Below are 48,754 nucleotides of genomic sequence, written 5' to 3' on the forward strand. Positions count from 1 at the left end.
TCGCTGAGCCACGGCAGGCTGCGTCCGCTGGGACGCCCGAACACCAGCCCGAAATAGTCCAGTTCAACGCTTGCCACATGCTTGACCAGGCCCAGGAGGTTGGTACCCGTCGGCGTCATTGGCCTGCGGATATCGTATTCGCTCAAGCCGTCGAGCTTCCCCAGTAGGTTGGCCCTCCGCGTGCTCAGGTATTGGAGCAGTATCCCCTTATCGTCCATAGCGGGCACTATACCGCCACCCCCTGTACCGCCCTTGGCTGAACTCTCTCAACGATGCCGTTAGTCTAGGGGAAGCCCCGTCTCCTCCGGTTTTGCTGTTTCTACTGATAGGTGTTTTGGAAATGACTTTTTTCATCAAGTTGCTTGGTACGGGTATCAGCCTGCTGGCCGGTTATGCCGGCACCAAGGTGGTGGATGCGGCCTGGGAAAGGGTCACCGGCCGCAAGCCTCCCAAGGGCGACAAAGATGACGTGCCCACCACGCTCCGCACAGCATTGACCTTCGCACTGGTCTCCGCGTCCGTCAGTGCCATTATCCAGGTCCTCGCGAACCGCGGAACCCAGCGGGCCATCACTCGTTTCGCCAAGACCCAGGACATCGTTTAGCGGCTTCGGGAGGCTGGTTCAGCCGGGCGGGTTCACCGCTCAGGCGGAATCGTCGTCGTCCTCTGCGTCGGAAGCTGCCGTGTCCTTGGCAGCCGCCTTCTGCACCACTGCTTCCAGCTCGTCGGTGCTAAGCAGCTCGCGGTGGAGGTGCTTGGTCCGGTAGCCTGCTCGGCCCACCATGTGCGCCGAGACCGGGACTGTGAGCAGTTGGAAGATCCAGGCAAGGAGCAGCACCGGCCATACCCACCATGTGCGCAGCTGCAGCCCCACCGCGGCCAGCAGCAGAAAGAGTCCCAGCACCTGGGGTTTGGTGGCGGCGTGCATGCGGCTCATGAGGTCGGGGAAGCGCAGGAGCCCGATGGCAGCGCCGAGCGACATCGCGGCGCCCACCACCATGAAGACGGCCGAGACGGCGTCGATCACTGTGTCCAGAGTCGTATCAGGAGTCACTCGGTTGCTCCCGCCGGTCGGCAACAAAACGGGCAACAGTGACTGATCCTATGAAGCCGATGACAGAGACGGCCACAACAAGCATCAGGTTGTTCAGGTGACGGTTGACGGCCATGTCGATGCACAGCGCTGCTCCCAGGATGGCCAGCAGGACGTCCGCGGCAAGCACCCGGTCCAGGAGCGACGGGCCAACGGCAATGCGGACGATCGCCCCCGCCGCAGCAAGGGACAGGGTCGCCGCGGTTATCACCAGGACAAGCTGCATCATGCGTCAACCTCCTGTTTGAGTGCCGCGAGTTCTTCTTCTGTACCCATGATCCGGATGAGTCCGGCTTCCGCCTCGCGGACAGACCTGCGGAACTTTACGACGTCGTCGGGGTTCCGCACGTTCAGGGCGTGGATATAGAGCGTGGAGGTGGACCTGTCCACCTCCACCACGAGCGAACCTGGGATCAGGGAGATGACGTGACCGGTAGCGGTCACCATAAGGTCAGAGTGGCTGCGCAGCGGGACGGCGACGACGGCGTTAGTCACCTTGGGGCCGCGGGCTACGGCCAGGTAGAAGACCTGGAAACTGGCGGCCGCCACCTTTACAAGGAACTGCAGCGCAAACGGAATGGCCTGCAGAATGCTGAACCGGCCGCTCAATTCCACCGGGGGAAGGTAGAACATGCGGGCGACCAATACGGCCAGGACCGCGCCGAACAGCAGGTTTCCGGGGGTGAAGTTTTGCCACAGCGCACCCCAGACGAACACGAGCCAGACGAGCAGCGGCAATTCCTGCCGCAGCGACACCCGACGGCGGCTCATTTGCTTCCCCCGGAAAGGACCGGCTCAAGTGACTCCCGCGCCCCTGAACCAGGTGCTTCTGGACCGGGTGCTTCTGAATCAGGGAGGGCGATCGCGGGGACCGGCGCGTTGTCCCCAAGCACGGCCTGGATGTAGGACGTCCTGTCCAGCATGTCCTCCGCGGACTGGTCGGCTACCTTGAAGATCGGCCCGGCGAAGACCGTCAGTCCCACGCCCAGAAGCACCAGTGCCATGGTGGAACCCACCATGGTGCGGGGCAGCAGGATCACGTTCTTGCGTCCGTGCCGCGTTCCGGTGTCCGCGTCACCGGGAGCGGCGAGGAGCACAGGATCGGGGTGTTCCGCGTCGCTTGGCTTACGCCAGAAGGCACGGTTCCACACCCTCGCCACGGCCAGCAGCGTGAGAAGGCTGGTGAGCACTCCGCCGATGATCAGGGCGTACGCCAGGGGCGTGCCCAGCTGGACACCCGCCTGCATCAGGCCCAGCTTGCCGAGGAATCCTGAAAACGGCGGAATGCCGGCAAGGTTCATGGCAGGAACGAAGAACAGGAGCCCCAACACCGGTGACAGCTTGGCCAGGCCGGCAACCCTGTCCATCGAGGAACTGCCGCCGCGGCGTTCGATCAGGCCCGTGACCAGGAACAGGCTGGTCTGGATAGTGATGTGGTGCGCCACGTAGAACACCGCCGCCCCCAGTCCGGCCACAGAGGACATGGCAAGCCCAAACACCATGTAACCGATGTGACTCACCAACGTGAACGACAGCAGACGCTTGATGTCGCTCTGAGCCAGGGCGCCGAGTATGCCCACCACCATGGTCAGCAACGCGGCGATCATAAGCGGAGTATTGAGGGTGTCTCCCGGGAAAAGGAGGGTTTCCGTCCGGACGATCGCGTAGACGCCCACCTTGGTGAGCAACCCGGCGAACACCGCGGTGACCGGAGCCGGCGCGGTCGGATACGAGTCAGGAAGCCAGAATGACAGCGGGAACACGGCGGCCTTGATGCCAAAAGCCACCAGGAGCATAACGTGCAGGAGGGTACGTGTTCCGGGATCGAGTTCGGCCAGTTTGATGGCGAGGTCGGCCATGTTGATGGTGCCTGTGGCCCCGTAGATCATGGCGATGGCAATCAGGAACAGCACGGAGCTCACCACCGACACCACCACGTACGTGACGCCTGCCCGGATCCGCGGGCCGGTTCCGCCGAGGGTCATCAGCACGTAGCTGGCCGTGAGCAGGATTTCGAAGCCCACATAAAGGTTGAAGAGGTCACCCGACAGGAAAGCATTGGAGACGCCGGCCACCAGAATCAGGTACGTGGGGTGGAATACGGACAGCGGGGCGTCCTGATCGCCGTCGGCCATTCCCTGCCCGGTTGCGTAGACCAGGACCGCAAGGCTCACCGAGGACGACACCACCAGCATCAGGGATGAGAACTGGTCCACCACCATGACGATGCCCCACGGCGGGAGCCAACCCCCGATGTTCACGGCGGCGGTCCCGCCGTTCCAGACGGAGGCCAGCAGCACACACTCCAGCAGCAGCGTGAGGGACAAAAGAGTAATGCTCACCACCCGTTGAGCCCGGGAGTGCCGGATCAGCACGAACGTGAGGGCAGCTCCCAGGATGGGAAGTACGACGGCGAGCGGCGCAAGGCTGGCAATGTTCACTTTCCGCCTCCTTCCGGTCCGGGGTCGACGTTGGTGGAACCGGGTTTTTCCTCGGCCGCGGCATCCTCGACCGTCAGCACCGCGCTGCCGGCTTGAACAGTGTCGTTAGGGTGTGGCTCTCTGCTGCCTGTCTCATCGCCAGGGGGCCTGTTCGAGACTGCCCGGCCGTCGGAGCCGAGCATGGTAAGCGGAAACTCGGAGGTTTCCACAGGAATTTCCGCATCGTCTTCGGCATCGTAACTGGGGGTCTCGGCGACACGGAGGTCCTCGACGTCGTCCTGGATCTCGTCCTGGCGGGCCAGCACCCAGGTGCGGTAAATGATGCCCAGCATAAATGCCGTGACGGCAAACGAGATCACAATCGAGGTCAGGATCAGGGCCTGCGGCAGGGGGTCGTTGTACTCAGCCGGGGCCGTGTCCTTACTGAACACGGGCGCGAGGCCGGCGTAGCCTCCAGTGGCAAGAATGAGCAGGTTGGTGGCGTTGGCCAGGAGCATCAGGCCCAGCAGGACGCGGGTGAGGCTGCGCTCGAGGATCAGGTAGATGCCGCAGGCGTATAGCGCCCCCATGACTGTGAGCAGGGTCAGGTTTACACTCATGCCATGCCCTTAACTGTGGTTTCGGCTGGAGTGCCGCCCGGTTCCTGCTCGGTTGTTGGCTCCGCTGGTTCTTCCTCGAAGTGTTCGTCGATTTCGGCTCCGAGGCTGCGCAGGACATCCAGGACGAGCCCTACCACCACGATGTAGACGCCGATATCGAAGATGGTGGAGGTGACAAACTTGATGTCGCCAAAGACGGGCAGCCATAGCTCGATAATGGCGGTCTGGAAAACCTGCCCGCCGAGCAGCAATGGGACAACTCCGGACGCCGCCGCCGTCGCCAGGCCGACTCCCAGCAGGGTGCCGGCACTGATGGGGGTTGCCTCGCTCAGTTCGAAACGTCCCCCGGCCAGATACCTGATAGTCAAAGCCAGGCCGGCCATCAGCCCGCCGGCAAAGCCGCCACCGGGCAGGTTGTGCCCTGCCAGCAGCAGGTACAGGGAGAAGATGATCATCGAGTGGAACAGCAGCCGCGTGACCACCTCGAAGATGATGGAGCGGCGTTCGGGGGCGAGTGTCCGGCCGGCAACCAGCCAAGCGTCGCGGCTTGATGCCCCGAATTTGCGGCTCACTTCCAGAGCTGCGCTGTCACGGGAGTTCCGCACGACGCCGGTTCGCCTGCCTACCGTCCCTGCCGCAACCGTCGAAGACGCTTTGATCCCGTCACCCCGGCCGCGGATGAAGATCAGGCTGGCCACACCGGTGGCCGCGAGCGCCAGCACGGAGATTTCGCCGAAGGTATCCCACACCCGGATGTCAACGAGTGTGACGTTGACTGTGTTCAAACCGCCCCCGCCTTCATAGGCCAGTTTCGGGAACGCGAGGGAGACAGGTTCGGCGATCCGGGCGCCCATGGCATAGATGCCCACGAAGATCATGGTGATCCCGAAGCCGAGGCCGATGATCACGCGGGTGATCCTGTACTTGCCTCCCGTCCTGTCCCGCAGTTCCGCCGGCAGGCTGCGCATGGCGAGGACGAAGGCAACCAGGATGATGGTTTCGACCAGCATCTGCGTCAGGGCAAGGTCCGGAGCTCCCTGCAGCGCGAACATCAGGGCGATTCCATATCCGGTGACGGAGACCATGAGCACAGCAAGGAAGCGCTTGTTGGCCTTCACTGCGGCCAGTGCTCCGATTACGATTCCCGCGCCCACCACTATCTGCAGCGGTGAGTTGGGGTCGATGAAATACAAGTCACCGGGCAGAGGCTTGTTTGCGGCGAAGAGGGCAGTCAGCGGCAGGATGAACGCCACCGACAGGATGACTGCGAGGTAAAAATACAGTGATCCACGCTGGGTGCGACCGGTGACCCAGACTGCGACGTCGTCGAGGGCGCCGATGGTCAGCTGGTAGGAGCGGTCGGCGTCGATCCAGCCCGGGACCCTCTCCTGGAGACGGGAGAATCCGGCCCGCCAGCGGAACATGGCCCACCCCAGCACAAAGGTGATGCCTGTGAGGCCCAACGCCAGGGTGAAACCGTGCCACAGCGCAAGGTGTCCGGCCGCGCCGGCCGCACTTCCGCCGTCCACGCCAGCGCCAAACAGGGCTGCGTAGGGTTGCAGCCATCCGTCAACGGGCACCGGCCAGAGGCCGTAGGCGATAGTCAGGAGGCTCAACACCGCGGGTGCCGCCAGGAACGATGGCCTGATGGGTTTGAACTTTGTACGTTCGACGCCTGGTTTGGTGGCGAATGCACCCCACATAAAACGGGCGCTGTAGGCGAATGTCAGGACCGAGCCCAGCACCAGCCCGATCAGCACCACATAACCCCAGACGGGTGATTGCCCTGCTCCCGGCGTGGCGGCGTTGTGGACAAACGCCACTAACACTGATTCCTTGGCAACAAACCCCGCGAGGGGCGGAACTCCCGCCATGGAAGCAGCGGCAACGGCAGCCACAATGCCCAGTGCCCGTGATGACCTGAAAACACCGGAGAGTTTGTTGATGTCGCGCGTACCTGATTGGTGGTCGATGATGCCCACCACCAGGAACAGCGTGGCTTTGAACAGCCCGTGGGCCAGCAGTAAAGCCAGTCCGGCCAACGCGGCGTCCGGTTTACCCAGCCCCACCACCATGATCAGGAAGCCGAGCTGGCTGACGGTGCCGTAGGCCAGGATGAGCTTGATGTCGGTTTGCCGCAACGCCAGGTAGCCGCCTACCAGCATCGTCGCCAGGCCCAGCCCCAGCACCACCGGAAGCCAGAAGGTTGTTTCCGCAAAGCCCGGAGCCAGCCGGGCCACCAGGTACACGCCGGCCTTGACCATCGCAGCGGCATGCAGATAGGCACTTACAGGCGTGGGGGCCGCCATCGCCCCGGGAAGCCAGAAGTGGAAGGGCACCAGGGCGGACTTTGTCACCGCGCCGACCAGGATGAGTACGACGGCGGCGCTGACCGCGGCGGCCGCGTCCCCGGCCACCAGGGCAGGGGCCTGCTCCAGGATCGCTGAAATCCTGTAGGTACCGGCGCTGTGGCCAAGGATGATCAGGCCAACCAGCATGCTCAAGCCGCCGGCCGTGGTGACCACGAGGGCCTGGAGGGCGGATCGGCGGGCGGACAGCCTGGTCCGGGCGTAGCCGATCAGCAAGTACGACAGGACGGTGGTGAGTTCCCAGAAAATGAACATCAGCAGCAGGTCATCGGCAGTGACCAGGCCGAACATTGCGCCCGCGAAGGCCAGCAGCTGGGCTCCGAACCCGCCGAGATCAGTGTCCTTGTCCTTGAAATAGCGGGCGCAGTAAACGAGCACCAGTGATCCGATTCCCAGGACCAACAGCGACATCACCCATGCGAGGGCGTCAAGGCGGAAGGCCAGTTCAAGCTTGAGCTCGGGGATCCAGGGAAATACCTCGACGGCGGCCCCTGGTTGCGCCGGCTGTCCGGGAGACACCGAGTACACAGAGGCATGCTGGAGGATCAGCCAGAGAAATGATGCTGCGGGAACCACGGCCAACGCGTAGAACGAATTCCTGCCGAACTTTCCGAACAAAAAGGGCGCCAGCGCAGCCACCGCAAAATGCACGGCAAGGACTGTAATCACTGGTATCTCCGCAATGTCAGGAATTCGATTATCAAAGGTTGGAGCTGGCGGTCAGTAGTCGGGTTCAGCATGTCCAGTTTACCAAGCGGGCCGAACCATTTTTGACGGCGATTTCGGCTGAAGTGGCGATAGCATCGGGTCATGAACTCCGCCACCGCGTCTGAGGCACAACAGCCATCGTCGGAACTTGAGACCGGAAGTCAGGCGGTCAGCAAGGGCCAGATCCTGGCGTGGGCTTCCTGGGACTGGGGCTCAGCGGCTTTCAACGCAATCATGACCACTTTTGTGTTCACGGTGTATCTCACCTCCGATGCGTTCGGCGGAGAAGATCAGGCTTCGGCTGTCCTCGGCGGGGCATTGGCGGTCGCTGGCCTGGCCATTGCGCTGTTGGCGCCGGTTACAGGGCAACGCTCCGATATCGGAGGCCGGCGCAAGCTTTGGCTGGGAGTCAACACGGGCGTCGTCGCGCTTTTGACCGCCTTGTGCTTTTTTGTGTTCCCCCGGCCGGAGTTCCTGCTCCTCGGCGTCACGCTGATTGCACTGGGCAACGTGTTCTTTGAGTTTGCCGGTGTGAACTACAACGCCATGCTGGCCCAGATCTCGAATCCCCGCAACATCGGCAAGGTCAGCGGCTTCGGCTGGGGCATGGGTTATCTTGGCGGAATCGTTGCGCTGCTGATTGTGCTGCAACTGTTTGTCCAGCCCAGCTTCGACTGGTTCGGAGCTTCGACGGAGGACGGCTTCAACATCCGCCTCGTCGCAGTGTTCTCCGCTTTATGGTTCTTTATCTTCGCTCTCCCCGTGCTGTTTGCCGTTCCTGAGCTTCCCCGGCCGGCCGGGACGGCCAGGCTCGGCTTCCTCGCCTCCTACGGGCTGCTCATCCGGCGCATCACGGCCATCTACCGGACCAGTCCGCACACGATCTATTTCCTTCTTGCCAGTGCCATCTTCCGCGATGGTCTGGCCGCCGTTTTCACCTTCGGCGGGATCATTGCTGCGGGTACTTTCGGGTTCGAGCTGAAGGACGTGATCTTCTTCGCCATCTTCGGAAACGTGGTGGCAGCCGTGGGAGCCATGATCGGAGGCTTCCTGGATGACCGAGTAGGCCCCAAAGCGGTGATCCTCGGTTCCCTCGTGGGTCTGTTGATTGCAGGTACCGTCATCCTCGTCCTCGGCAACGGTGACTACGTCTTCTTCGGCAGCACCTGGGCCGGGGCCACCACCTTCTGGGTCTTCGGCCTGTTCCTGTGTTTGTTTGTTGGCCCCGCCCAGTCATCGTCCCGGGCCTACCTGGCCAGGCTGGCACCCCACGGAGAGTCGGGGGAGCTTTTTGGCCTCTACGCCACTACGGGCCGCGCCGTGAGCTTCCTGGCACCGACACTCTTCACCCTTTGCATCGCGCTGGCCGCACCCTTGGTCGCCGAGGGAGAAGCCCAGCGTTGGGGAATCCTGGGCATTATGGTGGTGCTGCTGGCAGGCCTCCTTGTCCTCCTGCCGGTCAAACCGCCAGGCAAGGCAGAGATCGCAGTGGTTCCCTCGGTATAGGAAAAAGGTCCCTTGACAGTCCGGACGATGGCAAGGTCCCCACGGGGCTTAGCTCTTCGCGTATTCTCCGGAATGGCCCTCCCTTCGGCCCCGCAGGGCCCACTTGAGCATTAGGCTGGACCCATGAACGTGGATGAGACAGATCTTCCCGGCCTTGGCAGGCGCAAGGACTTTATGACGGCATCGGGGCGCCGGATCGGAGTCGTGGAATACCGGGAGGGCCAGAGCGAACTCATCGTTTCAACCTGGGACGATCCCGACACTTGCCAGGCGTCCATTCCCCTGACAGCTGACGAGGCCGCAACACTCGGCAATCTGCTGGGTGGGCAACACCTTGCCATGCAGCTTTCTGAAGCCCACCGGGAAATCCCGGGGATCGTCACGCGGCAGTTTTCCATCGCGTCAGGTTCTCCTTTCGAGAACCAGCCGATGGGTAAGGCGTGCATCCGTACCCGGAGTGGTGTTTCCATCGTCGCCATCATGCGCGAAGGCGAGGTAGTCCCCTCCCCCGGTCCCGACGTCGTCCTTCACCGGGGGGATCTCCTCGTTGCTGTAGGCACTCAGGAAGGCCTCGATACAGCGGCCGACATTCTGCGCAACGGATAAGCGGCAATGGATCCGCTGGCACTGACCCTCATTGAATTGGGGGCCGTTGTGTTCTGCCTCGGCCTGTTGGCCAGGTTGGCTGAACGGATCGGAATGTCACCCATACCGCTGTATCTCGTGGGCGGGTTGTTTTTCGGTGCCGGCGGTTTCATGGAGTTCAAAGGAATTCAAGAGTTCGCCCATATCTCGGGGGAGATTGGTGTCATTCTCCTCCTGCTGATGCTCGGGCTCGAATACACGGCGACTGAACTTGTCACGGGGCTGCGGCGCTCCTGGCAGGCAGGTGTCCTGGACTTCATCCTGAATTTCCTGCCCGGAGCGGGGCTGGCCATTTTCCTTGGTTGGGGGCTCGTCGGGGCGATGGTGATGGGCGGAGTGACCTACATTTCGTCGTCGGGAATTGCCGCCAAGGTCATCACAGATCTGGGCCGGGTGGGCAACCGTGAAACGCCAACCATCCTGTCCATTCTGGTATTCGAGGACCTGGCAATGGCCCTGTACCTCCCCATCCTGACGGCGATCCTGGCCGGGGTCAGCTTCCTGGGCGGGCTTCAGACGGTGGGGATTTCCTTGGCCGTAGTCACCGTGGTGCTGATGGTGGCACTCCGGCACGGCCACAGGGTCTCCAAGGCGGTGCACAGCGAAAACTCCGAAGTCTTCCTGCTGAACCTGCTGGGTGCCGCCTTGTTGGTGGCCGGTCTGGCGTCAGCCCTTCAGGTCTCCGCCGCCGTGGGCGCGTTTATGCTCGGCATTGCCATCTCCGGGGTGACAGCCCACAACGCCACCCGTATTCTGGAGCCACTGCGGGATCTTTTCGCCGCCATCTTCTTTGTGGCGTTCGGCTTGAACACGGATCCCAGCTCAATTCCGCCGGTCATTGGCTGGGCATTGGCCCTCGCACTGCTCACGGCTGTCACAAAAATGCTGACCGGGTATTGGGCAGCCAAACGGGTCGGGATTGCGGTTCCCGGCCGATTCCGTGCCGGGGCAACACTGATTGCCCGGGGCGAATTTTCGATCGTTATCGCCGGCCTCGCCGTAGCGTCAGGCGCAGTGCTGCCTGAGTTGGCGGCGTTGGCCACTGCCTACGTCCTGATCATGGCCATCCTGGGTCCGCTCGCGGCCAAGTACATCGAACCGCTGGTGAGGGTTTGGCGACGACCCGCGAAACCGCAGCCGGCGGCAGTGGCCTGAGGTAGCTGCTTCGCCCCCGCTATTACGTAGGGCTATGCAGCCTTTGACCGGGCTTCCGGGGATGTTTCGCAAAGATCCTTGATCAGCCCCATTCCGGCATACTCGCGAACGGCGTGGATGCCCTGGACGGCCGAGGCCTTGTCCGGGAACTGCCCGGACACTGCCACGATCACCCCATTGGGAGCTTTGATTCTGAATCCGTAGGACGTGTTGCCATCAATAAAAAGTTCGAATGATCCGGACATGATTACCCCTATATTTCAACCGAGGGATCTAACCTCGGGGCTGTTTCACTAACGAAACGCGACGCTGCGTCCCGGCTCCCCAGCCAATGTCATCCTTAAAATGTAGGGGCGAAACCGTTTACTTGCGAGTAGGTAATCCGAAGGCAGCCGAGCCGGCGCAACTGCTGCTTATACCGGCATCATTCCCTATACCTAGAGGTGCTATGTTTGATACCCTTCACATCTAGGTATAGGAGGTGCAGTGCGCATCGATAAGGATCTGGTCGCTGCTTCGGCCACGCCCCTTGTGCTGGGGATCCTGTCAGACGGCGATCTGTACGGCTACGCGATCCTCAAGCGCGTCAGTGAGCTCTCGGGCGGAGGCATGCAATGGACCGACGGAATGCTCTATCCGCTGCTGCACCGGCTCGAGCGGCTCGGGTATGTATCGTCGTCGTGGGGCACCTCCGAGGCGGGTCGCCGACGCAAGCACTACGCGATCACGCCGGCGGGCCGCGACGCCCTTGCCGAACGGCAGCAGCAGTGGACCGTCGTCGCTGAGGCGCTCCGACAGGTGTGGCGGACCCAAGGGTCCCCTGCCCCGATGGAAGGTTGGGCATGATGGAGCAGCACGCTGAGCTGGAGGCGCAGATTGACCGGTGGCGCGGTTATGTTCAGCGGAGCCAGGCCATCTCCCCCGCCGACGTCGACGAACTGGAGGACCATCTGCGTGAGCAGATAGCCGACAGGCAAGCCACCGGACTGGACGACGACGAGGCCTTCCTCGTCGCCATCAAGCGCCTGGGCAACCTCGACGCCGTCTCGCGGGAGTTTGCCCGCGAGCACTCCGAGCGGCTGTGGAAGCAACTCGTTCTGGTGCCCGAGGCTTCCGACGGCGACACACCTCCCTGGCGGGAGCTGGCAGTCGTCCTTGCACTGGCTGTCGGCGCCGGCGTCGCGGTCAAGGCGGGCTTCGCATTGTTCGGCGACAGCACAGCACTGACGAGAAACCTCGGCCTGCTCATCTTCCCGTTCCTCGCAGGGTACTTCGTCTGGAAGCGGCGCCTTACAAGCCAGGTTGCGGCCATGCTGCTCATACCGTTTGCCGCCCTCGCCGTTGTACTCAACGCCTACCCGTTCGCCTCTGGCGGCTCCACGGAGGTGCTCGCCGCGTTGCATGCACCGGTGATTCTGTGGCTGCTGGCAGGAGTGGCGTACGTCGGAGGAAGGTGGACCTCTGACAAACGACGCATGGACTTCGTCCGGTTTACCGGCGAACTCGCGATCTACTACACCCTGATCGCCTTGGGCGGTGCGGTGCTGATTGCCCTCACCCTCGCGACCCTCCAGGTGGTTGGCGTCGACTTCGAACCGGTCCTGGAAGACTGGATCCTGCCTTTCGCGGTGCCCGGCGCCCTCGTGGTCGCGACCTGGCTCGTCGAGGCCAAGCAGCAGGTCGTGGAAAACATCGCCCCGGTCCTCACCCGTATTTTCACACCCCTGACCGTCGCCATGCTCCTGGTCCTTCTTGCTGTCATCGCTACCGCGGGCGGGTTCGTGGACATCGACCGCAACCTGCTGATCCTTATGGACGCTATCCTCGTGCTGGTCCTGTGCCTGCTGCTCTACTCGATTTCCGCCCGCGACTCCCTCGCGCCTCCCGGACTGTTCGACGCTCTGCAGCTGGTCCTCGTCGTCGCCGCCCTGGCAGTCGACGCCGCGATGCTCACGGCGATGCTCACCCGTATCGCTGAGTTCGGCTCCAGCCCCAACAAGATCGCGGCGCTGGGCCTGAACCTTCTACTGCTGGTGCACCTGTTGCGGGCGGCCTGGCTCGCTGTCGGATTCCTGCGGGGCCGGCGTTCGTTTGCCTCGTTGGAGCGCTGGCAAACACGCTACCTGCCGGTTTACGGCGTGTGGGCCGCCGTCGTCGTCGTCATCTTTCCACCAGTCTTTGGCTTCCTCTAGCTGCCTGTCCTGTTCCTAACACCGGGCATACAGGACCCGGGAGTACCCTTGGCCAATGGCGCACCGGACATCCGCACGAAACATCTCCATGATCGCTGCAGTGCTGCTGACTGCAGCCATCAGCGGGGGGCTCGGTGCCGTAGGGCCCGGGCATGCCCAAGCTTCCATTGAATCCGAGGCAGCCACTCCGGAGCGCAACGTCCCCGGCCTGGCCGCCCCCGTCGTCGCTCCCGTGCAGGTGACGGTCACGCCCGCGGAGGGCGCCTCGCAGATCAATCCTGCTGCCCCTGTAACGCTCAAAGTTGCGGACGGCGAAATCGAGCGTGCCTCGCTGACCAGCGACTCAGGGGAATCAGTTGCGGGCAAGCTCGACGGCGATAGCACCACCTGGACGACCGGCAGCCAGCTTGCGTTCAACACGGGCTACAAATTCAGCTACACCGTTCGGGATGCCGCAGGGCGTGAAACAACGAAGACCTCTTCCTTCACCACCGTAACCACCGCCAACGAGGCCGATGCCGCCATCTACCCGCTGGACGGCATGAAAGTTGGGGTCGCACAGCCGCTTCAGATCACGTTCAGTGAGCCCGTGGTGAATAAGGAAGCTGTGGAAAAGGCGATCAGGATCAGCAGCACGTCTGGTCAGACAGGCGCCTTCCATTGGTTCAGCGACAAAATGGTCCGCTACCGGCCGGAAACCTTCTGGGCCGCCAACAGCACGATCACGATGGACATGAAGATGTTCGGTGTTGATCTCGGTCACGGTCAGATAGGCAACTTCGACAAGAACGTGACCATCCGCATCGGCGACAAAAAGGTGGCCGTCGCCGATGCCACCGCACACACCATGACTGTAAGTGTCAACGACCAGCCAGCAGGGTCCTGGCCCGTCACCATGGGGGACACGCGGTTCCCGTCTGCCCGCGGCTATCTCGTGCTCATGGAAAATCACCGGGTTGAACACATGGACGCCAGTACAATCGGTCTCAAGCCCGGCGATCCTGCTTATTACGGACAATTGGACGTCAACTACGCCACGCGGCTCACGCCCAGCGGAGAGTACATCCACCAGGCAACTGACACCGCCATGCCTTACCTCGGCCAGACAAACCTGTCACACGGCTGCATCGGAATGAGCGAGGCAGGCGCCAAGTGGGTGTTCGACAACATGACAGCAGGCGACGTCGTCCAGGTTGTCAACACAGAGGGCGATTTCGCCAGCGTCGACGACGGCTACGGCGACTGGAACATCCCGTGGGCGGAGTACCCCAGGAGGTGACTGTCAGGAATCAGGGTGCCTGGATATCCGTCAGATGGAAATTCTGGTGGCTGCGGCTCGCGGTAGGTCCGCGCTGACCCTGGTAACGGTTGCCGTACTCCCCTGCTCCGTAGGGGTATTCGGCTGCGGAGGTAAGCCGGAAGAAGCAGAGCTGCCCGATCTTCATGCCCGGCCACAGCTTGATGGGAAGGGTGGCCATGTTCGACAGTTCCAGCGTCACGTGCCCCGAGAATCCCGGATCAATGAATCCGGCAGTGGAGTGCGTCAGCAGGCCCAGCCTGCCCAGCGAGGATTTTCCTTCCAGCCGCGCCGCGATGTCATCCGGGAGCGTGACCGTCTCGTAGGTTGAACCCAGTACGAACTCCCCCGGGTGAAGGATGAAAGGCTCGCCGCGGTCCACTTCCACCAGACGCGTGAGTTCCGGCTGTTCCTCCGCGGGATCAATGTGAGCGTACTTGTGGTTGTCGAACAGCCGGAAAAACCGGTCGATCCTGACGTCCACTGAGGACGGCTGGACCATCACAGGGTCGAACGGTTCCAGCACAATCCGTTGGGAGTCTATTTCGGCGCGTATATCGCGGTCAGAGATCAGCACAGCTCAAAAATACCGTATGCACTGTTCTCCGCGCTCTCCCGGCAGTAGATGGTGCCTGCTACGACCAGTGGAGGCGGACTTACTCCTCGGGACCTTGCTTCTCCAGGAGGACCTTGAGCCGCTCCAGCTGGGCCACTTCACTCTTCAGGGACTGATGGACCGCGCCATTGACCAGTCCCATGAGCCCCTTCGGCTGAGACTCGAGGGCAAAGCGCACCCGTGTGCTCTTGCCTTCGGAGCTGAGGTAGTAGCCGCCCCGGGGCTGTGCAGGACCGGCGATGACCTGGAACTGTATCTCTGCTCCGGGACGGACCTGTGTGATCTGGAAATCGCACGCGACGGGCCGGCCACCTGGCCCGGCGATGGTCTGTTGGTAAACGCTGCCCTTGGCTCCCGGTGCACCGCTGAGCAATTCGATGCTGCGGACATCCTTGCACCACAGTGGCAGGTTCAGCCCGTCAGCCAGGAAACTATAAACGCTGATGGCATCACGCTGAATGAGCACCTCGTACTCTGCAAATGCCATGGGGAACCCTTTGGTGATGGACAGCTGGTCGGCGTAGCCCGTTCCCCAACGACTGCAGCTAACTGATTCAGGATAGCCAGCCCGCTCACGCGTCTCCTACGCAGGGACGGGGCCTTTACCGAATGGTTACCGGATGGCACTTCATATGACGCCGGCCCGCTGTAGTTGATCGGGATCGGAATGCCTGCGCCGGGCGGGCAGGCCCCTAGGCGTTGGGCCGTCCCAACCCGCGATAGGCCCAGCCGGCAGTCCGCCATTTGTCAGCGTCGAGAACATTCCTGCCGTCCAATATTCGCTTGGCGGAAACCAGCCGCCCCACGAGGTGCGGGTCCAGTTGCCTGTATTCCTCCCACTCTGTCAGGAGCAGTACAACTTCGGCATTTGCCAAGCACGCGTCAAGGTCCGGTTCAAGGTTGAGTTCGGGGAATCGGCGGGCAGCATTGGTCAATGCGCGGGGATCCGTCACTGTGACATCGGCGCCTTGCAGTTGGAGTTGCGCAGCTACGCTGAGGGCGGGCGAGTCCCTGACGTCGTCGCTCTCGGGTTTAAAGGCCGCGCCCAAAACTGCTACGCGGAGGCCCAAAAGGGTGCCCCCGCAAAATTCCCTGGTCAATTCAACGACACGCGTACGCCTGCGCATATTGATTGCATCGACCTCACGCAGGAACGTCAGGGCCTGATCTGCACCAAGCTCCCCGGCGCGGGCCATGAAGGCGCGGATATCCTTGGGCAGGCACCCTCCGCCGAATCCGATTCCCGCGTTGAGGAAATGCCGTCCGATCCTCTCATCCAGGCCGATGGCATCCGCCAGACGCGTCACATCCGCTCCCGCGGCTTCGCATACCTCTGCCATGGCATTAATGAAGGAGATCTTCGTTGCCAGGAAGGAGTTGGCTGCGGTCTTGACCAATTCTGCCGTTGCGTAGTCGGTCACCATCCTCGGGGTGTCGAGGGCGATCGAAGCAGCGTACACCTCATCCATCACCGCGACAGCGCGATGGTCTTCGTCCCCACCCGGGACGCCATAAACAAACCTGTCCGGATGCAGGGTGTCTTCTATGGCATGCCCCTCACGAAGAAACTCTGGATTCCATACCAGGTGCGCCTCCGGCTGACGCTCCGCGAGAATGTCTGCCAATCCTGCGGCAGTTCCCACCGGCACCGTGGATTTGCCCACTACGACGTCTCCCGCATCAAGGTACTGGAGCAACGAGGCGAAAGCGGCATCAACGTGCCTCAGATCGGCAGCGTTTTCACCGCGCTTCTGAGGCGTACCCACACAGATAAAATGCGCCGTTGAACCCGCAGCGATGGATATGTCGGTAGTGAAGGATAAACGACCCGTGGCCTGGAGACTTGTGAGCAGCTCATCGAGCCCGGGTTCGAAGAAGGGCGCCCTACCTTTGGAGAGCCGGTCGATCTTGTCTGCATCAACATCTATGCCCACCACGTCATGGCCAAGTTTCGCCATACACGCAGCGTGGACCGTCCCCAAATATCCGCATCCAATGATCGATATCCGCATGCCAGGTACTCACTTTGCTCTTGACGGATGGAAGAATCCCAGCGAGCTTCTGGCGCTCAAATTCGGACATGCCCAGAGACAGCGCCGCCGGGAGAGCGGGGCGCGAGGCATCGACGGCAGGTCATTTTCCCTTGGCTCGCATAAGCCAAATTTCAGGCTCGTTACTGCCAGCGGCGGGAGTTCGGAAGGCCCCATACGGGGAAGAATATCGTTTCGGCTGCCCACCGCCTAGCAATTCAGCATCATTGTGAGAGAATACGACAAACCCCGGTGGCAATTGTCGGCGGGCGCGTACTTCAATGCTCCTCACTGGACGAGGTGTGGTTATTGAACGTTTCACTAACGGTCCTGAAGTCTTTTCCAATGCGTCGTTCCACAACCCGTCCTAACCTGGCGCAACCCCTCCGGCGGGTGCCGGAGGAGGGCTTGGAACCTTGGCCATAATCCAGATTAACCAGCAACGCGCTCGTCTTTACGAGTCGCTCCGCACCGCTCATCTTGAGCGTGCCCATCAGCTGGCCCCAGCTGCAATAATCTTCCGACGGCGGCGCTACGATTTTGATGCAGACCTGACTCATGGGCTGGAACTTGTAGAGGCGGGACCGTTGAAAGCGGCAATCGTCCTGGCCCGATCCAGGGTGAGGGCCTTGGAAGTCAACGAGCCCTTGCTGCTGTCCAGTCTCCCGGCTACGGCTGTGGTCCTGCTGATGCTGGGTCTTCGAAGGCTGTTCGGGGGGCAGCGCGTAATGGTAGTCAGCTACGCGATCGCCAACAGCGATCCCTTCAAAGAACGGTTACACCTGACGTGGAAGTCGTCAGTACGCAACATCATCGAGCGCAAGCTGGCAGTTCTTGTCTGGAAGAGGCTGGACCGCGTTGCGTTTGGCACTCAAACTGCCCTGGAAACCTACTATGAGCTCTTGCCGGCCTCGGAGCATTTAGAAAAGGTTCTCATTCCCGCTCTCCCCTCTGCGTGCTCCTGCCAGCATCAGGAGAACAGGGAGACCAACCGGGTGATCTATTTGGGGGACTTCTCGGCCCGCAAAGGTTTCCCCCTGGTGCTCGCAGCCTGGCCCGCCGTTCTCCACACGAACCCCTCAGCGCGTCTGACAATTATCGGCAAAGGAGCACTGGTCCAGGATGCACTGTCCAGCGCTGCGGCGGACAGCAGCATTGAGGTCGTTGTCGACCCGCCGAGGCAGGAAATCCACCGGCAGCTACGGCGCGCTCAAGTCCTTGTCCTCCCCTCCCAATCCACGCCCATCTGGCGGGAGCAAGTTGGTCTTCCCATAGTCGAAGGCTTGGCGCACGGCTGCTCCATAGTCACCACAACGGAAACCGGGCTGGCCTCCTGGCTGGCTAGGCAACACCATTCCGTCCTCCCATCCGAATGCTCATCTGACGCGCTGGCCAAAGCGATCGAACACCAACTGGAAGTAGCTGCCCCGGCCAGAGACATAACCGCGACGCTACCGGAGCAGGACGGACGCTTGGCAGCCGATGTGTGGCTCTTCGAAGCGGATACCCGTGCCCGTGCGAAGTAAGCATGAGAAGGTAAGCGCTGAGCCAAAAGGGCGGCGAGGACTGCTGGCCACCGTAGGTGGCACAGCCATGACCAAGGCCATCGTCATGGGAGTCTCCGGCTTGCTGGGAATCATCACAAGCCAGCTGATAATCTCGCGATTTGGTATTGATGTTTACGCGCAGTACGGGTTGTTGGCCTCTCTTCCCAGTCTCCTGCCCTTTGCCGACTTGGGCATCGCTGCTGTCGTTATCAATGCGGTGGCTGGATCTTCGTCCCCAAGGTCTGATGAATATGTCCGGCGCGCGATTCTTACTGCCCTGCGCGTCCTTTTCGTTTCAGGTTTTATCTTCATTATTATTTCCGTCGCGATTTACGCATTTGGCTGGTGGCCTGGCCTGTTAGGCAACGGCTTGATTCCCGGTGACGGGCCACTGGCTGCCTGCGCATGCCTGGTGCTCTTTGCCCTGGCTCTGCCGCTCTCCATCGGCCAGCGCATTCTTGTGGGAATGGAGAGAACCAACACTCAGGTGATGAGCCAGATCGTAGTTGCGCCGTTCATTCTGTTTGCTGTCCTGATAGTGGTTGGAACTGCTGCTCCGGCAGGAAGTTTTCTGGCTATTTTTTCCTATATCGCAAATGCTTTAAATTCCCTGATCTGCCTGATCATTGCAGGAAAGATCATTTCGCCACAGCTGAAACTGGCTGTCCGGGCGGTTCCTCGGATCAAACGGTTTCCCGGTGTCAAGATTTCACATCTCGCGTGGCCGATGCTGCTTCAAATGGTTGCTTTGCCCATAGCCATGCAGACGCACCGACTATTGCTGAGCCACCTTACCGCGGGGGATGAACTGGCCCAGTACAACTTGGGCTCCCAGCTGTATGGGATCGTCATTCAAACAGTTGCCGCGGCTGGAATCGCTTTCTGGCCCATCTATGCGAAGGCCCGGTCTGCCTCCCGGGTGGAATCCCCTTTAGCCCCGACACTCTGGTTTGCTGGAGGTGGACTGGCTTTGGGCGGCGTTCTCGCAGCTCTCTCACCTTTGATAGTGGAGTTCGTCTCCGGTGGCCGGTTTCAGCTCGATGGCTGGCTAATTGGAGGGTTCGTCGTCTTTGTCGGTCTCCAGGCAGCCAAGTATCCGGTTGGCATGTACATGACGGATCACATAGGACTGCGCTTCCAGACCATTCCGATCTTCATCATGGTGCCCATGAATCTTGCGCTCTCCTGGTGGTTCATTGGACTGGTGGGCGCAGGTGGCCCGATAATCGCGTCTGCCATCTCAGTTGCCTTGTGCCAGCTTGCCCCGAATATCTGGTACGTAAAGCGGGATCTTGCCAAGCGCCGGGCCGAGGCGGGCGCAGTGTCCGAGAAAGTCTAGGTGGTTTCGATGTAGGAGCACAGGTGGGGTAATGTAAATCTCGATGTTTCACCGGGACCATTGACCATCTTTTGGTCGGTCCCATCGCGGCTGTAGCACAATGGTAGTGCGCTAGCTTCCCAAGCTCGACACGCGGGTTCGATTCCCGTCAGCCGCTCTCCTCACCAAACCTCATCGGGAACACCTTGCGGGAATTCTCCCGTTCAACCTCTCGGATAACATTTCGAACCAGGTTCTTTTCCAGGTTCTTCTTGATGGCAGCAAGCCGGGCAGTCTCGCGCTTCCGGTAACCGGCTGCCTTGAGCCGCGCCATGAAGCTGCTCACGCCCTTCGGCTCGATTTCCACGCCAATAGTGACCCGGGTACTGTCCGCAATGGGGTAGAGCGTATAGGAATAGCGGATAGACTCGGTATCTGTTTCCACCGTCTCCGCCCAGGACTTGCCCTGCACGCAATCTACAAAATCGGGAGCCAGGCTCCTGTACCCCGGAATGTTGTAGTGGTGCCGGCCCTCAACACAGAAGGTGTAAAAATCAGAGGGCGCACACGGCACCAGGACCGTGTTTTCAAGAACAATTCCCATTGCCAAATCCTGTTTTCGATGGGCCTGCCCCTTACAGTACCCACAGCGACATTTTGACATCCAATGCCCCCTGGCACAATCACCTAACGCGGCTCTCAGGCAAGTTGTGAGGTTGCTGCACCGGCTCCGTCCCCGGGTTAGCATCCCGGGTGTATCGTCATGAGTCAGGAACCTCTTCGGTTCCGCTACAGGAGCGATCATGGCTGACAAGTCCCCCCGTCAAGCAGCATCAAAAAAAGCCGGCAAGTCCATCAAGGAAAAGCGCGCCGACAAGCGGGCTGCAGCAGCGCCGGCCACCTCACTGGACAAGGCCACGTCAAAACCGGCGGCCGCCAAGAAGAAGTGACGCCCGACAAGAACCTCCTCACGCTCGGAGTTCTGGCCTCCACGCGTAAGCCGGATGAGCGCCGGCTTCCCATACATCCCAGCCATTTGGACCGCATAGCGCCCGAGCTTCGTCAGCGGATCATGCTTGAGCGAGGTTACGGCGAGCGCTATGGCGTCTCGGACGCCCAGCTCGCGCCATTGGTTGGCCGCCTGACGGGGCGGGACGAGCTCCTGGCGAGGGCCGACGTCGTGCTTCTGCCCAAGCCGCAACCCGAAGACCTTGCCGAGCTGCGTGACGGCCAGGTCCTCTGGGGCTGGCCCCACTGCGTCCAGGACCGGGCCATCACACAATTGGCGATCGACAAGAAGCTGACGTTGATTGCTTTTGAGGCCATGAACCACTGGGCCAGCGACGGCGGCTTCGGCCTTCATGTTTTCCACAAAAACAATGAGCTGGCCGGCTACTGCTCGGTAATCCACGCATTGGCACTGACCGGGTCCACCGGCGTTTACGGCCGCCGGCTCAGCGCCGTCGTCATCGGTTTTGGAGCTACGGCCCGGGGCGCTGTGACTGCCCTGAACGCCCAAGGGATCCATGATGTCCAAGTGCTGACCAACCGGGGTGTGGCTGCCGTGGGGTCGCCGATCCACTCCGTGCGGATTGCGCAATTCGATCACGACGACCAGGCCCCCTTCCTCAGCCAGGTCATCACTGAACGGGGACGGGTTCCGCTTGCGCCCTTCCTGGCCGAGAGCGACATCGTGGTCAACTGCACCCTCCAGGACCCGAATTCGCCGCTGACATACCTCCGGCAAGAAGACTTGGCGGCGTTCCACCCTGGCAGCCTCATCGTGGACGTTTCGTGCGACGAAGGGATGGGCTTCAGCTGGGCTCGGTCAACCACGTTCGCTGACCCGATGTTCAGGGTGGGCGAGAACATCGACTACTACGCCGTGGACCACAGTCCGTCCTATCTGTGGAACTCCTCGACCTGGGAAATCAGCGAAGCACTGATGCCGTTCCTCGAAACAGTCATCTCAGGTCCTGAAGCATGGAAGGACAACGACACCATCACCCGCGCGATCGAAATCCGCGAGGGCGTGATCCTCAACAAGGATGTGCTGCAGTTCCAGCTGCGGGAGCCGGCGTATCCGCACCTTCCATTGGCTGCGCGGATTCCCGTCTGACAACGCGGACCAGGTGCCGCCTGTCCCTCACGTCCAGTTTGAGGGTCAGGCGCCCCTTGCGTGCAATCACGACGGCGACGGCCACCGCCGCCAGCGCGGGGACCCCGCCGGAAACCAGGATGGCGGCCTGCGGGTCAACATGCTCGGCCACCCAGCCGATCATTGGGCCGCCGATCGCCTGACCGCCGATCAGCACCATGATGTACAGGCTCATCACACGGCCTCTGATTCCCATGTTGGAGCTGATCTGCACCAGCTGGTTGGAACCGGTGAGGAACATGAGGCACCAGAAGCCTGAAAGGACCATCGCGACGCCGAACCACAGCAGGGACGGTGCCAGCGATGCGAGGCAGAGCATCAATCCGTACATGCCCGCGCAGCTCACTACCGAGCGAAGCCGCAGTTGCCGCCGGCGGGTCGAGGCCACAGCGCCCGCCAGGGCGCCCAGGGCAACCAAGGCGTTCAGCAGGCCGTAGCCGGCGGCGCCGACGTCGTAAACGTGGTCAGCGAAGGCGGCAAGAATCACGGGAAGGCTCATGGCGAAAACGGCCACAAAACCAGCCATGAGCCAGGGCCAGTAGATGGTGGGCTTGCTCAAGGCGTAATGCAGCCCCTCCCTGAGCATGCCTTTTCGCTTAGGAGTGGGCGCCGTGATGAAGAGATTGTCCTTGCGGAGCAGCAACAGCATGGCCACCGTCGAACAGCAAGCAAGGGCATTCGCAGAGAAGGCCCAACCGGCACCCACTGCCGTCAGCAGAATTCCCGCGAGCGCTGGACCTATCAGCCCGCCCAGCTGGAAGGTTGTGGAGTTCACGCTGATGGCGTTGCGCAGGTACTTGGGCCCCACGAGTTCGTTGACAAATACCTGGCGCGCCGGCTGATCCAGCACCGTGACCAGCCCCAGCACCAGGGCGATCACATAAACGTGCCACACCTGGACCACCTGGCTGATTGCGAGAACGGCCAGGGTGGCGGCAAGGACGGCAGCCATGCACTGGCACAGGATCAGGATCTTCCTTTTGGCGAAGCGGTCCGCCATCATCCCGGCCCAGGGCCCCAGGAACAGCGACGGCATAAACTGCAGGGCCACGGTGATCCCAACCGCTGTCACGGAACCTGAGAGCTGCAGCACCATCCAGTCCTGCGCGATGCGCTGCATCCACACTGCAATGACGGCGATGAAGTGGCCTATGGCGAAAAGGCGGAAGTTCGGCACACGCAGGGAAATAAATGTCTGGCGCCAGGGCAGCCGTTCACTCACGACGGCGATCGGCTGGGTGATGTTGCCTGGTTCGGCTGGACGGTGTGTCGCGGAGGTAGCGGAATCGATGACGGGCTGGCTGACAGTTGCCGTTGACGGCGGTGGGGGTGCCACAGAGAATCCTAAGGAAGCGGTGAGCGGGGACGCCCTTAACGCTAGGATGACCCTGAGCAATTATGGAAGCGTATAGTGCCTATAACTAACATTGCGTATCGCAATACGCCCGATTAGTGGCCCTCCGCCACCGGAAAGGGATCCCGGCCGCAAGAGGAGACAATGATGTTCGAACCAACCCAGCTCCGCACATTCCTTGCGGTCGCTGAAACCCTTAGCTTTACTAAGGCGGCCGAGCGCCTTGGACTGGCGCAGCCGACCGTGAGCCAACATGTCCGGAAGCTTGAGACGGCAGCTAAGAGGGTCCTGATAGCCCGTGATACCAGGGATGTACGGCTGACCGACAACGGCGACGCCATGGCTGGTTTCGCCCGCAATATCCTCGCCGCACATGATGCCGCCTCCCGCTACTTCTCGGGTTCGGCGATGCGGGGAAGGCTGCGTTTCGGCACTGCTGACGACCTCGCCATCACAGGGCTGCCGCGCATCCTGCGGGAATTCCGCCAGATTTACCCACAGATCAACCTTGAGCTGACGGTGGGACAGAGTGATCAGCTGTACAAACGCCTCAACGCAGGGCAGCTCGATCTGGTGTTTGTGAAATGGGTGGCCGGCGCGAAGGACGGCACCGTGGTCCAGCATGATTCCTTTGCCTGGGTGGGGCTGGAGCAGACGGCCCTTACACCGGCTGATCCAGTGCCCTTGATTGCCTACCCCTCGCCGAGCCTCAGCCGGAAACTTGCCATCGACGCCCTCGAAGCCGGTGGCCGGACCTGGCGCATCACTTGCACCACCAAACAGATCAGCGGCGTCCTCGCCGCTGTCAGGGCAGGGATCGGCGTGGCAGTCATGCCGTCCTCCCTCGTTCCGGAGGACCTGAAAATCATCACCCGGCGCTTCGATCTCCCGCCTGTGGGCGACGTCGATTTCACGCTGATCCGGAACCCGTTGGCCAATTCGGAAGTCATCGATGCCCTGACCCAGTCCATCGTGGGGCGGACCATCAAGCGCTCGGCCTAGCAAAGATAACGATTGAACATCGAACGCGTATCGCCTATGCTGAATTTTGCTTATGGTCAAGAAGAGGCCTGAGACATCGCTCTGACAACGAACGCGTGTCCGCCACTCTTGGAAAGCGTTCGGGATAGGCCGCCAATGACGACAGCCCAGAATGCCCACGCTCACACCGCACCCGCTGTGCGCCCCCATGAAACCACGCGCCCCACAAGCACCGGGGCCCATCACACCAACCGCACCGCCGCCGCCACCTGGGTAGATGCCGATTACGTCGGCAACCCGTACTGCGAGCGTTGCGGCACCGATGAGTTCATCTACCTGGAAGCCTTCGTTCCGGCCAAGCATCGGCCCGACGGTTCCGTGAAGAAGCTGGGTGAAGTCACTTATTTCTGCACCGGCTGTGATGACTTTTCCGCGCACTCGGTCCCGGCATCGTGGGTGCCGCCGGGCTGGTACTTCGGCTAGAAACCCGCCACTGGGTCTCAACCGCGGAGCAATTCCCCGGGCACGGCAGCGGCATTGAACATTAAGCGGAACCGGGCTGGCACCAAGAGGTGCCGGCCCGGTTTCCCTTTTGTTCGTTTGCTGCCGCGCGCTGCGGCGGAAATAGCCTAGATCAGGCCCTCCGAGAGGTGGTTCGGCGTGCCGAACCGGTGCGCGGTGATGCTGACCGCCTGCTCGTGCACGAACGGAAGCAGCTCCACCCGGCCAGCCTCTGTCACATTGTGGGGATAGATGGCCACATCGGGTCGTCCGCCAAGCGCCGCGGCAAGCCGGGAGGGGTTACCGCCGATCAGGCGGATGCGCCCGTTCGACAGCTTGCCCGCCGTGGCGAGGCGGGCTACGCCGGCCAGCCAGTCGGCGTCGTTCTCCATCCGTGAGTGGATAGCCAGCCCGGAGAGGACCGCCTTCAGCTGGGCGGGAAGTTCGACGGCAGTGGAGACCGTCACTGCCGAACCCGCAAGCACACCGGCAGCAACGGTCCGGATGAGATCCCCGAGCGACTGGCCCTCGGAAAGTCGGACGGTCACCGGGAGCGGGCGGTAACGGAAGACGTTGCGTTCTGCGCTCAGGCCGGACACGTCCTTGGCGGTACCGAATTCCTCTGCCCATGCCAGGGCGTCTGAAGCGAGGGCGCGCTGCAGCGTTTCAAGCTCCGCCGGCTCCAGCAGGTCCTTGGCCGCGTTCAGCAGCCTTCGCACGCCGGAGTTAGTGACGGCAGCCTTTCCTCCGCCACTCTTGTCTGCCGTGCTGGTCTTGCTCACCCAGTCTCCGAGCCCGGCGAGGTAGTTGGGCCCGCCTGCCTTGGTGCCGGCCCCAACGGCTGACTTCTTCCAGCCACCGAACGGCTGCCGCTGCACGATTGCGCCGGTGATGCCGCGGTTCACGTAGAGGTTTCCAGCCTGGATGGTCTCCAGCCAGACAGCCAGTTCGGCGCTGTGGAGGGAGTGCAGGCCTGCGGTCAGGCCGTATTCAATCTCATTCTGGATGGCGATTGCCTCTTCCAGAGTGTCCGCGGTCATGACACCAAGCACCGGGCCAAAGAATTCTGTCAGGTGGAAGTAGGAACCGCGCTTCACGCCATACCGGACTCCCGGGCTCCAGAGCTTGCCCGTCTCGTCGAGCTTCTTCGGCTCCACGGCCCAGCTTTCGCCGGCGTCCAGGGTGGTCAGGGCATTGAGGAGCTTGCCCTTGGCGGGTTCGATTATCGGGCCCATCTGGCTTGTGGGGTCCTCAGGGTAGCCGACTGTCAGCGAGGTGACGGCGTCGATCAGCTGGTTGTGGAAGCGCCTCGATTTGGCTGCCGAGCCCACCAGGATCACCAGTGAAGCAGCGGAGCACTTCTGGCCTGCGTGGCCGAAGGCGGAGTAGGCAACGTCCTTGGCTGCGAGATCGAAGTCGGCGCTCGGCGTGACGATGATGGCGTTCTTGCCGCTGGTCTCGGCCAGCAGCGGCAGGTCCTGGCGGAAGCTGCGGAACAGTTCGGCGGTCTCGTAGCCGCCGGTCAGGATAACGCGGTCCACAGACGGGTGGGAGATGAGCTGCTTGCCCAGTTCCCGCTCGCCGAGCTGGACCATGGTGAGGACATCGCGGGGAACGCCTGCCTCCCACAGCGCCTCAATCATCACGGCACCGCTGCGGCATGCCTGCTTGGCAGGCTTGATCACGACGGCGGAGCCGGCAGCGAGCGCTGCCAGCGTGGAGCCGGCCGGGATGGCAACCGGGAAGTTCCACGGCGGGGTCACCACGGTGAGCTTCGCCGGAACGAACGTGGCGCCGTCGACGTCGTCAAGCTTGCGGGCGGACTCCGCGTAGTAGTGGGCGAAGTCAACGGCCTCGCTGACCTCGGGGTCGCCCTGGTCGAGGGTCTTGCCCGTTTCGCTGGCCATGACTTCGAGCAGGTCAGCGCGGCGGGCTTCCAGGACGTCGCCGGCGCGGTGCAGGATTTCTGCCCGTTCGGCTCCGGACAGGCCAGCCCAGGCCTTGCCCTTGTCCACGGCTGTTGTAATCACCGCATTGAGGGTGTCCTCGTCAGTGATGGTGGCTGCTGCCACCGAGGTGTTGCCCAAGGTGGAGGACGGAACGCGGCCAAGGATCGCCCGGCCCCAATCCCGGTTCGCCGGCAGTGCGGGATCGGTGTCCGGGGCATTCCGGAAACCCGTCCGTGGCATGGGCTCAGGAGGCAGGTTGCGGTTCTGCGTGCGGTTCGGCCCGGGCACCTGGTCGTCGAGCTTGTCCAGGGAGTTGAGGAAGCGCTGCTTCTCGCACTCGAACAGGGATTCGTTTTCGCTGAGCTCAAACACAGCGGACATGAAGTTGTCCTGGCTGGCGCCTTCTTCGAGACGGCGGATGAGGTAGGCAATCGCGACGTCGAACTCGGCGGGGTGGACCACAGGGGTGTAGAGCAGGAGTGAGCCGACGTCCTTTTTGACCGCTTCGGCCTGTCCTTGGGCCATGCCAAGCAGCATCTCGAACTCGATACTCTGCTCTGCGGTATCCGCGATGCCGCGCTGCTTGGCAAGGAGCCAGGCGAAGGCGATGTCGAACAGGTTGTGGCCTGCCACGCCGATCCGGATGTTGCGGATCCGGTCCGGGTGCAGGGCGTAGTTGATGACCCGCTTGTAGTTGGTATCAGATTCCTGCTTGGAGGAGCACGTGGCCAGCGGCCAGTCATGAAGGGAGGACTCAACCTGCTCCATGGGAAGGTTGGCGCCCTTCACGACGCGCACCTTGATGGCGGCTCCGCCCTCGGCACGCCGGGCAGCAGCCCAGTCCTGCAGGCGGATCATGGCAGCCAGTGCATCAGGGAGGTAGGCCTGAAGGACGATGCCGGCTTCAAGGTTCTTGAATTCGGGCTTGTCCAGGATCCTGGTGAAGACCGCGATGGTCATGTCCAGGTCCTTGTATTCCTCCATGTCCAGGTTGATGAACTTTGCCTTCTGCCCGTTGGCTGCATAGGAGGCTGCGCGCGCGAAGAGCGGCGTGAGCTTGTCAACAACGTGCTCGACGGCCTCGTCAAAAGCCCAGGGCGAGTGCGGGGCCACCGTCGAGGAGACCTTGATGGAAACGTAGTCGACGTCGGGGCGTGCAAGCAGGGTATGGGTGCCTTCGAGCCGGCGGGACCCTTCCCGCTCGCCCAGCACCGCCTCACCGAGCAGATTGACGTTGAGGCGGACATCGTTCTTACGGATCTTGGCGATGGCCGGGCCCAGCTTGGCGTCGGTCGCATCCACGATGAGGTGGCCGACCATTTCGCGCAAGACGCGGCGGGCAATCGGAATAACAACCTGCGGGAGGACCGGGGCCATGGTGCCGCCTACACGCACGGCGCTGCGCATGTACCACGGCAGGAAGGCGGGGACCTTCGGCGCGAGTTCGGCAAGGTTCCGGGCGGCGACGTGGAGATCGTCCGGGCGGATGACGCCGTCGACGAATCCAACGGTGAATTCCAGGCCGTTGGGATCCTTCAGGACGCCGGCCAGCTGCTCTGCTGAGGCGTCGACGGGAACCTTGGAAGCTTCGGTCAGCCAGCGGCGCACCAGTGCGATGGTTTCGTTTGCAAGGGCATGGGCCTCAAGGACTGCGGGGGCTCCGGCGACAGCCGCTTCCTGGGCCCTCTTTCCAGTGCGGGCACCGTGCTCCGTGGAGATGTTGGTCATGGCTGGTACTCGTTCTTTCCGTGATGTGGAACCGTCTTCATTCATCAGTATGAGCTCCCAATCACATAAGATAAAGCGATGTTTTCTAAGCAATACAGGTTAGGAAAACCATTGTTTTGGAAAACCGTCCGAACGTTCAAAAAATCCCCACAACCCTCCCTCACCTTTCGCCCCTTTTTGGGCAACCCTCCCTCACCTTTCGCCCCTTTTTGGGCAACCCTCCCTCACCTTTCGCCCAAAAACGCCGAACCCTCCCTCACCTGATGTGAGGGAGGGTTCGGCATAAACGTCCCTTATCTGAGGGAGCGTTCCAGGATTTGCTGCGAGAAGTGAGGGAGCGTCGTGCTGCTGATTCGCCTAGACGCGGCTCGACTCCTCGACCGGCTCATTATGGCGGGGGCTGTTGGGGTTCATCAGCGAGTGCTTACGGCCGTAGAAGAAGTAGATGGCCAGGCCGATGATGAGCCAGACGAGGAACCGCCATTTGGTGTCCGCCGGCAGCTGCCAGATGAGCAGGGTGGAGGCAAGCACACCGAAGGCAGGGATGAACGGCATGAGCGGCAGGCGGAACGTCCTGGGTGCATCCGGCTTCTTGTATCGGAACACGATCACGGCAAGGCAAACAACCACGAAGGCGGCGAGGATACCGATGTTGGTCAGGTCGGCAACGGCCTTTATCGGGAACACGCCGGCCAGCAAAGCGGAGGAAATACCCGCGATCCAGGTCACGCGTTGTGGCGTTCCATGCTTGTCCGTTCCAGCGAACCAACCGGGCAGGAGGCCGTCGCGGCTCATGGAGAACCAGACGCGAGTTACGCCAAGGAGGAATGTCAGCATCACCGTCAGGATGGACAGGACCGCGAATACCGAGATGATGGTGGCAATCACAGGCAGGCCGACGCTGGTGAAGGCGGAAGCAAAGCCTGCAGCCGGATCGATGTCCTTGTAGTTCTGCATACCCGTGAGGACCAGAGTGGCCGCAACATACAGGAGCATGGCGATGATCAAGGACAGGACGATGGCCTTGGGCATGTGCTTCTTGCCATCCTTGGCTTCCTCGGCGGCCGTACTCATGGCGTCATAACCGAAGACAGCAAAGAAGACCGTCGCAGAACCGGCCAGCACGGGGCCGAAGCCGCTGGGCATAAATGGGTTGTAGTTGTTGGTGTCGATGTAGAAGATACCCAGTCCAATGATGAACAGAATAAGGACAACCTTGATTGCCACCGCCACAAGCTCGAAGCGGCCAAAGGCCTTGGTGCCCCTGCTCAGGATCCAGGTCACCAGGAGGCAGACCAGGATGGCCGGAATGTTGATGATGCCACCCTTGCCTTCATCCGCTGTGGACGTCATCCAGATGGGCAGATGAATTCCAATCCCGGAAAGGAAGGCTTCCAGGTAACCCGAAATACCAATGGCCACAACGGCCACAATCGCAATGTACTCGAGGAGCAGGTCCCAGCCGATGAACCAGCCGATCACCTCACCCAGCGCAACGTACCCGTAGGTGTAAGCCGAACCGGCACGAGGGATCATTCCGGCGAACTCTGCGTAAGAAAGCGCTGCGGCCGCCGAGGCGAGTCCTGCGATCAGGAATGAAATCAGCACTGCCGGACCAACGCCGGGCGCTTCTTCAGTGCCTGCCGCCACCAGTCCGGCGAGGGAGAAAATCCCGACGCCGATAATCCCGCCGACGCCGATGGCCGTCAGTTGCCACAGTCCTAGTGACTTGAATAGCCCACTGTGTTTGTTCTCTTCTTCGATATCGTCGAGAGGCTTTCGCCTCATGATCGACTGGGTCATATCTTTAGTACTCATCAGGGACTCCTGCTTGTTGTGTGGACCCATCGCTCCGCCCTGTGATGGGGGTTACTGCATCCTGAACAGTATGCAAGTGTCATCCCATTAGATAAAGTGACTTTTGCTAAACATTAATCATTAGAATCTGTAACCATAAGGGGTTAACGGGAATGCGGGAGAAGAACCGATGCTCGATGTAAGGCGCCTGAGGTTGCTTCGGGAACTGCAAATCAGGGGCACTCTGGCCGAGGTGGCGGAGGCCCTACAGTACAGTCCCTCGTCAGTCTCGCAGCAGCTCGCTCTGCTCGAGAAGGAGGCCGGAGTCGAATTGCTCCGGAAGACCGGGCGAAGAGTTCAGCTGACCCCGCAAGCCGAGGTCCTCGTGGCCCACACAGCCCAACTCCTGGAGACGTTGGAGCAGGCAGAGGCCGACCTCGCCGCTTCCCTCACAACGGTGACCGGAACCGTCAGGATCGCCGTCTTCCAATCCGCAGCGCTGGCTCTCATGCCGGACACGCTCACCAGGATGGCAGCCACCTATCCTGAAGTGCGGATCGAGATGACGCAACGGGAGCCTGAAACCGCCTTGCACGAGACCTGGGCCAGGGACTTTGATTTGGTGATTGCCGAGCAATATCCCGGCCACGCAGCCCCTCGCTACCCCGAACTTGACCGCATCAAATTAACCAGCGACGCCATCAGGCTCGCCGTTCCGCCCCCTTCTGCGAACCGCCCGGCGATCACTTCCATTGCTGATGCGGCCGATCTGGCCTGGGTCATGGAGCCGCGGGGGGCAGCTTCCCGTCACTGGGCAGAACAGGCCTGCAGGACCGCAGGATTTGAACCGGACGTGCGCTTCGAAACCGCCGACCTCCAGGCCCAGATCCGCCTGATCGAGTCAGGGAACGCCGTCGCGTTTATGCCTGACCTCGTCTGGACGGGGAAGACGACGACGGCGCAACTCCTGTCCCTGCCGGGGGATCCGCACAGGACCGTGTTCACGTCAGTCCGCCGCTCCAGCGTGAAGCGCCCGGCCATTCTTGCGGCCCGTGAAAACCTTGCCTTGACGGCTGAGTCGATCGCCCCCACGGTAGCCCAAAACGGATAAGCCTGAAGCGTCCAGCGGGATGAGCCCGGGCCTTGAGGTTACGTGAATCACTGCGGCTACGGCACGGGTGACGCTACACTGGGCGGGTTATGAATCGCACAATGTTCAAGTCTAAAATCCACCGGGCCACTGTGACGCATGCCGATCTGCACTACGTCGGTTCGGTCACCGTTGACCTCGACTTGTTGGATGCTGCCGACATCCTCCCCGGCGAGCTGGTGGCCATCGTCGATGTCACCAACGGCGCGCGCCTGGAGACCTACACGATTGCCGGCGAGCGCGGGTCCGGCGTGATAGGCATCAACGGTCCTGCCGCTCACCTGGTGCAGGAAAATGACATCGTCATCCTGATCACCTACGCCGAGATGACCACCGAAGAGGCCAAGGCGTACGATCCCAAAGTCGTCCATGTGGACAAGGACAACAAGATCGTCCAACTGGGCAACGATCCCGCCGAGGGCATCACTCCCGGTCTCATGCGCCCGCCTTACGCCTTGAACAATGCCGCTCTGAGCTGACTGGGCCTCCTTCACCTTCGCAACCTTGGGACATGCTGAACCGGTCCCTCGTTCGCCCCGTTGCGGTCCGCATTCCGAGATATGGGTCGCCCCCGGCAACTTCGGCCTAATAAATCTGATTAGCTGTACCCGTGACAGCTCACCATTGCACCCTTGACCCTCTTGGGATGTCACGATGGTAGATGTTCTCGCAGGCTTCTTTGTGGTGTGGTCCATCATCCTGGTGGGAATGTTCGTCGGCAGGCGGAAACTTCTGGGTGACAATGCCCGCTCCGTCCTGAGTGGACTGACGTTTTTCGTGGCCAGTCCGGCCCTGCTGTTTGAGACTCTGAGCAAGGCGAAACTACAGGACGTCTTCGCCGCTCCCCTGCTGGTCGCCGCTGTTGGCGCCGTGGCAACAGCCACCCTTTACCTGCTGATTTCCCGGCTGCTCCTCAAAAGAGAAATGCCCGAAGCGTTGGTTTCCACAATGAGCGCCTCGCTGGCCAACTCCGCGAACCTGGGCATCCCCATCGCGGTGTTTGTCCTCGGCGACGCCAACTACGTGGCTCCTTTGCTGATCTTCCAGCTGGCTTTCTTTACCCCTGTTCTGCTGATGGCCCTCGATGCCACCACCAGTTCACATCGGACAACTCCACTGGGCTTTCTGCTGCTGATTGTCAGGAACCCCATGATCGTCGGTTCCGGGCTTGGCCTGCTGGTGGCAGGCACCGGCTGGGAGGTTCCCGCGCTGGTGATGCAACCCATCCACCTGATCGGCGGTGCCGCCATCCCCGCGATGCTCATAGCGTTCGGGATGAGCCTGAACGGTTCACGCCCCCTGCAGGCCTCGGCCGCACGGCGTCTGGACACGTTGCTGGCCAGCGGGTTCAAACTCTTCGTCCATCCGCTCCTGGCCTACTTGTTCGCACGATTCGCCTTAGGGCTGGAAGACCATGCACTTTTTGCGGCCGTGGTCACCTCTGCCCTGCCGACGGCACAGAACGTCTTTGTGGCTGCAAGCCGTTACAGGACGGGCATCACGGTTGCTAAGGACACGGTGCTCATCACGACCGTAGTCGCGGTCCCGGTCCTGATCGCGGTGGCGTTTCTGCTCAAATGATTGGGGCAGCTAGGCGGCGCACCGGAGAACAACCACTGTGGCGTCGTCGGTGACATCCCGCCCGTCGGTGAGTGACAGAATCGCGTCACAGGCAGCCTGCGCGCTTGTACAACCCAGGACGGCACCGGTGGCCACAGCAGCCAGCACAGTGACGTCGGGATAAATGTCCAGCAGCGCGTCACTGACAGCAGCAACGATGTCCCCTGGCTCCAATCGGACCTGGAAGGCGTCCCATTCCTGGCCGGGCCACGCCCCCACGGGTGGGCCCCCGGTCTTCAACCGCGTACAAGTGCCATCTGCCTTGATGTGCAGGGCCAGACCGTGTCCGGCATCAACGTATTCGAGAATGCGGGTGGCGGCGTCAAGCCTGGCGTGGAAGATGGTGACAAATGATCCGGACTGCTCCAGATCCCCTTCCAGAACCTCCCCGGCAGACTTGAGGGCTCCGCTGATGGGTGTCTTGTGCGCCACGGAGCGCAGTACTGCCCTGACGGTGGCGGCGATGAGCGCAGCACCCATTCCCTTGCCCATCGCATCGGCCAACGTCATCTGCAGGCTGCCGTCGAATCGGTACCAGTCGAAAAAGTCGCCTCCGACCTCACGCGACGGCCTGAAGGCTCCGGCGATGTCGAATCCATCCATGCGCAGTTCTTCCTTTGGCAGGAGACTGCGTTGAACCTCTACAGCACGCCGGAGTTCGTCGTCGGTTGCGGCTTGCTGGACGGCGCTGATCCGCGGCCGGCGGAAAAGGGCGTCGATCCGGGCCACGAGTTCGCGCGGGCTGAAGGGCTTGGACAAGTAATCGTCCGCCCCGGTTTCAAGACCCGTGAGGCGGTCCAACTCTTCGCCGCGGGCGGTGATCATGAGTATGTAGGCATCGGAAAAGGTGCGGAGCTGCTGGCACACTTCCACGCCGTCGATATCGGGCAAGTTGAGGTCGAGGGTGACGAGCTCGGCGCCATTGCGGCGCATGATTTCCAGGCCGGCCTCTCCGCTCGCAGCTGTGGAAACTTCGAAGCCCTGCTTGGTCAGGATATGGACCAGCAGCCCCCGGATATCTTCGTCGTCCTCAATAACCAATGCACGGCGTTTGTCCGGCTGGTTAGTCATTCCCTTATTACACTCTGTGAATGCTGGCTTGTCACCTTGCAGTCACATTATTTACAAGACCTGCCGCCTCAGCCACGAGCTCCACAGACCTGAGCCTGCCCTGGGTCCCGGTGCTTTGATGGGCGATGATCAGTTCGTCGGCATCGGCATGGGAAGCAAACCCGTCAAGGTACTCCAGCACCGCCTCAGAGGTGCCAACGGCTGAGTACTTCATCATGGTCAACACGTGCTGTCCTTGCGGGGAGTCCAGGATCATGTCCGCTTCGTCGTCCGTGAAAATGCGGCCGTTGCCGAAAAACAGCCCCACCCGGGCACGCTTCGTGGCCTGGAACATCTCCTGCGCCTCCGCCGTGGTATCCGCTGCGACCACGTTGACGCCTGCAATAACGTGGGGCACCTCAAGTTGCGCGGACGGTTTGAATTCGCGTCGATAGAGGGCGACGGCGTCCTGCAGGGCATTCGGGGCAAAATGTGAGGCGAACGCGTAGGGAAGGCCGAGTTGAGCAGCGAGCCTGGCCCCGAATAGCGATGATCCCAGGATGTAGAGCGGCACGTCGGTGCCCTTGCCGGGAGTGGCTTCTACTCCCTGGATACGGGTGGGACCCGTCAGGTAGCCCTGCAATTCCAAAACGTCCTGGGGGAAGCTGTCCGCTGCCAGCGGGTCCCTTCGGAGTGCACGCATGGTGTTCTGGTCGCTGCCGGGCGCGCGGCCGAGCCCCAGGTCGATCCGGCCTGGGTGAAGCGTTTCCAAGGTGCCGAACTGTTCGGCGATGGTGAGGGGCGAGTGGTTGGGCAGCATGACTCCGCCGGCGCCCAGCCGGATGCTCTTTGTATGAGCGGCAATGTGTGCAATTAACACGCTGGTGGCGGAGGAGGCGATGGCAGACATGTTGTGATGCTCGGCATACCAGACCCGCCGGTACCCCAGATCCTCCGCCAATTGCGCCATGGCTACACTGCCTGCAAAACTTTCCGCCGCCGTCTGGCCTTTTCCGATTGTGGCCAGGTCAAGGATGGAAAACGGGATAGTCACAGGTAGTGGCCTTTCGTTGCAGCGGTTTAGTCCCGGCCGCTTCACGGCGCCGGCGATTGCGGGCGGACCCACTCTTTGGACAACGACGGCGGCAGTCCCCTTATTTCTGCACCTAACGCGACGTGGACCACAGGACGGCGAAAACGCAGCAAGAGGGCCGGTCTGATGGGGACCGGCCCTCTTCCCGGATGCCGCTGCTATAGCATCCTGACCTGAGCTTTTACTTCAGTTTGAACAATGCGGTGATAACGCTGCCGTCGAGGGCTGTCATGTTCAGCTTGTAGCAGGCTCCCGGCGTGGACGGGGTTTTCCAGTTGTAGACGTACTGGCCGGCTGTCGCATCGTAGCGCAACGTCGTATTGCCTGAAGCCGTGATCTCAATCTCGTCGAAGGCACTGGATGCAATGCACGTGGTCTTCCCGGCGCTCATGGTCACGACGCTCGTATCCGTGATCTCCCGGTTGCCGATGAACAGTTCGAACTTGGCAGGTACTGTGCTTCCAGCCTTGACGACGTTAGTCACGTTCGACATATCCACCGGCTGGTAGAACCCCTTGGCGGTCCAGGGCAGAACTTCGTACGTCTGCTCCACTGTTGAGATGTTGCCGGCCTTGTCCTTCGCCGTCGCCGTCAGAGTATGAGAGCCCACAGAGCTGGAGTAGCCCGCGACCTCGCAGCCGTCTGGACCGGAAAGGGAATCACTGGACGTACAGCTTGGCGCAACCGGAACGGAGCCAAAATAGACCGCCCCGATGGGATCCCCAGCGAATGCGGCAACAGGGGCGGTAGTGTCGATCTGGAACGTGGCCTTGGCCTCGCCGGCAGGCCTCACGTTGCCGGCGACGTCTTCGAAGGCCGGGCTCTGCAGCTCCACCGCGGACCCTTCAGTGTTTGACGTGACCTGCTGGCTCTGGGATGCCGGGCCCGAAATCAGATCTACTCCGGTAAATGTTGCCGTGACGGGGCTGTTGTACCAGCCGTTGGCATCAGGAGCCCGATCGGCCACGGTGTATGTCACGGACGGTGCGGTGTAGTCGATGTCGAAGGCGGTGCCCGCTGCACCCGCTGGCGTGGTGTTACCAGCGAGATCCTGGAAGGCCGGGCTCGTCACAGGAACATCAGCGCCCTCGCCGCTTGAAACAGCCGTCTGGGTAGCGGACTCCGGGCCGGACAATTCGTCGACGCCGGTGAACGTGGCCGTTACAGGGCTGGTGTACCAGCCGCCGTTCCCGACAGTTCCGGCCGCGCTGGTGTAGGTGACCTCAGGAGCCGTCTGGTCCAGCTTGACAGCTACCGTCTCAACGTTGGAGATGCCGCCGGAGCTTGACGCCGAACAGGTATAAGTCATGGCGCTCTGATCTGCCGAAATTGTCCGGTCCCCACAGCCGCTCGCTGTCAGTGTGCTGGGCGAGTCCGACTCTGTCACGGTCCAGTCCAGGAAAACGCTGTTTCTGTACCAACCGTTGAGTCCATCAGGCGCAGCCGGGCTGAGCGTGTAGCTGACACCGGGTGCACTGGAATCAGTGATGCTGTAAGTTACCGAGCCGCTGGTAGTCAGCTTCCCGCTGTCTTGGTGGCTGCAGCTTGCCGTCTGCGAACCGACGCCGAAGGCCGCGTCCGGGCCCGTGATGGGGCTCAGAAGTGCAGCGACGGATGAGGGGCCATCTTCGGCGTCCGTGACTTTGCAGACGGCCGACGGAACGGAGCCCTTGTCATAGGTACCGCCCGATGCCACGCCTTCAATGGTCAAGACAGGAGCCGTATTGGCGGGCGGGGCGACGTTCACCTCGAAGGTTGCCGGGGCGAGATCGAAAGTGCCTCCTGTCGTGTTCGTGAGTTGTCTAGCGGAAATCGTGGCGCTGCCGACAGAACGTGGAGTGAGGGTCAACGTCTTCGTATCTTCACAGGTCCCAAAAGTGACAGAAGCGGGACTGACGGTGGCAACACTTGTGTCGCTGGACGACAGCTCCAGGGTCAGGACGGTATGGCCCGTAAGATTACAGCCATTCTTCACGTCCTTGGTCTCAAAGAGGCTCAGGGTCGTCGTCCCGTCTGCCCCGCCCACATTCAGGGGCATGATCTCCGCCATTGCGTCAATGCTGGGATCCAAGTTGTTGTAGATGATGTCCGCCTGGGCAACGCCCGCGCTGGCGATCAGCAGGCCAGCGGCCGCAACGACGGCAAAAATCTTCCTGGCCAGCAGGCCTACAGGATGCTTCGGGAGCGGACCAGCTCCCCTGCTCGTGGCAGGCACTGACGGCCTGCCCACAGTCTCCCCATAATTCTTCATTTTTCAGCGCCTCCATAGCGAACACCGCCGCCCCCATTGAGCGCAATGTAATGTCGATCGTACGGGCGGGAATCAGCTTAAACACTGGACAACATCACCCGTTTTTGGGTGATGAGTACCTGTTTTTTGGTTGTTTTTCGAGCCGCCACTACTTGGTTTTGGCCGTGAGTACTCAGTTCACGATCTTGAGAACCTCCGATAGCTGTGTGACTGCATCTTCATTCCTGCCGAGCCGTTCTCTTTCCCAGAATGAAGTTGCCTGTAAAGACGCCGCCGGAGGGCGGCCTGCCCTGTCTGCAGGGGCGGCGGAGGCATGCTGTGAGCGAGCCAGTAAGTAGACCGATTGATAGCGCAAACATTTTTTCCGTTTGTCCGTCACGATCGGGCTCGAAGTCCGTAAACTGAGTGGACGTTCTGCGGGCCCCAACGAATGCAATGGTGCGCGCATGAAGAAGCCCTGAAATCCAGGGCACGTCCATGGGGTGGAAGACGAGCGATCGTGACGCTGGAGCGGATATCAAGATTTTGGGGCCATGATGCCGAGGCCAGGGCCGCCGTCGCGCACCCGCAGATGGTGCCCCCGCAGAGACAGACAACATGACTGTCTCCAATGTCGCCCTGATCGCCGATGAAGATTTAGTCGCGGCCGTTGCAGATGGGGACGACCCCGCGGCTGTCGAAGAGCTTTACCGGCGTCACTGGGATGCGAATCTACTATTCGCCAAGCGGCTGATGGCAAACGACTTCGACGCAGAGGACATCGCGTCGGAGTCCTTTTTGAAGGTTGTCGCAGCCATTCGCCGCGGTCTTGGACCCCGGGGGCCATTCCGGCCCTACATGTTCAGGGCTGTCCGCTCCTGCGCGGCCGACCATTGGGGTGCTCAGGCAAGGCACAGCCTTGACGGGGCCGTTGAGGCATCTCCTGAAGAGGATCCAGGATATGCCAGGGTCCTGGATGAAGCTGACCGGTCCCTGGCGGCGTCCGCGTTCGCTGCACTGCCCGTTCGCTGGCAAACGGTACTGTGGCATCTCGATGTTGAGGGCGATCCTCCCCGCAGGGTGGGCCCGTTGTTGGGGCTGGAGCCCAATGCGGTGTCCGCTGTCGCCGCTCGGGCACGCAGGGGCCTGCGGCAGGCGTATCTGCAGGCCTACGTGGCAGAATCTCTAGATGAAGCGTGCCAACCAACGCTGCCGTTGCTCGCAAAGTCCGTGGTGGAAGACCTCTCGGGACGAGAGGCCAGGAAACTCAGGATCCACACTGACCGCTGTCTCAAGTGCAAGAGTGCGCTGGGCGATCTGGAAGACGTGAGTTCCACCATGCGCCGGGCAGTGGGCCCTTGGTTCGTGGGCCCGCTGATCCCCATGTTGGGGCTCAAGGGTGCCGGGCAGCTCGGCTCTTTGCCCGCTGATCCCGGCTCCTGGTTGGCGGGGCAAGCGGCCCTTACCCAGCTGTCGATGGCGGCAGCGGGCATAGCTGTCGTCGGCGGCATCGCGACGGCGGTCGTGGCCCCTACGCTGCTGACACCACCGCCCGGTGTGTCCGCGGATGCGAATGCGCAAATATCGGTCTCGCCAGGGAATCCAAAGGGGCAACCGGCAGGATCAAATCCAATGCCCGGCTCGAATGTTCTAGCGCCAAGTAGCGGGGCTGATCCCACAGCTGTGCCCGATACCGCTGTGCCTGAGAACCCTGACCTGGGACAGCCCGGGACGGACAGCGAGGCCTTGGCTGCGACTGGTCCTTCTCCTCAGCCGTCCGGTGTTTCAGTGCCGCTGCTGCTTCAAGGAGTCCTCCCCCCAGCGGTGACGGATCCTTTGGCCGGTATTTTGCCCCCGGGAGTCCTTCCCCCTGGAGTAACCGATCCCCTGACCGGCCTCCTGCCGTCCTCCCCCAACCCGTTAGTCACCTTAGTGCCCGCACCAGGTCCGGCAGTGACACCGGTTCCGACAGTTGCGCCAAGCCCTACTGCTCCCGAAGAAAACTGCACAGTGATTCTTGTCCTCTCCGTCTGCTTGGGCGCCTGACCGGGCAACATACGGAAACTCGGCCTGACTTGCTTTTGCTTTTAGCGGGCAAGAGAGCCGCGGAATAAACACGAGTTAAAAATACTCAACCGGCGGGCGGCACAATCGTGACGCGAATTTGGCAAATACTTTTGTGGTGATCCTCACAGAGAGAACTTGCCGCCAATATCCGGGGTCCACGATGATTCACTTAGTCGCCGCAGCAGCAACATGGAAGCTGCCACAAAACTATTTTAAAGAATCTCGGATTTATGCCGTCACGATTCAGGCAAAGGCTCGTATATAAACGGGTGCACTTTGAATTCCTTGGCTTGCTGACCGCAATAGCCGCCTTCCCTCCTGTGTTGTTGGGGGCCACAAGAGGGAAGGCGCAAGGTACGGAACGCCCTTAGTGTGCTGCCACGTAGTCAGCCATGACGGCAGCCTGGACCCGGCCGCGCTCATTGACTGACAGCCCTTGCGCCTTGGCCCATTCGCGAACTTCGCCGGAAGTCGGAGAAGAGACGTGGGCGGTGGCGCGAGGACGTCCTCTGCCGCGGCTTGGCACCGACGAACGTCGCGCAACAGAGATGTAGCGATCCAGGACAAGACGGAGTTCGGCGGCGTTCCTGTCATTCAGATCAATTTCATACCCGACACCGTCGATTGCGAAGTTCAATGTTTCATTTGCTTCGGAACCATCAAGGTCATCTTCAAGGTGAATTACCATCTTTTTTGCCATGAGAAAACGGTATCATCTCTCATTAGCCGAAATTCGGGCTTTTGCACACCGGAGCGAATTAATTCACGCAATCCCTAACCATTATTGCTCCATTTCTGAACGTTGGCTGTATCTCTGCCGGGAATGGATATATCAAACCTGGCCAGCCCGAGGTATCGGCGCAAAGTGGCGTTTACTAGTTCCGTTGGGCAAGGCGGTAGAAAGGAGTGAAACGTTGCCGCTGTTCACTCGGCCTGTCCGACAGGATCAATGCTTCCGCCTCGAGCAGCGACAACTGATATTGGACCTGTGCCCGGCTGGCCCCTAGTTCTTCGGTGAGGGACGAGACCCGCGAGGCCCCATGCCGGCTAAGAAACTCGATGATGTCCGTTTTCAATCGACGCGAGTCGGACACGGATGAACGGGTAAACAACTGCTGTGACATTGTCTTCATTTCCTCGCCTTTGAGAATGTTCCACGGCGCCCACGGCCCATCTGAGAGAGTCGACCATTGCTTGGTCGATCGTCGGGGAACGTTCGATTACAGGGTCAGGGCCATACCCGGGGTGTTCACCGACTTCATCGTCAGTGCCGGGCAGCCAGCCATCATGAACCGTGCGCCATGGAGACGTTACCCGCAGAGGCTGCACTGGAAAAAATTCACCGTCGATATGACGTAACCCTCTCCATAACCCCCGGCTAAGCTAAGCCGCATGGCTGAGAAATCAACTGCGGAGAAAGTGCTGACCATCCAGCAGGGCTACGATCTGGCTGGGCCGGTCATTGAGCTTGGGGCGGCAATAGTCGACGGCGGGTTGCACAAGGACGCCCCCGTCAGACTGCCCCTAAGCATGATGAACCGGCATGGCCTCGTTGCAGGCGCAACAGGCACCGGCAAGACTGTCACTTTGCACATGATGGCTGAGCAGCTGTCCACCGCAGGAGTGCCGGTATTTCTTGCGGATCTCAAAGGCGACCTGTCAGGACTGGCCACCGCCGCCGTCGCAAGTGAAAAACTGCGCCTCCGGACGGACGGGATCGGCCAGCCATGGTCGGGCAAGACTTTCCCGGTTGAATTCCTGGCCCTGGGCGGCGACGGGATCGGCATCCCTGTCCGGGCCACTGTCACCTCTTTTGGCCCCATTCTGCTGTCCCGGGTTATGGAGCTGAACGATACGCAGGAATCGAGCCTGCAATTGGTTTTCCATTTTGCTGACAAGAACAATCTGGAACTGATCGATCTGAAGGATCTTCGCGCTGTCATCCAGTTCCTCACCTCACCGGAAGGCAAGGATGAGCTGGCGGGGCTCGGCGGCCTATCCAAAGCCACCGCGGGCGTCATCCTCCGGGAGCTCGTGTCGTTGGAGGCGCAAGGCTTGGAGAGGTTCTTCGGCGAACCGGAATTCGACTCGGCCGAGCTTCTCCGCACGGCGCCAGATGGCCGTGGCGTCATCTCGTGCCTCGAACTTCCCACACTGCAAGCCAAGCCCATGCTTTTTTCAACGTTCCTCATGTGGCTTCTGGCTGACCTTTTTGAAGAGCTGCCGGAAGCCGGCGATCTGGACCGGCCCAAGCTTGTCTTTTTTCTCGACGAGGCGCATTTGCTTTTCAACGACGCGTCCAAGTCTTTTCTGCAGGCCATCACCACTACCGTTCGGCTGATCCGGTCCAAAGGAGTCGGGATCTTCTTTGTGACCCAGACTCCGAAGGACCTCCCGGCCGATGTTCTGGGGCAACTCGCCAACCGGATTCAACATGCCTTGCGTGCCTATACCCCGGAGGATGCCAAGGCGCTCAAGGCCACAGTCTCCACGTTCCCCCTGAGCGACTACGACCTGGAGGAAATCCTGACATCGGCCGGGATAGGCGAGGCCGTGGTAACTGTGATGAATGAGAAGGGAGCCCCGACTCCTGTCGCGCTTACGCGGCTTCGGGCCCCTGAATCCGTGATGGGTCCCAGCCCGACGGAGCTTCTGACCAGTACCGTGGCAGGCTCATCCCTGCTCGCAAAATACGGAACGACCGTTGACAACGTCTCGGCCTACGAAAAAATAGCCGGCAAATCTGCTGCCCCCACCGGGCCGGCAGCGCCCGGCCTGCCGCCAACTCCTTTCGAACCCGACGGCGTCCTCAGGGAAAGGGTGGACGTCGAAACGTCTGGCCGCGAAACTTCCGACACCGACGCCGAAGCCCGCCGAATCGAGGAGGAGATCCTGGGCCGCCCCAGCAGGCGGCCGCTTCCGACTGACCGTGAGCTTCCCACGCCGCAGCGACGGACGGCCCCCGTCCCGGGGCCCCGCGCCGGCGGGACAAATGACGGGCTCCCCGGAATTCTTGGGGATGCTTTGGGAGGCGGACTGAAGAGCATGGCCCGATCTGTCGGGACCCAGTTGGGGCGGGAACTCTTGCGCAGCGTTTTCGGCACCTCGTCCAGGCGTCGCCGTTGATTTGCTGCCGCCGATTCGACGGCGCTGATTCAGCGGCGTCGCCCTGGTTACCCGTCACAAAGGGCGTCAACAGGACGCCGTTGCACGGACCTTTCGTCATACCCATGACACTCTTCACCGGGAAATCCGCGCCTAACAGGTAACGTAAGGTAAGTGCAGATGAGTCAAGCGTTGGTGAAGATCGCGGCCGGATGGCTGTTGGGTCTGATGCTTGCCGTCGCCGCTGCCGTTGTGGCGGTCAACCTTGTGAATGACTCCGTCGCCAGTCCACAGCAGCCGGTCAGGGAGTATCTGGACGCGTTGCACGAGGGCGACGGCGGAAGGGCCCTTGGGCTGTTGAGGGCATCCGTACCCACGAGCAGCGCCGCGATGTTGGACGGTTCAGCGTTGCAGACCGCAGCAGCAAGAATTACCAACGTCAAGGTGGGCAAAGAAGAGGTCCAGCCTGATGGTCATGTGAAAGTCCCCATGGACTACACCATCGACGGCAGCAGACTTCATACCGACTTCCTGCTGGAAAAAACCGGAACCGAGTGGCTTTTCTTCGATACTTGGGCCTTTGTTCCGGCGCCTCTTCCCGTTCTGGATGCAACGGTTGTGAATTCGAGCCAGGCAACACTCAACGGTGTGCCAGTGAATATGCCGAACGGCCGTAACTCCTTCGCGGTCTTCTACCCCGGCGAGTATGAAGCCAGCCTCAACGACGAGTATTTTTCGGCACCGCCAACGAAGGCCACGGTATCCGGCAGGGAAGTCCCTCCCGCGCCCTTGAACCTGTTGACCCAGGCCACCGACAGCCTGAAGGAAGCAGTGAGCGGCAAGGTCAAGGAGTTCCTGGATACGTGTGCCGCCGGGGCCGTGGAGCAGCAACGCCTCCAGCCGGACTGCCCGTTCTATCACGCCACCAACAACAGGGTGACACCCGGCACCATCAAGTGGGAGATAACCGAGTATCCGAAGGTATCCATCGAGCCCTTCGGAGGGCGTTGGGTGGTCTCACCTCTTGATGGCAAGGCCAGGGTCACAGCGCAGCAGGAAGATCTGTTCACTGGCCGTGTCTCGGAGTTGAACGTCGTTCAGGACTTCAGCTTCACAACCCGCCTGGACATAGGCGCCGACACCATCACCGTTACGCCCATCCTGACCTATTGACCGCAGCCCGCCGGATACCGGCGGATACCGGCCGACGGCGGCGTACTGCAGCCACCGGCGGCGCCGCCCCGTCCAGTCTCTAGTCCATACCGCGCAGATCCAGCACAAGTTCCGTGTCGCCGTCGGCCTGCAGGAGAACCGGGATGCCCCAGTCCTGCTGATACAGGTGGCAGGCAGCGTGGTCCGGGATCTCGCCGTCGGCCGTCTCAGCTCCGTCACAGGCCGCAGCGCGCGCCGTGATGTGCAGAATACCCTCCGGGATGTCGGAGGCAAGCTCCAGCGTGCGGAGCAGGCCCACGGAGGTTCCGGCCCCGGATACCAGGAGCTCAGGGGGTGTGGAGGAGATCTTCAGCTGCGTGGGGTCGCCCCAGCGGTCATCCAGCTTTTGCCCGGTGGGAGCGGTAAAGCGGACTGTGAGCTCCATTGGCCCCGGTGCTACAGGACTCTTGGGCCGGTGGGTCTGCACGGCGCCCTCGTCCACCTGCTGTGCTTCCTTGGGGATTGGGACGTAGACCAGCTGGTGCTTGTTGGCTTCGACCACCACCAGCAGGGGCTCACTTCCCGCAACCTGGGTGTGATCCACGATCACGTCGGAAGGCTCCGAAAGTCCGCGGGCCAAGGTGGAGACGGTGCCGGCCACGGGGTCATAGCGGCGCACTGCCCCGTTGTAGGTGTCGGCGATGGCGACGGAACCGTCAGGCAGTACCGTCACGCCGAGGGGATGCTGCAGGCGGGCGGCAGAGGCCTCCCCGTCGCGGAAGCCGAAATCGAACAGGCCCTTTCCGACGGCGGAATGCACCGTGAGCGAGCCCGAGTCGTCAATCACCAGTTTGCGCAGGGCTGAGGTTTCAGAATCAGCTACCCAGATGTTGCCGTCTGCGTCTTCAGCCAGGCCTGATGGCTGGGCGAACCATGCCTCATGCGCATCACCGTCCAGGAGTCCTTCAAGCCCGTTTCCGGCGAGGATGGAGACAGCCCCCGACCGGGGATTGAAACTGAAGATCTGGTGCACGCCTGCCATGGCGATCACGACGGCATCAAGTTTGCTGGACCACACCACATCCCACGGTGAGCTGAGCGAGACGTCCAGCGGGTGATCTCCCAAGGATCCGCCGAAGCCTGCCCCGTCCTCGTCCACTCGGGCGGGGCCGGTTTCGAGGAGACGCTGGACACCGTTACCGACGATCGTGCGAACCGTTCCGGCTGTGAGCGAAAGTCCGCGCAGGCGGTGGTTGACGGAGTCTGCGATGACGACGTCGTATCCTGCTTCGGCGGCGACGTCTTCCGGCAGCAGGACCAGGCCCTGCGGCTCATTAAAGCGGGCCGTAGCGTCCGGGCCGGCACCGGGGCCGTCTTCGTGGCCCTTGATTCCGGAACCAAACGTACCCAGCACGGTCTGGAAGTCGGTATCGAGTTCCACCAGACGGTGGTGCCCGGTATCGGTCAAAAGCCAGGACCCGACGTCGGACGGCGTCCCGGTGGCGTCTCCGGCCGCAGTTCCACGCCCGGCTGGCAGGTACAGCGCCTTGCCCGGGAAACGCAGGGTTCCCGACGTCGGCTCCGGAGCCACGTACGGACCATTTCCGCGGTGCAGCGTGCCCTTCTCCTCGTGCTCGGCGATGAGTTCAGGGATCAGCACAGAGAGGCCGTCAGCATGGCCTTCGCCCGACAGGTGCGCCACGATGTAGCCCTCGGGGTCAACCACCACCAGGGTGGGCCAGGCGCGGGCAGCATAGGCCTTCCACGTTTCCAGCTCGGGGTCGTCCAGGACAGGGTGGTGGATGTCGTAACGTTCCACGGCAGCCGCAAGGGCCACGGGATCGGCCTCATGCTCGAACTTCGGCGAGTGCACGCCGACAGTGACGAGGACGTCGGAGTACTGCTCCTCGAGGGGGCGCAGCTCATCAAGGACATGGAGGCAGTTGATGCAGCAGAAGGTCCAAAAATCAAGCAACACAATCTTGCCGCGCAGCGACTCCAGGTCCAGGGATTTTCCGCCCGTGTTGAGCCAACCCCTGCCCACGAGTTCAGAGGCGCGGACCCGGAGGTGGGTGCGTACGGTCTCGCTCATCAGCGTCCTTCCAGCTTTTGGTTTCGTTCGGCAACCTTGGCATCACGCTCAGCCAGCTTGGCAAACATATCGTTGTAAGCAGTCAGATCGGCGTCGTTATTCCTGTCCGCCGCCCGATCTGTCCGCCGGGTTTCCCGCTCATCCGAGCGGGACCACATCACGGCAACGCCGATTGCCACCAGCAGCGTGGGTACCTCGCCGATTCCCCACGCCACGGCTCCTCCTGTTTGCTGGTCCAAAAGGGCCGGCTGGCCCCAGGAACGGCCGAGGTTGCCGAAGTAGTCGGCGGCAAGCAAACCAGTGCCCCCCATGATGGAAACACCGAAGAAGGCGTGGAAGCCCATGGTCGCCAGCAGCAGCAGGAGCCGCATGGGGTAAGGGGCACGCAGCGGCAATGGATCCGTACCGATCATGGTCAACACGAAAATATAGCCCGTCAGTGCGAAGTGCAGGTTCATGAGCTCATGGCCCACATGCTCCCGCATGGCAAAGCTGAAGGCATCCGAGAAGTAGAACAACACAATCGAGCCGGCAAAGTTGGCAGCGGCGAAGAGCGGGTGGGTGACCAGCTTCGAGAACCGCGAGTGCACAAACAGCAGCAGCCATTCCCTGATCCCGCGCGAACCGTCTGAGCGGGCAGGAAGCGCCCGCAGGGCAAGAGTCACCGGCGACCCGAGCACCAGGAAGATGGGGGCCACCATGGTCAGCGCCATGTGGTCCACCATGTGCGCAGAGAACAGCACGCGTCCGTAGACCGACGGTGCGCCGGATGTGATGTAGGTCAGGACCAGAAGCCCGATGACCCAGTTCACGGTGCGGAACCAGGACCATTTGTCACCGCGCCGCAGGACTTTCCGGACACCGAGGATGTAGGCCACAAGTCCGAAGACAGCCACCGTGATCCACAGCCAGTCCATGCGCCACTCAGTGAACCAGCGTTCCGGGGTCAGCTCTGGGGGGAGCTCATAGCCGGTAAGGATGAACGCCGGAGATGCGTTGGGGGCGTACGTCGTGGGCTGTGGCGGCGCCGACCGTGCCAGCGCGACGGCGATTCCCGACGTCGCGCCCATGATCAACAGTTCCGCTATGACCAGCTGCCAAAGAACCCGCCGGGTGGAAAGCGCGGCTCCTGCCCGGCTCAGTTGCGGGATGATCCATTGACGGTGCATGAGTCCGATGGCGCCCAGCACCAGGGTGGCAGTGGCTTTGGCCATGACCAGCTGGCCATAGTCCGAGCCGAACAGGTCGTTCCAGTTAGTGAGGCGGATGCTCGCGTTGATTACGCCCGACGCGAAGACCAGGAAAAAGGCGAAGCCGGCAAGCGCTGAGAACCGGCGGAGTACTGCTTCGGTGATGTCGGTCTTACCCGCCGGTTTGGAGCCGGTGAGAATGCCGGACAGGGCCGCCAGCATGATGATTCCGCCCACCCAGGCGGTCACTCCCATCACGTGCAGGCCCAGGGAGTTGATGGCGCCCTCGTGATCGCTCGAACTGGAAGAGTGGCCGACGAGGGCTGGCGGCACCAAACCGACCAGCGCCAGTACCAGAGTCAGTGCCAGGCCGGTGAGGGATCGCACGCCAAATAGTGCTGTGGTGACCACGGCAGCGATGATGACGACGGCCAGCCAGGCCCTGCCCGTTTCGATATCCGTCATGAAGTACACCAGGGCACGTGTGAATTCGGCATCTCCTGCGACGGCCTGGCCGGCGACATCCGAATACGTAAGCACCAGGACGGCAATGGCGGAAAGAGTCCACGCCACACCTGCCGCTGCGGCCACAGCCAGTGCCCTCGTAAAGGCGGGGTGCTCTGGCGATTCGTTGTCCTTGGAGCGGGATCCCCCGACCGACCTGGGGAGAATGCCTACAGCGAAGATGAGCCCTCCGACTACAGTCGCCAGCGACACGTTATGGACGGCCTTGCTGATTGGCAGCCCCCAACGGACAAAAGCTCCTGGATCGGACACGTCACGCGCGGCTGCGGCACCAGAGAAGAGCAGTGCCGCTGTCAGGCCGAGCAATAGAGCGATGAGGCCTCCCAGCAGCCACGGCCTGGAGACGCCTAGGACGCCGGCGGCTCCCCGCTGCCCTACTGAGGGCGGCAGCGATGGGGCTGTGGAGGGGGATTTTGATGCGGAAGGCACCTATCCATTCTCCGCTACACCGGTGAACTCCGCGAATCGAGCCGGCGAGGCTTAAACAGCAAGGGAACGGCAGCCGTTAGGCTGCCGTTCCCTCTAAGCCTGAAAGAAGACTCTACTTCTTGGAGACAGCAGCCTTCAGCTTGGAGCCTGCCGTCAGCTTGACGCTGTGGCCTGCGGCGATCTGGATGGTCTCGCCGGTCTGCGGGTTGCGGCCGGTGCGGGCAGCGCGGTCGGTACGCTCAACTGCGAGCCAACCCGGGATGGTGATCTTTTCGCCCGAGGCGACAGAGGTCTCGAAAACCTCGAACAGTGCATCCAGCACGGAGTTGACGGCTGCCTGGCTGGTGCCGGCCTTGCCTGCTACCTCTGCAACAAGTTCACTACGGTTCTTAGCCATTTATGTCCTCCTGGACGGTCATGATTCTGGAGCCTGCATGCGGCATGCGTACAAGCCACTGTTCGAAAACTTACCAGCTTGCCGCGATGAGGGCTGCAAATTCCGCGTGTTTCCGCGAGTTTTTGAGGAAAAACACGGGAAATCTCCCCTTTCGAGGGCATATTTCGCCCACAGCGGACGCTCCCTCACGTTTCGCGGTACCTGGCCGGACGCTCCCTCACATCCTGCGGGTTCCAGCGTGACGCTCCCTCACATCCTGCGGGTTCCAGCGTGACGCTCCCTCACATCCTGCGGGTTCCAGCGTGACGCTCCCTCAGGTTTCGCAAGTTCCTCGCGTGACGCTCCCTCAGGTTTCGCAAGTTCCTCGCGTGACGCTCCCTCAGGTTTCGCAGGTTCCGGCGTGGAGGGGTCCCCGGGTTAAGGGTCGGGAGGTGAGGGAGGGTCCCCGGTAAACGGTCGGAAGGTGAGGGAGGGCCCCTGTTTTGGGGTCGGGAGGTGTGGGAGGGTCCCTGTTTTGGGTCGGTTTGTGGGGGAGGGTCCCTGGTGTGGGTGTTGTTTTAAATGGGGAGAGCCCCGACCAGTTCCCTGGTTCGGGGCTCTCGACCTTAATGGTTGTCCGGCGGTGACCTACTCTCCCACACCCTCCCGGGTGCAGTACCATCGGCGCTGT

At 61.7% G+C, this 48,754-nt stretch carries 42 protein-coding genes and 1 tRNA gene (1 of these 43 running past the window's edge); 20 read left to right on the plus strand and 23 right to left on the minus strand.

The window, feature by feature from the left end:
• On the minus strand, positions 1–218 hold the start of the coding sequence (locus MU551_RS17765; RefSeq protein ID WP_247046656.1) for a DinB family protein. It extends 394 nt beyond the left edge of the window; only the first 218 of its 612 coding nucleotides appear in the window; its start codon is at positions 216–218; its stop codon lies beyond the left edge, outside the window.
• 122 nt (positions 219–340) lie between these two features.
• On the opposite strand from MU551_RS17765, the gene MU551_RS17770 reads away from it, so the two are divergent.
• Complete coding sequence (locus MU551_RS17770) at positions 341–604, plus strand: DUF4235 domain-containing protein (protein ID WP_247046657.1); 264 nt, start codon at positions 341–343, stop codon at positions 602–604.
• 39 nt (positions 605–643) lie between these two features.
• Here MU551_RS17770 and mnhG read toward each other — a convergent pair whose 3' ends face one another.
• From mnhG to MU551_RS17800, 6 genes are read right to left on the minus strand one after another with little or no spacing between them, the layout of a single operon-like run.
• Positions 644–1,054, minus strand: a complete 411-nt coding sequence (mnhG, locus tag MU551_RS17775; RefSeq protein WP_247046658.1) for a monovalent cation/H(+) antiporter subunit G — start codon at positions 1,052–1,054, stop codon at positions 644–646.
• On the minus strand, positions 1,044–1,322 hold the full coding sequence (locus tag MU551_RS17780; RefSeq protein ID WP_247046659.1) for an MrpF/PhaF family protein: 279 nt from the start codon (positions 1,320–1,322) through the stop codon (positions 1,044–1,046). Before MU551_RS17780 ends, mnhG begins: the two co-directional genes overlap by 11 nt.
• Positions 1,319–1,864, minus strand: a complete 546-nt coding sequence (locus tag MU551_RS17785) for a Na+/H+ antiporter subunit E (protein WP_247046660.1) — start codon at positions 1,862–1,864, stop codon at positions 1,319–1,321. Before MU551_RS17785 ends, MU551_RS17780 begins: the two co-directional genes overlap by 4 nt.
• The gene (locus MU551_RS17790) at positions 1,861–3,534 is read right to left on the minus strand and encodes a Na+/H+ antiporter subunit D (RefSeq protein ID WP_247046661.1); all 1,674 of its coding nucleotides are present in this window, start codon (positions 3,532–3,534) and stop codon (positions 1,861–1,863) included. The genes MU551_RS17785 and MU551_RS17790 overlap by 4 nt, the downstream gene beginning before the upstream one ends.
• Complete coding sequence (locus MU551_RS17795; RefSeq protein WP_247046662.1) at positions 3,531–4,133, minus strand: Na(+)/H(+) antiporter subunit C; 603 nt, start codon at positions 4,131–4,133, stop codon at positions 3,531–3,533. The genes MU551_RS17790 and MU551_RS17795 overlap by 4 nt, the downstream gene beginning before the upstream one ends.
• On the minus strand, positions 4,130–7,171 hold the full coding sequence (locus tag MU551_RS17800; protein WP_247046663.1) for a Na+/H+ antiporter subunit A: 3,042 nt from the start codon (positions 7,169–7,171) through the stop codon (positions 4,130–4,132). The genes MU551_RS17795 and MU551_RS17800 overlap by 4 nt, the downstream gene beginning before the upstream one ends.
• Positions 7,172–7,312: 141 nt before the next feature.
• Between MU551_RS17800 and MU551_RS17805 the strand changes: the two genes are divergently transcribed.
• From MU551_RS17805 to MU551_RS17815, 3 genes are all read left to right on the plus strand, one after another.
• Positions 7,313–8,716: an MFS transporter gene (locus tag MU551_RS17805; RefSeq protein ID WP_247046664.1), complete on the plus strand. Its 1,404-nt coding sequence runs from the start codon at positions 7,313–7,315 to the stop codon at positions 8,714–8,716.
• 123 nt (positions 8,717–8,839) lie between these two features.
• Complete coding sequence (locus MU551_RS17810) at positions 8,840–9,322, plus strand: cation:proton antiporter regulatory subunit (protein ID WP_247046665.1); 483 nt, start codon at positions 8,840–8,842, stop codon at positions 9,320–9,322.
• A 6-nt stretch (positions 9,323–9,328) separates the two neighbouring features.
• A complete protein-coding gene (locus tag MU551_RS17815) occupies positions 9,329–10,516 on the plus strand; it encodes a cation:proton antiporter (RefSeq protein WP_247046666.1) in 1,188 nt (395 codons plus the stop codon).
• Positions 10,517–10,548: 32 nt separating this feature from the next.
• Here the strand turns inward: MU551_RS17815 and MU551_RS17820 are convergent, their stop codons facing one another.
• Complete coding sequence (locus MU551_RS17820; protein ID WP_247046667.1) at positions 10,549–10,761, minus strand: YegP family protein; 213 nt, start codon at positions 10,759–10,761, stop codon at positions 10,549–10,551.
• Between the two features lie 241 nt (positions 10,762–11,002).
• Between MU551_RS17820 and MU551_RS17825 the strand changes: the two genes are divergently transcribed.
• From MU551_RS17825 to MU551_RS17835, 3 genes are read left to right on the plus strand one after another with little or no spacing between them, the layout of a single operon-like run.
• A complete protein-coding gene (locus MU551_RS17825; RefSeq protein ID WP_247046668.1) occupies positions 11,003–11,362 on the plus strand; it encodes a PadR family transcriptional regulator in 360 nt (119 codons plus the stop codon).
• Positions 11,359–12,708: a permease prefix domain 1-containing protein gene (locus MU551_RS17830; RefSeq protein WP_308198323.1), complete on the plus strand. Its 1,350-nt coding sequence runs from the start codon at positions 11,359–11,361 to the stop codon at positions 12,706–12,708. Before MU551_RS17825 ends, MU551_RS17830 begins: the two co-directional genes overlap by 4 nt.
• A gap of 55 nt (positions 12,709–12,763) precedes the next feature.
• Positions 12,764–13,987, plus strand: coding sequence for a L,D-transpeptidase (locus MU551_RS17835; protein WP_247046669.1), 1,224 nt, complete (start codon positions 12,764–12,766; stop codon positions 13,985–13,987).
• Positions 13,988–13,997: 10 nt separating this feature from the next.
• On the opposite strand, the gene dcd is transcribed toward MU551_RS17835, so the two are convergent.
• From dcd to MU551_RS17850, 3 genes are all read right to left on the minus strand, one after another.
• The gene (gene dcd / locus MU551_RS17840) at positions 13,998–14,582 is read right to left on the minus strand and encodes a dCTP deaminase (RefSeq protein ID WP_247046670.1); all 585 of its coding nucleotides are present in this window, start codon (positions 14,580–14,582) and stop codon (positions 13,998–14,000) included.
• A 79-nt stretch (positions 14,583–14,661) separates the two neighbouring features.
• Positions 14,662–15,108: an SRPBCC family protein gene (locus MU551_RS17845; RefSeq protein WP_247046672.1), complete on the minus strand. Its 447-nt coding sequence runs from the start codon at positions 15,106–15,108 to the stop codon at positions 14,662–14,664.
• Positions 15,109–15,313: 205 nt separating this feature from the next.
• Positions 15,314–16,633, minus strand: a complete 1,320-nt coding sequence (locus tag MU551_RS17850) for a UDP-glucose dehydrogenase family protein (protein ID WP_247046677.1) — start codon at positions 16,631–16,633, stop codon at positions 15,314–15,316.
• 434 nt (positions 16,634–17,067) lie between these two features.
• Between MU551_RS17850 and MU551_RS17855 the strand changes: the two genes are divergently transcribed.
• The 3 genes from MU551_RS17855 to MU551_RS17865 all read left to right on the plus strand — a co-directional run bounded on the left by MU551_RS17855 (position 17,068) and on the right by MU551_RS17865 (position 19,694).
• Positions 17,068–18,177, plus strand: a complete 1,110-nt coding sequence (locus MU551_RS17855; RefSeq protein WP_247046679.1) for a glycosyltransferase — start codon at positions 17,068–17,070, stop codon at positions 18,175–18,177.
• Positions 18,178–18,244: 67 nt separating this feature from the next.
• Positions 18,245–19,537, plus strand: a complete 1,293-nt coding sequence (locus MU551_RS17860; protein ID WP_247046686.1) for a lipopolysaccharide biosynthesis protein — start codon at positions 18,245–18,247, stop codon at positions 19,535–19,537.
• Between the two features lie 86 nt (positions 19,538–19,623).
• Positions 19,624–19,694, plus strand: a tRNA-Gly gene (locus tag MU551_RS17865).
• Here MU551_RS17865 and MU551_RS17870 read toward each other — a convergent pair.
• The gene (locus MU551_RS17870) at positions 19,686–20,120 is read right to left on the minus strand and encodes an SRPBCC family protein (RefSeq protein WP_247046688.1); all 435 of its coding nucleotides are present in this window, start codon (positions 20,118–20,120) and stop codon (positions 19,686–19,688) included. The two genes, MU551_RS17865 and MU551_RS17870, sit on opposite strands and share 9 nt — an antisense overlap.
• A 199-nt stretch (positions 20,121–20,319) precedes the next feature.
• Here MU551_RS17870 and MU551_RS17875 point away from each other — a divergent pair, with 199 nt between their 5' ends.
• Both MU551_RS17875 and MU551_RS17880 read left to right on the plus strand, forming a co-directional pair.
• Positions 20,320–20,466, plus strand: coding sequence for a hypothetical protein (locus MU551_RS17875; RefSeq protein WP_247046689.1), 147 nt, complete (start codon positions 20,320–20,322; stop codon positions 20,464–20,466).
• Positions 20,463–21,635 carry a N(5)-(carboxyethyl)ornithine synthase gene (locus MU551_RS17880; RefSeq protein WP_247046690.1) on the plus strand — a complete coding sequence of 391 codons (1,173 nt, stop codon included), beginning with the start codon at positions 20,463–20,465 and terminating at the stop codon, positions 21,633–21,635. Before MU551_RS17875 ends, MU551_RS17880 begins: the two co-directional genes overlap by 4 nt.
• Here the strand turns inward: MU551_RS17880 and MU551_RS17885 are convergent.
• The gene (locus MU551_RS17885; RefSeq protein ID WP_247046692.1) at positions 21,556–23,010 is read right to left on the minus strand and encodes an MFS transporter; all 1,455 of its coding nucleotides are present in this window, start codon (positions 23,008–23,010) and stop codon (positions 21,556–21,558) included. The two genes, MU551_RS17880 and MU551_RS17885, sit on opposite strands and share 80 nt — an antisense overlap.
• A gap of 165 nt (positions 23,011–23,175) precedes the next feature.
• Here MU551_RS17885 and MU551_RS17890 point away from each other — a divergent pair, with 165 nt between their 5' ends.
• Together MU551_RS17890 and MU551_RS17895 are read left to right on the plus strand one after the other, a co-directional pair.
• Complete coding sequence (locus MU551_RS17890; protein ID WP_247046874.1) at positions 23,176–24,030, plus strand: LysR substrate-binding domain-containing protein; 855 nt, start codon at positions 23,176–23,178, stop codon at positions 24,028–24,030.
• A gap of 135 nt (positions 24,031–24,165) precedes the next feature.
• The gene (locus MU551_RS17895; RefSeq protein WP_247046695.1) at positions 24,166–24,492 is read left to right on the plus strand and encodes a hypothetical protein; all 327 of its coding nucleotides are present in this window, start codon (positions 24,166–24,168) and stop codon (positions 24,490–24,492) included.
• A gap of 146 nt (positions 24,493–24,638) precedes the next feature.
• On the opposite strand, the gene MU551_RS17900 is transcribed toward MU551_RS17895, so the two are convergent.
• On the minus strand, positions 24,639–28,187 hold the full coding sequence (locus MU551_RS17900) for a bifunctional proline dehydrogenase/L-glutamate gamma-semialdehyde dehydrogenase (RefSeq protein ID WP_247046876.1): 3,549 nt from the start codon (positions 28,185–28,187) through the stop codon (positions 24,639–24,641).
• A gap of 357 nt (positions 28,188–28,544) precedes the next feature.
• Entirely contained in the window at positions 28,545–30,005 is a 1,461-nt protein-coding gene (locus MU551_RS17905; protein ID WP_247046699.1) for an amino acid permease, read from the minus strand.
• Positions 30,006–30,174: 169 nt separating this feature from the next.
• On the opposite strand from MU551_RS17905, the gene MU551_RS17910 reads away from it, so the two are divergent.
• The 3 genes from MU551_RS17910 to MU551_RS17920 all read left to right on the plus strand — a co-directional run bounded on the left by MU551_RS17910 (position 30,175) and on the right by MU551_RS17920 (position 32,715).
• A complete protein-coding gene (locus tag MU551_RS17910) occupies positions 30,175–31,095 on the plus strand; it encodes a LysR substrate-binding domain-containing protein (protein ID WP_247046704.1) in 921 nt (306 codons plus the stop codon).
• An 89-nt stretch (positions 31,096–31,184) separates the two neighbouring features.
• Positions 31,185–31,613, plus strand: coding sequence for an aspartate 1-decarboxylase (panD, locus tag MU551_RS17915; protein ID WP_247046708.1), 429 nt, complete (start codon positions 31,185–31,187; stop codon positions 31,611–31,613).
• 175 nt (positions 31,614–31,788) lie between these two features.
• Complete coding sequence (locus tag MU551_RS17920) at positions 31,789–32,715, plus strand: AEC family transporter (protein WP_247046710.1); 927 nt, start codon at positions 31,789–31,791, stop codon at positions 32,713–32,715.
• A gap of 9 nt (positions 32,716–32,724) precedes the next feature.
• Here the strand turns inward: MU551_RS17920 and MU551_RS17925 are convergent, their stop codons facing one another.
• The 3 genes from MU551_RS17925 to MU551_RS17935 form a co-directional block, all read right to left on the minus strand.
• Entirely contained in the window at positions 32,725–33,825 is a 1,101-nt protein-coding gene (locus tag MU551_RS17925) for a PP2C family protein-serine/threonine phosphatase (RefSeq protein ID WP_247046712.1), read from the minus strand.
• A gap of 31 nt (positions 33,826–33,856) precedes the next feature.
• Positions 33,857–34,858 carry an LLM class flavin-dependent oxidoreductase gene (locus MU551_RS17930; RefSeq protein ID WP_247046727.1) on the minus strand — a complete coding sequence of 334 codons (1,002 nt, stop codon included), beginning with the start codon at positions 34,856–34,858 and terminating at the stop codon, positions 33,857–33,859.
• Positions 34,859–35,078: 220 nt separating this feature from the next.
• Positions 35,079–37,148 carry a PxKF domain-containing protein gene (locus MU551_RS17935; protein WP_247046740.1) on the minus strand — a complete coding sequence of 690 codons (2,070 nt, stop codon included), beginning with the start codon at positions 37,146–37,148 and terminating at the stop codon, positions 35,079–35,081.
• Positions 37,149–37,745: 597 nt separating this feature from the next.
• Between MU551_RS17935 and MU551_RS17940 the strand changes: the two genes are divergently transcribed.
• The gene (locus tag MU551_RS17940) at positions 37,746–39,173 is read left to right on the plus strand and encodes a sigma-70 family RNA polymerase sigma factor (RefSeq protein WP_247046784.1); all 1,428 of its coding nucleotides are present in this window, start codon (positions 37,746–37,748) and stop codon (positions 39,171–39,173) included.
• 388 nt (positions 39,174–39,561) lie between these two features.
• Here the strand turns inward: MU551_RS17940 and MU551_RS17945 are convergent, their stop codons facing one another.
• A complete protein-coding gene (locus MU551_RS17945; protein ID WP_247046791.1) occupies positions 39,562–39,894 on the minus strand; it encodes a histone-like nucleoid-structuring protein Lsr2 in 333 nt (110 codons plus the stop codon).
• Between the two features lie 175 nt (positions 39,895–40,069).
• A complete protein-coding gene (locus MU551_RS17950; RefSeq protein ID WP_247046803.1) occupies positions 40,070–40,327 on the minus strand; it encodes a FaeA/PapI family transcriptional regulator in 258 nt (85 codons plus the stop codon).
• Between the two features lie 259 nt (positions 40,328–40,586).
• Between MU551_RS17950 and MU551_RS17955 the strand changes: the two genes are divergently transcribed.
• Complete coding sequence (locus MU551_RS17955; RefSeq protein WP_247046805.1) at positions 40,587–42,320, plus strand: helicase HerA-like domain-containing protein; 1,734 nt, start codon at positions 40,587–40,589, stop codon at positions 42,318–42,320.
• A gap of 159 nt (positions 42,321–42,479) precedes the next feature.
• On the plus strand, positions 42,480–43,472 hold the full coding sequence (locus MU551_RS17960; RefSeq protein WP_247046807.1) for a hypothetical protein: 993 nt from the start codon (positions 42,480–42,482) through the stop codon (positions 43,470–43,472).
• 79 nt (positions 43,473–43,551) lie between these two features.
• Here MU551_RS17960 and MU551_RS17965 read toward each other — a convergent pair whose 3' ends face one another.
• The 3 genes from MU551_RS17965 to MU551_RS17975 form a co-directional block, all read right to left on the minus strand.
• On the minus strand, positions 43,552–45,543 hold the full coding sequence (locus MU551_RS17965; protein ID WP_247046815.1) for an NHL domain-containing thioredoxin family protein: 1,992 nt from the start codon (positions 45,541–45,543) through the stop codon (positions 43,552–43,554).
• Positions 45,543–47,687, minus strand: a complete 2,145-nt coding sequence (locus MU551_RS17970) for a bifunctional copper resistance protein CopD/cytochrome c oxidase assembly protein (RefSeq protein WP_372489887.1) — start codon at positions 47,685–47,687, stop codon at positions 45,543–45,545. The genes MU551_RS17965 and MU551_RS17970 overlap by 1 nt, the downstream gene beginning before the upstream one ends.
• 112 nt (positions 47,688–47,799) lie before the next feature.
• Positions 47,800–48,084 (minus strand): HU family DNA-binding protein, encoded by a 285-nt coding sequence (locus tag MU551_RS17975; protein WP_247046834.1) that lies wholly within the window; start codon positions 48,082–48,084, stop codon positions 47,800–47,802.
• Positions 48,085–48,754 lie beyond the last annotated feature (670 nt).

The organism is Arthrobacter rhizosphaerae (genome assembly GCF_023062595.1).
Classification (GTDB): Bacteria; Actinomycetota; Actinomycetes; order Actinomycetales; family Micrococcaceae; genus Arthrobacter; species Arthrobacter rhizosphaerae.

Bases quoted from the DNA above. Each gene is read 5' to 3' on its own strand.
- MU551_RS17770 (WP_247046657.1), top strand. From the start codon at position 341: ATGACTTTTTTCATCAAGTTGCTTGGTACGGGTATCAGCCTGCTGGCC.
- MU551_RS17780 (WP_247046659.1), bottom strand. From the start codon at position 1,322: ATGATGCAGCTTGTCCTGGTGATAACCGCGGCGACCCTGTCCCTTGCT.
- MU551_RS17785 (WP_247046660.1), bottom strand. From the start codon at position 1,864: ATGAGCCGCCGTCGGGTGTCGCTGCGGCAGGAATTGCCGCTGCTCGTC.
- MU551_RS17795 (WP_247046662.1), bottom strand. From the start codon at position 4,133: ATGAGTGTAAACCTGACCCTGCTCACAGTCATGGGGGCGCTATACGCC.
- MU551_RS17805 (WP_247046664.1), top strand. From the start codon at position 7,313: ATGAACTCCGCCACCGCGTCTGAGGCACAACAGCCATCGTCGGAACTT.
- MU551_RS17810 (WP_247046665.1), top strand. From the start codon at position 8,840: ATGAACGTGGATGAGACAGATCTTCCCGGCCTTGGCAGGCGCAAGGAC.
- MU551_RS17815 (WP_247046666.1), top strand. From the start codon at position 9,329: ATGGATCCGCTGGCACTGACCCTCATTGAATTGGGGGCCGTTGTGTTC.
- MU551_RS17820 (WP_247046667.1), bottom strand. From the start codon at position 10,761: ATGTCCGGATCATTCGAACTTTTTATTGATGGCAACACGTCCTACGGA.
- MU551_RS17830 (WP_308198323.1), top strand. From the start codon at position 11,359: ATGATGGAGCAGCACGCTGAGCTGGAGGCGCAGATTGACCGGTGGCGC.
- MU551_RS17835 (WP_247046669.1), top strand. From the start codon at position 12,764: ATGGCGCACCGGACATCCGCACGAAACATCTCCATGATCGCTGCAGTG.
- MU551_RS17845 (WP_247046672.1), bottom strand. From the start codon at position 15,108: ATGGCATTTGCAGAGTACGAGGTGCTCATTCAGCGTGATGCCATCAGC.
- MU551_RS17850 (WP_247046677.1), bottom strand. From the start codon at position 16,633: ATGCGGATATCGATCATTGGATGCGGATATTTGGGGACGGTCCACGCT.
- MU551_RS17860 (WP_247046686.1), top strand. From the start codon at position 18,245: ATGACCAAGGCCATCGTCATGGGAGTCTCCGGCTTGCTGGGAATCATC.
- MU551_RS17870 (WP_247046688.1), bottom strand. From the start codon at position 20,120: ATGGGAATTGTTCTTGAAAACACGGTCCTGGTGCCGTGTGCGCCCTCT.
- MU551_RS17875 (WP_247046689.1), top strand. From the start codon at position 20,320: ATGGCTGACAAGTCCCCCCGTCAAGCAGCATCAAAAAAAGCCGGCAAG.
- MU551_RS17890 (WP_247046874.1), top strand. From the start codon at position 23,176: ATGTTCGAACCAACCCAGCTCCGCACATTCCTTGCGGTCGCTGAAACC.
- MU551_RS17895 (WP_247046695.1), top strand. From the start codon at position 24,166: ATGACGACAGCCCAGAATGCCCACGCTCACACCGCACCCGCTGTGCGC.
- MU551_RS17900 (WP_247046876.1), bottom strand. From the start codon at position 28,187: ATGACCAACATCTCCACGGAGCACGGTGCCCGCACTGGAAAGAGGGCC.
- MU551_RS17905 (WP_247046699.1), bottom strand. From the start codon at position 30,005: ATGAGTACTAAAGATATGACCCAGTCGATCATGAGGCGAAAGCCTCTC.
- MU551_RS17910 (WP_247046704.1), top strand. From the start codon at position 30,175: ATGCTCGATGTAAGGCGCCTGAGGTTGCTTCGGGAACTGCAAATCAGG.
- panD (WP_247046708.1), top strand. From the start codon at position 31,185: ATGAATCGCACAATGTTCAAGTCTAAAATCCACCGGGCCACTGTGACG.
- MU551_RS17920 (WP_247046710.1), top strand. From the start codon at position 31,789: ATGGTAGATGTTCTCGCAGGCTTCTTTGTGGTGTGGTCCATCATCCTG.
- MU551_RS17925 (WP_247046712.1), bottom strand. From the start codon at position 33,825: ATGACTAACCAGCCGGACAAACGCCGTGCATTGGTTATTGAGGACGAC.
- MU551_RS17935 (WP_247046740.1), bottom strand. From the start codon at position 37,148: ATGAAGAATTATGGGGAGACTGTGGGCAGGCCGTCAGTGCCTGCCACG.
- MU551_RS17940 (WP_247046784.1), top strand. From the start codon at position 37,746: ATGACTGTCTCCAATGTCGCCCTGATCGCCGATGAAGATTTAGTCGCG.
- MU551_RS17945 (WP_247046791.1), bottom strand. From the start codon at position 39,894: ATGGCAAAAAAGATGGTAATTCACCTTGAAGATGACCTTGATGGTTCC.
- MU551_RS17950 (WP_247046803.1), bottom strand. From the start codon at position 40,327: ATGAAGACAATGTCACAGCAGTTGTTTACCCGTTCATCCGTGTCCGAC.
- MU551_RS17955 (WP_247046805.1), top strand. From the start codon at position 40,587: ATGGCTGAGAAATCAACTGCGGAGAAAGTGCTGACCATCCAGCAGGGC.
- MU551_RS17960 (WP_247046807.1), top strand. From the start codon at position 42,480: ATGAGTCAAGCGTTGGTGAAGATCGCGGCCGGATGGCTGTTGGGTCTG.
- MU551_RS17965 (WP_247046815.1), bottom strand. From the start codon at position 45,543: ATGAGCGAGACCGTACGCACCCACCTCCGGGTCCGCGCCTCTGAACTC.
- MU551_RS17975 (WP_247046834.1), bottom strand. From the start codon at position 48,084: ATGGCTAAGAACCGTAGTGAACTTGTTGCAGAGGTAGCAGGCAAGGCC.